The following is a 54,998-nucleotide window of genomic DNA, read 5'->3' as shown; positions in this document are numbered from 1 at the left end:
GTTGGCCTGGCCGCAACCGTTCGAGCAGGTGATTTTGTTGCCAGCGGCGGATCGGGTGATCGAGCGTCGGGTGGAAGGTTTGTTGCGCAGTGGTGCCGCGATGCAGGCAGATCGCGTGGCCAGTTTTGCCACGCCCATCAGCGATGCCCTCGCAGGCTCCGGCTATCTGCTAACGGGTGATGCCGGTGTCGTGCAACTCGATGTGCGGGTTTTCTACAAAGTCACCGAACCTTACGCCTTTGTGCTTCAAGGCGAACATGTGTTGCCCGCATTGGATCGCTTGGTCACCCGTAGCGCTGTGGCACTCAGCGCCGCACGGGATCTGGACACTATCCTGGTCGCTCGCCCGGAATTGATCGGCGCTGACAGTCAGGCGGCGGAGCGACGCGAGCGCTTACGAGGCGATCTGGTACAGGGCATCAATCAACGGCTGGCCGAACTCACCGCGACGGGGCAGGGACTGGGGATCGAAGTGGCGCGGGTCGATGTGCAATCGAGTCTGCCAAGCCCGGCGGTCAATGCCTTCAATGCGGTACTCACAGCGAGTCAGCAGGCCGACAAAGCCGTGGCCAATGCGCGTACCGAAGCCGAAAAGCTGACGCAAACCGCCAACGAGCAAGCCGACAGAACACTGCAAGTCGCCCATGCCCAGGCCAGTGAGCGATTGGCCAAAGCATCCACCGACACGGCCACGGTATTGAGCCTGGCCAAGGCGCAACAACAGGGCACTGACCCGCAAATGCTGCTGCGCATCTATCGCGAGCGGATGCCGAAAATTCTTGGTCAGGCCGGTTCGGTCACGACGGTCGATCCCAAAGACGATTCCCGCCTGATCATTCAGGGAGCTGCACAATGACTGCTCAAATCGCCGCTGCACCGAGCCTGTTGTCTTCGGCAGAACAGCGCCGCGCCGCGCGCCAGTTGACCCTGGCCATGCTTGCATTGGGCCTGCTCGCGCTGGGCTTGATCTGGCGCTGGCTGGCGCCGGAACAGACCGGCGTCAGTCAACTGCTGCTGGGGTTTGCCTCGTTGTTGGTCGCCGTGCCGGTCATGCGCTCGGCCTGGTACAGCCTGCGCTATCCAAGCTTGCATGGCATCACCGATCAATTGATCGCGCTGTCCATGCTGGGTGCCTGGGCCACCGGGGATCTGCTGACGGCGGCTCTGTTGCCGATCATTATGATCTTCGGTCACGTGCTGGAGGAGCGCAGCGTGATCGGTTCCCAGGAGGCGATTCACGCCCTCGGCAAACTGACCCGCAGTCACGCGCGCAAGGTTCAGGCGGACGGCTCCGTCATCGAAGTCGACAACGGCACGCTCAAGGCCGGCGACCTGATTGAAGTCCGCGCGGGGGACCGGGTGCCGGCGGATGGTCGGGTATTGTCCGGTCAGGCCAGTCTGGACACCGCATCCATTACTGGCGAATCGGTACCGATGGAGGCGGGCGTCGGCATGTCGGTGTTCGGTGGCGCGATCAACCTCGACGGTTTGCTGCGGATCGAGGTGACCCGCACCGGCCAGGAGTCGACCCTCGGCAAAGTCATCGCCCTGATGCAAAACGCCGAGCGCTCGAAACCGCCGATCACTCGTCTGCTGGAGCGTTACGCCGGCAGCTATATGGTGCTGGTGTTGCTGCTGGCGGCGGTGACCTGGTTTATCACCAACAACGCTCAAGCGATGCTCGCCGTGTTGGTGGCGGCCTGTCCTTGTGCGCTGGTGTTGTCGGCACCGGCGACGGCGATTGCCGGGGTGGCGGTAGCGGCACGCCACGGGATTCTGATCCGCAGTTCTGCGTTCCTCGAAGAGTTGGCGGACCTGACTTCGCTGGTGGTCGACAAGACCGGGACGCTGACCTTCGGCACCTTGCGCCTGCAATCCATCGACAGCCCGCTGGAGGATCGCAGCCATGTCCTCACGCTCGCTGCCAGCCTCGGTTCGGCCAGCAGTCACCCGGTCAGTCGTGCGCTCGCGGGGTTGGTGACCCAGGAGCATTTCCTGCTGCTTTCCAACATTCATGAGCGCCAGGGCCTGGGTGTGGTGGCGATGACCGGGCAGGGCAAAGCGGCGCTCGGTCGGCCGGAGTTGTTTGCGCAACTGGGCATCAGCACAACGGCGGTTCCCGATCATGACGGTCCGATTGCCGGGTTGGCGCTCAATGGTGAATTCCTCGCCTGGCTGTTGTTGGCCGACAGCGTCAAACCCGAGGCGCAGTTTGCCTTGGGTGAGTTGCGTGAATTGGGCTTGGGTCGCCAGTTGTTGCTCACCGGTGACCGCCACAGCGTCGCGCAAACGCTCGCTCGGGATGTCGGGATCAGTGACGTCGAAGCGCAAGCCCTGCCCGAAGACAAACTCAACCGCGTGCTGAAAGAAATCGACAGCGGTTTCCGGCCGATGGTGGTCGGAGATGGCATCAACGACTCCCTGGCCCTCAAGGCTGGCGTGGTGGGTGTGGCCATGGGCGCGGGCGGTGCGGACATCGCCCTGGCATCGGCGGACATCGTGCTGATCGGCAGTGACCTGCGCCGCCTCGGCACCTGCGTGCGCCTGAGTCGTCAGTGCCGCCAGACATTACAGGTGAATGTGGTCATCGGTCTGGGCTGGACCCTGGCTATCGTGGCCTTCGCCGCGTTTGGCTGGCTCGGCGCTGCCGGGGCGATGATTGCGGCGCTGCTGCATAACCTCAGCACCTTGCTGGTGTTGGGCAACGCCGGTCGTTTGCTGCGGTTTCAGGAGCCGTTGCTCAAGCTCAAGGACGAAGCCTGAATGCGAATGCTCTAAACCGGGTGATCACGGTGCTTAATCTTTTTTAGAACTGTGCGCCCGGTTCGTAGTCATTGGAAATGAGGGCACATCTTTTTGTGCGTTCGCGGCGGCAGGTGTGGGCTTCGCGAATCATTGAAAACGGCTGTTAATTCGATAGCCAGCTATTTTTCAAAGATGGTCTACCCTCTGATCAGACGTCTGAAACAAGGGGAATTTCCATGCTCGCGCAACTTCCACCGGCCTTACAGAATCTGCAATTACCGCTTCGCCTGAGACTCTGGGATGGTCATGAACTCAATCTGGGACCGGCGCCCAGCGTCACGATTGTGGTCAAGGATCCACAAATGGTCACCCAGTTTACCCATCCAAGCCTGGACGCCCTCGGTGCTGCGTTTGTCGAAGGCAAACTGGAACTCGAAGGCTCCATCAGCGAAGTGATCCGCGTCTGCGATGAATGGAGCCAGGCGTTGCTGGACGAAGACGACGACAACAAGCCTGTCCGTAGTGCACATGACAAAGAGACTGACGCCAAGGCGATTTCCTACCACTACGACCTTTCCAACGCGTTCTATCAACTGTGGCTCGACAGCGATATGGCGTATTCCTGCGCTTACTTCGAGACCGGCAGCGAAAGCCTCGAGCAGGCCCAGCAAGCCAAGTTCCGTCATTTGTGCCGCAAGCTGCGCCTGCAGCCCGGCGAATATCTGCTGGATGTGGGTTGCGGGTGGGGCGGATTGGCGCGTTATGCGGCGCGGGAGTTTGGCGCGAAAGTGTTCGGTATCACCCTCAGCAAGGAGCAGTTGGCCCTGGCCCGGGAACGCGTAAAAGCGGAGGGCCTGGAGGATCTGGTCGAACTGCAACTGCTCGACTATCGCGATCTGCCGCAGGATGGCCGTTTCGACAAGGTTGTCAGCGTCGGCATGTTCGAACACGTCGGCCACGCCAATCTGGCGGAGTACTGCAAGACCCTGTTCGGTGCGGTGAAAGAGGGCGGCCTGGTGATGAATCACGGGATCACCGCCAAATACACCGATGGCCGTCCGGTGGGACGCGGTGCCGGCGAATTCATCGAGAAATACGTATTCCCCAACGGCGAACTGCCGCACCTTTCAATGATCTCTGCCGAGATCAGTGAGGCCGGGCTGGAGATCGTCGACGTCGAAAGCTTGCGCCTGCACTACGCACGCACGCTCGATCACTGGAGCGAGCGCCTGGAGGACAACCTCGAAGCGGCGTCCAAACTCGTACCGGAACAAGCCCTGCGTATCTGGCGGCTGTACCTGGCCGGTTGCGCTTACGCGTTTGCCCGGGGCTGGATCAACCTGCACCAGATTCTCGCGGTGAAGGCCCACGCCGATGGCAGTCATGAACTGCCATGGACCCGTGACGATATCTACCTCTAGAGAACCGGCGAAATAAGCCGGGCGACCCGCATGCCGACCTGCTGCAGGCGGTGGGTCTCCCGGCCTTCTCCTTTGGCAATTTCGTGGGCGTTGGCGAAATCATCGTTGAGCATCTGTTCCACCTCGGCGGCAAAGGCGCGGTCGACGGTCAGCAGCATCACTTCAAAATTCAGCCGGAACGACCGGTTGTCCAGGTTGGCGCTGCCGATGGCGCTGATTTCGCTGTCGATCAACACCACTTTCTGGTGCAGGAATCCGGGCTCGTAACGGAACACCCGCACACCGGCGCGCACGGCTTCGAAGGCGTAGAGGCTGGAGGCGGCGTAGACGATTCGGTGGTCGGGTCGAGACGGCAACAGCAGCCGTACATCCACACCCCGCAGCACCGCCAGGCGCAACGCTGCGAACACGGCTTCATCGGGGATGAAGTACGGGCTGGTGATCCAGACCCGTTCCGTCGCCGCATGGATCGCTTCGACAAAGAACAGAGAGCAGGTTTCGTAGGCGTCTGCCGGGCCGCTGGCGAGCAACTGGCACAGCACGCCGTCTTCCGGGTAAACCTCGGGCAGGATCAGTGGCGGCAGGGCATGAGCCACCCAGAACCAGTCTTCAGCGAAAGACTCCTGCATGCACGCCACCACTGGCCCGCGCACTTGCACGTGGGTATCGCGCCAGGGGGCCAGGGGCGGTTTTTCGCCCATGTATTCATCACCGACGTTGTGCCCGCCGACGAAGCCGAGAATGCCGTCTACGACCACTATCTTGCGATGGTTGCGGAAGTTCACCTGAAAGCGATTGAACCAGCCACTACGGGGGCCAAAAGCCTTGACCTCGACTCCGCCATCACGCAAAGCCTGCACGTACCCGTTGGGCAGGGAGTGGCTGCCGATTCGGTCATACAACAGGTAGATCGCCACGCCTTCGGCGGCTTTCTTCAACAGCAAAGTCTGCAGGAGTTGGCCTAGGCGGTCGTCGTGGACGATGAAAAACTGGATCAGCACGGCTTCTTTGGCCTGGCTGATGGCATCAAAAATGGCGTCGAATGTCGCCTGGCCGTTGATCAACAGCCGCGTCTGGTTATTGGCCAGGCAGGGCATGTGTCCGAGCTTGGGCATCGCTCTGAGTGAGGCGTAGGCAGAAGAAGCACGGGCGGTGAGGGCTTCTTCTACCCAGGGTCGCCAGTTGAGTTCGGAAACGGCCTTGCGCATCTCCTCGTTGGCCTGCCGCCGCGCCTTGATATAGCCATCAAAGGTGCTGCGGCCGAACATCAGGTACGGGATCAGCGTGAGGTAAGGGATGAAAAACAGCGACAGGGCCCAGGCGATCGAGCCTTGGGCGGTACGGACGGTCAACACAGCATGTATGGCCGCGATCATGCCCAGCGAGTGCAACAGGGCGATGGTATAACCGAAAATATGCGGTCCGAAATAATCCATGGGGGCTGCCTTGCTCCTGAAGATTCAGTGCTTAACAGACCATGTTCCGTGCAGAATGTCGCTAATTAATTCGCCCATGAACCGAAGCTTGCGGCTGACGTCTAACGGCCACTACTGATCAGGAGTTACTCGATGAACGTTCGTCTGCTGGGTTTGGCCATGGCACTGGGTTTGGCACTTCCTGTGGCGGCTCACGCGCAAATGCTGCAACCAGGATTGTGGGAGATGACCACGAGCAACATGAAGGTCGACGAGCAGAATATGCCGGACCTGCAATTGATCCTCGGCCAGATCCAGAGCCAGATGACCCCTGAGCAGCGCGCCCAACTGGAAAAGCAGGGCATCACCATGGGCGGAAAAGGGATCCGGGCGTGCCTGACCCCTGAGCAGGTCAAGACCGACAACATCCCGCTGACCGATCCGCAGTCTGGCTGCAAACAGGAAATCACCGACCGCTCCGGCAATCAGTGGAAATTCCGTTTCAGTTGCCCGAGAGCCCAGGGTGCCGGCGTGGCGACGTTCCTCAGTGATCGCGAATTCACCACTAAGGTCAACGGGACGTTCAACGCCACCGGCATTCAGCAGAAGGGCAGCCTCGAATCCCGCGCCGTCTGGTTGGGGCAGGATTGTGGCACTGTGAAGCCGAGAGCTTAAAAGCTTCGTCGGATCGCCGCCCGGAGCAAGCCCGCTTGCTCCGGGCGTCGATCCGACGAAGGCGTCCACCCAGCCTCCCTAGATCCCCGGCCGACTCAACCACTCACACGCCGCCTCGACAGCCATCCGGCCAAAATCCTCCCCCGTGCGGCTGCGCACACTGACAAACCCCCCAGCCTGTTCCTTTTCACCAACCACGACCAGGTACGGCACGGTCTGGCTGTGCTGGCGAATCTTGTAGCGGACTTTTTCGTTTCGCAGATCGGCCTTGGCGCGCACGCCTTTTTGGCGCAAGGACTCGGTCACCGCTTGGGCATAAGTCGCCTGGCGGTCATCCATGCTCACGACGACCACATGGGGTGGAACGCGCCAGTGTTGCAGTTCCTGATGGCTGGACCAGCAGGTGCCGTAGATCCGTTGCTGTAACGTGCCGCTGATGTGATCGAGGGCAAAGGCCTGCAAGACTTTGGTGGTGGGGACGTGCGGTCCGTGACTTTGGTACTCGGTGTCCCCCAGACGGTACAGCGGCACTGCTTCGCGCGCCGGCCGTCGACGGATCGAGTGATTGGTCGCTGCCAGTGACTGCATGCGCGCTTCGATGAGGGGCAGGTCTGCCGGGGTCAGCGGTTGCTCGACTGTGAACTCGTAAAAGAAACCGTCACCCAATTCCTTTCCCGCACGCATTTGCGCATGAGGGTGCAGTTGCTTGACCGCCATGGCCAGCATCAACGCGCAGGAGCGGCGCAGGATCTCCAGGCCATCCGGCTCCCGGGGCGTGACAATGCTGACGCGGGCATCCGCCTCGATCAGGTATTCGCAGTCCACCAATACACCATTGACTCGACCCGCTACGGCTGCGCTGGCCAGTTCGGGACCGATGCTGGCGGCCATCTCGTGCACGGACAGTGGCTGGTCGTATTCACGCAATGAACCATCGGGCAGGGTGATCTGGATCATGGTCGGCGTACTCAGTGCTTCTAACGAGCGTTATCGCATAAACCGTTGGGGTAAACATTAAGACGTTTGTCGTGCCAGGCAATTTGTCCTGACACGATGACTGTTTTTGGCCACCCGCGTCAGAACTCGTTTTGCAGGGCTTTGTAGCCGCGCACCAGATCGACGTTGGTGCGCGCCACGTCTTCGGAAAACTCCGAGGCACTGACACTTACCGGCGGGTATTGCGAGAGGTCGGTGTTGGGGCCAATCCGCGTGGTGGAGGGCACGTAGAAGGCTTCAGGCAGGTCACGACCGTCCACCACCGAGTTGTGCCGCACCACGCAACCGTCACCGACCACACAGTTGAACAGTACGCTGTTGAAGCCGATGAACACTCGATTGCCCACGATGCAGGGACCATGCACGATCGAGCGGTGGGCGATGGAACTGAACTCGCCAATGGTCACCGCCGCACCGGATTTGGAATGGATCACCACGCCGTCCTGGATGTTCGAGTTGGCACCGATGGTGATCGGCTGCATGTCGCCTGAGTCATCGACTTCGTCTGCGCGGATCACCGCGTAGGGCCCGACGAACACGTTCTCGCCGATCACCACTTTGCCGCAGATGATCGCCGTCTTGTCGACGTAGGCCGACTCGGCAATCAGCGGTAAATCTCCGGAAGGGTTCTTGCGGATCATGGCTTGCTCAACGCGTTGTACAGGGTGTTGAGGTTGTACTCGAACAACCCGGTGAAGGTGCTGGCCGGACCGCTTGCCGCCAGAGCATCGGAGTACAGCGTGCCGCCGATCTGCGCGCCGCTTTCATCCGCGATCTGCTTGAGCAGGCGCGCGTCCTTGATGTTTTCCATGAACACCGCCTTGACCTTGGCCTGACGAATCTGGGTGATCAGTGCGGCCACTTCGGCGGCTGAAGGTTCGCGCTCGGTGGACAGGCCTTGAGGCGCCATGAACTCGATGCCGTAGGCTTGGCCGAGATAACCGAAGGCATCATGGGACGTGACGATCTTGCGGTTGCCCGGTGGCAGTGAACCGAGCTTGGCCTTGGCTTCGGCGAGCAGGGCATAGACCTGTTTCAGGTACACCTGGCTGTTGCGCTCATAATCGGCGGCGTTCGCCGGGTCGGCGGCAATCAGCGCCTTGGTAATGTTGGCGATGTACAGTTCGGTGTTCGCCAGGTTATGCCAGGCGTGCGGATCAGGAACGGTTGCGCCGTCTTCATCCAGGCTACGCGGGATGACGCCGTGGCTTGCGCTGATGACTGGCACCCGGGTCTCTGTGCTCGTTACCAGGCGATCCAGCCAGGGCTCGAAACCCAGGCCGTTCTTGATGATGAGCCTGGCCTTGAGCAGCGCTTTGGCGTCGTCCGGTGTCGGCTCGTAGGTATGGGCATCCGCGTCCGGGCCGACCATGTTGGTGATCTGGATATGCTCCTTGCCGACCTGGCGGGTCATGTCGGCAAGGATGCTGAAGCTGGTGACCACCTGGAGTTTTTCGGCGGCAGACAGCGACATCGACACCATCAAGCTGAGCAGCACGAGTAAAGCGCGCATCGGGTAACACCTCATTGGGATGTGAGCAAAGGCGGGCGGCGCAGCAAGCCGTGCACCGGCCCGAACACAACGGACAGCAGATACCCGCCGCCGGCCACCAGCACGATTGCCGGGCCACTGGGCAGCGAGTAATAGAACGAGATCAATAAACCGAGCCACACCGAGAGGCTGCCGAGCAAGGCGGCGACGACGATCAGCACCGGCAGACGACGACTCCAGAAGCGCGCCGCGGCGGCAGGCAGCATCATCAGGCCGACCACCATCAACGCGCCGATCGCCTGGAAACCGATGACCAGATTCAACACCACCAGCGTCAGGAATACGCCGTGGGCCAAGGGGCCGAGTCGGCTGACCGTTTGCAGAAAAAGCGGGTCGAGGGTGTCGAGCAGTAGTGGTTTGTAGATCAATGCCATGGCCATCAGGCTCAGGCCCGAGACCCAAAGCATGCCGGTCAAGGTCGGGCCGTCGACCGCCAGCGCCGAGCCAAATAACAGGTGCAACAGGTCCAGGCGTTTGCCGGCGATGCCGAGAATCAGTACGCCACCGGCCAGGGAAATCGGGTAGATCGCCGCGAGGCTGGCGTCCTCTCGCAGGCCGGTGCGCCGCGTAATCCAGGCTGCAAGGCCGGCCATGCTCAGGCCGGCGCCGAGACCGCCGATGGTCAACGCCGGGAGGCTCAAGCCGGCAAACCAGAAGCCCAGGGCCGCACCGGGAAGGATGCCGTGGGCGACCGCATCGCCGATCAGGCTCATGCGCCTGAGGATCAGAAACACTCCAAGAGGCGCCGTACTGCACGCCAGGAGCAAACCGCCCAGCAGCGCCCGACGCATGAACACGAACTCGTGGAACGGTTGCCAAAGATGCGCGGCAGCGATCATCAGGCCACCTGCGTTTGTGGTGGTTGGCTGATCAGTTCGGTGCTCGGACCGTATACGCAACCGCTGCCTTTGATCTGCAACGTGTGTGGGATGTGCTCGCGGACAGCGGCGAGGTCATGGCACACGACCACCTGTGTCCGGCCTTCAAGGTGCCATTGGTGTATGTGCTTCCAAAGCAATGCCTGGCCGATTTCATCGAGGGCCGCGTGGGGTTCATCCAGCAACAGCAAGGGTGCATCGGTCAGGCTCAATCGGGCGAGCAGGGCGCGTTGCAATTCGCCGCCGGAGAGGGCCATCAACGGTCGATCTTCCAGGCCGTTCAGGCACCAGTTTTCAAGGACGGTTTTCAGTCGTTGGCTACGGATCTCCGGTGACTGTTTGCTGCCCCAGAAACCGGCGGCAATCAATGCCTGAAGGCTGATCGGAAATTGCCTGTCCAGGTGTTGTTGCTGGGGCAGGAACGACACACTGCGCTTGAGTGGAACACTCAGTCGAACCTTTCCGGCCAACGGTTTTTGCAGGCCAGCGATGACCTTCAACAGGCTGCTTTTCCCGGAGCCGTTCGCACCGATGATGGCGGTCAGGCTGCCCTGCGACAGTTCGAGGTCCAGCGCTGGCGTGAGTGGCTGCCCCGGTGCGCCCCAACGTAAAGCGTGGCAAGCAATCATGCGAGCTCCCAGTTGAAACGGCTTTCGGCTACAGCGTCATGGGCGTGCAGGCTTTCGGCGTGGGTCACACGAATATGGAAGGCATTGATACCTGTGGAGCGCTTCAGGGCCTGATTCAAACGGCGTGCGGCGTCCTCGCAGAACATCAGGTTCTGACCGTTGGCGAGGGCGAAGGCCTGTTCGTCGGCGCGCTTTACCGCTGTTTGAACGGCGGTGCCGAGCGCGGCTTCGGCGTCGTTGATGATGGCGATCAGAGGCAACTCGTCCAAAAAATCGGCCAACCGTACGCGCAACTTTGCGCTGCTGCGTTGGCTGTGGGGGGTAGCGACGATGCCGTTCGGGGAGCCGAGCCAGGCTAAAACGTCGGCGTGTTGCGGTGGCTTGTTGGCGAAATCATCGATGAACTGCTGCTGAATCAACTGTCGAGAAAGGGCTGCGGAACACGGGCAGGTTGAGGAATAAGGCACGTCGATTTTTAGTTCCACGTGGAACATTGCGTTTTTCAAGCGCGCTTCGATGGTCACTGGATAGCTTTTCCAGCCGGCCAATGGACTGATCAGCGCCGGCCTTTTCAGCAACAAATCGGCGTGAATGCTTAGGTGTGCGCTACTCGACAGCCCTTCATGACTATCAAGAAAGCGCTGCAAAACCCGCCGCAATAAAACCGGTGAAAGGTTTTCCTGCTCCAGCAATTCAAGCGCCAGATAGAGCCGTGACATATGAATGCCGCGCGCGTTGCCATCGTCGAGGCTAACGCCGGCATCGGCTTTTACGTTCAATCGTTGGCCATCAAAAAAAACGGGAAGAGCAATGCCGCACATGCCCACCCACTCGAGTGGAAGGGCTTGGCGTGAGGCCTGCGCGGCGATATCCGGCAGAGTCAGCGCATTCATGAGCAGGTCCATCGTGGGAGTTGATTTGTCATGTTATAGTATAACAATAAAATCGGCGATGCCTTTTTCATGAACGGACTTTCATCACGCGCAACCACCACATGCTCAGCCTGATTTCACGCCATCAACAGAAAAACAAAGAGGCCTAACAGCCAGCGATCCGGCTGCAAGTGAATCTGGCGCTGCTGCCTCCGGAGCTGGAAAACCGGTTGATCGTGGTCCAGCCGACGCGCCGGTTGTAGCCGACCCAGGCCTCACCATCGGAAGCGATACCGGTAAAAAACGTCAGCTGGCCGTAGCGGCTGTTGGTCTGCGCCCAATAGCGTTTTCCGGCCGTTTCGAAGCCCCGCAGATAAAGGGTGTTGCCGACGGTGTTGACGCTGTAGGCGTTGCCCTGCGCATCCACGCAGGCCAGCAGATTGGCGCTGCGGGTGCATTTGGCCAGGGTCGGGACCTGTGCCATCGCGTCGGCAGCCACCAGCAGGGAAAGCATGATCAATGCAGATTTAAGGGCGTTGCGCATGGGCTTTCTCGCGAGGGGAGCGGCGTTCAGCATCCTGTCCTTTGCACTGCCGGGCAAGAGGGGATGGTTTATTTGCATTGTTACAGTATAACATTATGTAGGCCCGACACAGCGACCGGGCATCCCTGTGAGGAATATGCAGATGTCCAATCGACTTCCCGTGACCGTTCTCTCCGGCTTTTTAGGCGCCGGAAAAAGTACACTTCTTAATTACATACTACGTAATCGCGATGGGTTGCGAGTTGCAGTCATCGTCAACGATATGAGCGAAATCAACGTCGATGGCACCGAAGTCCAGCGCGATGTCAGCCTGAATCGCGCTGAAGAACGGTTGGTCGAGATGAGCAACGGGTGTATTTGCTGTACGTTACGTGAAGACTTGCTTGAGGAGGTGAGTCAACTCGCCAGGGAGGGTCGCTTCGACTATCTGCTGATCGAGTCCACCGGTATTTCCGAACCGCTGCCAGTAGCGGAAACCTTCACCTTTCGCGATGAAAGCGGCCAAAGCCTCAACGACATCGCCCGTCTCGACACTATGGTCACGGTTGTCGATGGCATGAACTTCCTGATCGATTACCAGGCTGCCGAAAGCCTGGCTTCCCGAGGAGAAACCCTTGGGGAAGAAGACGAACGTTCGATTACCGATCTGTTGATCGAGCAGGTCGAGTTCGCCGATGTGATTTTGCTCAGCAAGATCGACTTGATCAGTAGCCACCAACGCGAGGAGCTGATCGCGATACTTGAGCGGCTCAACGCCCGGGCGGAGATCATTCCGATGGCGATGGGTGAAATCCCCTTGAACAAGATTCTCAACACCGGTCGTTTTGACTTCGAAAAGGCTGCCCAGGCACCGGGATGGCTGCAGGAACTGCGCGGCGAACACGTGCCGGAAACCGAGGAATACGGTATTGCTTCCAGTGCTTACCGGGCGCGCCGGCCGTTCCATCCGCAGCGTTTCTTCAACTTCATCGACGGTCCTTGGGATAACGGCAAGCTGCTGCGCTCCAAGGGCTTTTTCTGGCTGGCGAGCAAGCACATGGACGCCGGCAGCTGGTCTCAGGCCGGTGGTTTGATGCGCTATGGTTTTGCCGGGCGCTGGTGGCGCTTTGTACCGAAAAACCAATGGCCGCAGGACGAAGAAAGTACCGCCGGGATCATGAAAAACTGGACCGCCGACAGCGGAGACTGCCGCCAGGAACTGGTGTTCATCGGCCAGGACATCGACTTCACGCAACTCACGGCTGAGCTGGACGCATGCCTGCTGACCGATGAGGAAATGGCGCTGGGCGTAGAGGGTTGGCGTTTGCTGCCTGATCCATTCGGCCCTTGGTACGAAGAAGCCGCCTGATCCACTACTGGCGCTTCAAGGCTTGAGCCAGGTGCCCTGGCTCCGGGCCTCGCAGTATGGCTGCAGATACGCCGCGTCGGTGGCAACGCCGTAATAGTGAATATCCTGTCGGTAGGGCATATTGGCGACTTGGGCGTTGCTGCAGATACCAAATGCGCCGCCGGGGCATTGATCGACGTACTGCACATCGACTTTCTGTCCCGCCAGGTTTGGTTGGCAGAAACCATCGGCGAAGAGCTTTGGCGGGATGTTGCGGTTCTGCTGGCAAACCTGGACATCAAGCCGCTCGCCCTGGCTGTGAACCACACAAGCCTGGGCCAGCGCCTCGCCTGAAACGAGTGCCAGGAGCAACGACAAGCCGATCAACCGCATCCACCACCTCCTCAGAAATCATCAACCATGCTGCAGAATATCCCCACTCATGTCATTGCCGGCCCGTTGGGCGCCGGCAAGACCAGCCTGATCAAGCACCTGCTGGCCCAGCGCCCGGCTGGCGAGCGGTGGGCAGTATTGATCAACGAGTTTGGCCAGATCGGTCTCGACGCTGCGCTACTGACCCAGGACGCCGATGGTATCGCACTGGGGGAAGTGGCCGGGGGCTGCTTGTGTTGCGTCAACGGTGCACCGTTTCAGATTGGTCTTGGGCGCTTGTTGCGCAAGGCACAACCGGATCGGCTGTTCATAGAGCCCTCGGGACTGGGGCATCCGGCGCAGTTGCTCAGGCAATTGAACGAAGCGCCGTGGCAAGGCGTGTTGGCCGTCCAGCCTTGTGTGCTGGTGGTGGATGCCCAGGCGCTCGCCGCAGGCAAACCGCTGCCGGATGTTCAGCAGCAAGCGCTGGGCCATGCGGGACTGCTGCTGTTGAACAAGTCTGAAGGTCTCGAAGAAGACATCCGCCAGCGAATCGCCGGGCAATTGCCGCCGCTCCCCCTGTGCTGGACGCAACAGGCGGCTTTACCCTTGAGCGAGTTGCCGGGGTTGAATGCCAAAGCGCGGGCAGGTGTGGATAACTTCGTCGTGCCCAAGGGATTGGCGCAGCTGCCGGCAGTCTGGAGCGATCCCGCGTTGCCCATTTGCCTGCGTCAGGAACAGGACGGAGGCTGGAGCATCGGATGGCGTTGGCACCCAAGCCAGGTGTTTGATGCCGCTCTGGTTGGCCGGTGGCTTGAAAGCCTTGGCTGGAGGCGGGCGAAGCTGGTTATCCACAGTGCCAGCGGCTGGATCTCGGCGAACGCGGTGGATAACTCGGCGCTGGACTGGCAACCCAGTGAATGGCGGCAGGATTCGCGTATCGAGCTGATTTTCAGTGAAGCGCAGAATGCAGAACAGTTGCAGCGTGAGCTGGCTGCGTGCCGATCCGGATCGGGTTAACGGCTCAAGGCCGCCACTTGGTATGGTCCTGACGCCACTGACTCAGCTCGATCACTTCCGCGCGAGGTTTCGCCACGTCGACCACTGGTTCGGTTTCGTCGAACGGGACCGGGTAGGGCGCCAGTTCAATCTGTGCGCTGTGAGCGCCGAACTGGGTGATGGTGCCGTTGTGGCGGCTTTCGCCGGTTACGGTGAATTCGAAGTTATACACACGGGCCAGGCGTCGCCGACCACTGGCATCCTTGATGAAGGCGATTCTTTTCAAGGCCACGTTGCCGTCTAGCAATTCAATCCCGAGCTTGCCGCAATGCTGCTTGACCCGTTCCAGCGCGCGCTCGCGCAAGCCGTGGTTGTGCCATAGCCATGCGCCGGCAGTGGCGAACAGCATCAGCACGAATATATTTCCAAGGGTCAGCATCAACAGGGTGCTCCAACAAGATAGTGTCAGCTTAACTGTGTCGCTGGTCTGTCGTACAGGCTGCGTTTAGTCGCATACTGCGCGGCTAGAATTTCAATCGTTTTACGGAAATCCACCGCATGAAACGTACACCGCATTTGCTCGCTATCCAGTCCCACGTGGTATTCGGTCACGCCGGCAACAGTGCCGCGGTTTTCCCGATGCAACGGGTCGGGGTGAATGTCTGGCCGCTCAACACCGTGCAGTTCTCCAATCACACCCAGTACGGTCAGTGGGCCGGTGAAGTGCTGGCGCCACACCAGATTCCTGACCTGGTCGAAGGCATCGCGGCGATTGGCGAGCTGGGCAACTGCGATGCGGTGCTCTCCGGTTACCTCGGCAGTGCGGCCCAGGGCCGGGCGATCCTGACGGGGGTGGAGCGGATCAAGACGATGAACCCCAAGGCGCTGTACCTGTGTGACCCGGTCATGGGGCATCCGGAGAAGGGCTGCAGTGTTCCGGCGGAAGTCAGTGATTTCCTGCTGGAAGAGGCTGCCGCCGTGGCGGACTTCATGTGCCCGAACCAATTGGAGCTAGACAGCTTCTCCGGGCGCAAGCCGCAATCGCTGTTCGATTGCCTGGCAATGGCGCGTGCATTGCTGGTGCGCGGTCCGAAAGCGGTGCTGGTCAAGCATCTGGACTACCCCGGTAAACCGGCGGAGGTCTTCGAGATGCTGCTGGTGACGGCCGAAGGCGGCTGGCATTTGCAGCGCCCGTTGCTGGCGTTCCCGCGTCAGCCGGTGGGCGTGGGCGATTTGACGTCCGGCCTGTTCCTGGCCCGTGTGCTGTTGGGCGACAGCCTGGTGGCCGCGTTCGAGTTCGCGGCGTCGGCGGTGCATGAAGTGCTGCTGGAAACCCAGGCCTGTGCCAGCTACGAGTTGGAACTGGTTCGGGCTCAGGATCGGATTGCGCATCCGCGGGTGCGGTTCGAGGCGACCTCGATCAGTTTTTAATCAGATTTGGGCAGAAAGATCGCAGCCTGCGGCAGCTCCTACAAGGGAATGTGACCTACTTGTAGGAGCTGCCGCCGGCTGCGATCTTTAGCTTTAAGCGTCGCCCTTGATCTCCTGATAACGCTTTTCCAGCTCTTGACGAATCTGGCGACGCTGCTGAGCCTGGATGAAGCGGCGCTTGCTCTCGCTGTTGTCCGGTTGCAGCGGCGGTACCGATGCAGGTTTACGCTGGTCATCCACCGCAACCATGGTGAAGAAGCAACTGTTGGTGTGACGTACCGAGCGCTCGCGGATGTTCTCGGTCACCACTTTGATGCCCACCTCCATGGAGGTGTTGCCGGTGTAGTTGACCGAGGCGAGAAAAGTCACCAGTTCGCCGACATGGATCGGCTCGCGGAAAATGACCTGGTCCACCGACAGGGTCACCACATAGCGGCCGGCATAACGGCTGGCGCAGGCGTAGGCCACTTCGTCGAGGTATTTGAGCAGGGTGCCGCCGTGGACATTGCCAGAGAAGTTGGCCATGTCGGGGGTCATCAATACCGTCATCGACAGCTGGGCGTTTCCGGGTTCCATAGCATTCTCACGGGTCAAGGCCAGGTTTGAGGGATGCACCTCTGCGGGTGCCTCAGTGGCTTTTTCAAACCAACAGTTATCGGGACGCCGGGTGCAGGGTCGCCGTCACGCCGGATCGATCTGTTTCCATATATTGCACCGCCTTTCTGCCAGAAGTCGCGGTGTTACCCTGCAAAAAGCCCTGTCTCAAGGGCATTTCCTACGTGCAATTCCGATTTTTGTTCTGCTCGATCAGATATTTCCTGCGTCCGGGGATCGAGCAATGCCAGCCAGGGAGTCTCACGCCATGCATGCCATCAGTTTCATTCAGGATCTGGCAGTGATCATGTTGATCGCAGGTGTGGTCACCGTGGTCTTCCATCGCCTGAAACAACCGGTGGTGCTGGGATACATCGTCGCCGGGTTCATCATTGGCCCGCATACCCCGCCGTTCGGCCTGATCCATGACGAAGAAACCATCAAGACCCTTGCCGAACTCGGGGTGATATTCCTGATGTTCTGTCTGGGCCTGGAGTTCAGCCTGCGCAAGTTGTTCAAGGTCGGTGCCACGGCATTCATCGCGGCATTCCTGGAAATCGTGCTGATGATCTGGATCGGCTACGAGATCGGTCGCTGGTTCGACTGGAACACCATGGATTCACTGTTCCTCGGCGCGATCCTGGCGATTTCCTCGACCACCATCATCGTCAAGGCGCTCAATGATCTGAAGCTGAAGAACGAGCGGTTTGCCCAGTTGATATTCGGAGTGCTGATCGTCGAAGACATCCTGGGCATCGGCATCATCGCGCTGCTGTCCAGCATCGCGGTCAGCGGCACGGTCAGCTCCGGTGAAGTGTTTTCCACGGTCGGCAAGCTGTCGCTGTTCATGATCGTCGCGTTGGTCATCGGCATCCTGATGGTGCCGCGGTTGCTGGCCTACGTCGCCAGATTCGACAGCAACGAAATGCTGCTGATCACGGTGCTGGGCCTGTGTTTTGGCTTCTGCCTGCTGGTAGTCAAGCTTGAATACAGCATGGTCCTCGGGGCATTCCTGATCGGCGCGATCATGGCGGAATCCCGGCAACTGCTGAAAATTGAACGACTGATTGAACCGGTCCGCGATCTTTTCAGTGCGATTTTCTTCGTGGCCATCGGGCTGATGCTCGATCCGGCGATCCTGCTTCAGTACGCCTGGCCAATCGCTGTAATCACCGTAGCCGTGGTGCTTGGAAAGATGCTGTCCTGCGGCCTCGGTGCATTTATCGCCGGCAATGACGGACGCACTTCGCTGCGGGTCGGGATGGGTCTTTCTCAGATTGGCGAATTCTCTTTCATCATCGCGGCACTGGGCATGACGTTGCAGGTCACCAGTAACTTTCTGTACCCCGTGGCTGTGGCAGTTTCGGTGATCACGACCCTGCTGACGCCCTATCTGATCCGCGCGGCGGATCCATTGTCGATCAAGCTTGCCAGCGCCATGCCAGAGCGCCTGGGACGGGTGTTGGGGATGTATGGCGAATGGCTGCGCAGCATCCAGCCTCAGGGTGAGGGCGCGTTACTGGCATCCATGATTCGCAGGATTTTGCTGCAGGTGGGAGTCAATCTGGCGCTCGTGATCGCAATCTTCTTTTCGGGCGCGTACTTCGCCGAACGCATGTCGGCTTACCTGCAAGGCTGGATCAGTGATCCGAGCTGGCAAAAGGCGTTGATCTGGGGTGGGGCGCTGCTGTTATCGCTGCCTTTTTTGATTGCGGCGTACCGCAAGCTAAAGGCACTGTCGATGTTGCTGGCGGAAATGGGCGTGAAGCCGGAGATGGCCGGGCGCCATACGCAGCGAGTGCGCCGGGTAATCGCCGAAGTGATCCCGATCCTGTCGCTGCTGGTGATCTTTTTGCTGTTGGCAGCCTTGTCGGCCAGTATTCTGCCGACCAACAAGTTGCTGGTACTGATCGCCGTAGTCGCGGCCGCCGTGGCGGCGCTACTGTGGCGCTGGTTCATTCGCGTGCATACGCGGATGCAGGTGGCGTTGCTGGAAACCCTCGATAATCACAAGGAGTCGTCCGGGCATTGACCACCCAGCGGCGTTGACTGGATCAGCTTTCCAGCCAGACGTCCCGCGCCCAGTGCCATACCGATTCCCAGGTTTCTTCGGCGAGCAGCTCTTCTTCGGCCAACCACAGCACCACGGTGCCGTCTTCTTCGACCAGGTAGTAATTGTCACCGTCCTGGCAGATCGGAATCATGCTGCGATCGACCCCGGCGTCCCAAGCGTTGGCGGCAACGTCGGGCAGGTAAGTGTGGGATTGCGGGTCAGTCACGGTGACCGGTTCCAGGCTGCCGTATACCACGTCGCTGACGGTCAGCAGAAACTCTCTGAAGACGAACGGAATGTCGATGAACAGTTGTTCTTCGATTTCGACCAGCAGGTCTTCGTCGGGCAATTCCAAGGGGACCGGTACCGGTTCGTTGGCTTCACGCAGTTGTTCGATGATTTCTTCCACGTCCGGGATCCTCTTGCTTGTATGGCGCGGTTTATATGGGGCGGTTTATACAGTAGCTTGCTATAGATGCAACCGCGAAATAGAAAACCCCGGCCGAGGCCGGGGTTTTGTTTACTGCAAGTGAAGCGCTGGAGGGAATCAGCCGTTCTGGCGGATACCAGCTACCAGCCAAGGCTGGTTTTCGCCTTGTGCACGTTCCATGTTCCAGCTTTCGCTGAAGACTTCGCCCTGGTCGAAACGCGAGGTTTTCGACACGCCAGTGAAAGTCAGGGTGGCAATGGTCTTGTCGGCGCGATCGTCCACGCCGTCCAGTTGTACATTGAGGTTATCAATGTAGGTGGACTGGAAACCGTCGCCCAGGTCAGCACGCTCACGCTTGAGGAACTCCAGCATTTGCGGGGTCACGAACTCGGCGATCTTGTCCATTTCGTTGGCGTCCCAGTGCTGTTGCAGGGACTGGAAGTGATTGCGCGCCGCTTCGACGAAGTTTGTTTCGTTGAACCAGGCTGGTGCGTTGATCACCGGGCGAGCGGCAACAGGTGCTGCCGAGCCACCGAAGATTGAACCACCGGCGGGCTTTTGTTCGAACGCCTCACGTTGCATCGGCGCGTGGCCGGCCGGGGCGTACTGCTCCTGCTGCTTGCGACGACGGGCGGCGATAAAGCGGAAGACCAGGAACGCAATGACGGCCATGATCAGGATGTCGAAGATCTGCATGCCCTGGAAGCCGTCACCCATGAACATGGATGCCAGCAGGCCACCGGCCGCGATACCGGCGAGCGGGCCGAGCCAGCGCGAAGCGCCACCAGCCTTGGCGGCAGCGCCAGCGGCACCGGCAGCACCAGCGGTCGCCGCAGCGCCGCCCATGCCTGGAGAAGAAGGAGCCATCTGGCTGGTCTGGTGAGTCGGCGCAGCGCCTGCGCTTTTGCCACCACCGAAGCGCTTGGCGGCATTGACGTCGAGACTCATCGTCAGGCCGATGCACAACGCCATGGCGATGCTAAGAAAACGTTTCATAAAGGGAATTCCCATTTGTGGAAGGCACGCGCGCCATGTTGCACAGGTGAAGTGTTACTGGCTAGCGGCAGAGTGTTTCGGGCTTTTGCCTGACAGGTCGTGTTCAGCTCCAGTCAGTGCAATAAGGCCTTTTGACTTTGATCTGTCAGATGAGTGGACAGGGCTTGTAGGACGCTTGCCTGGCGTCGCAGGGAAACCAATGACACCGATGCGGGGAAATAGCAGATCCACGATGCACCGGTGGCAAGGCCCGACAACAGCAGGAACAGATAGCTCTGCGTAGAGATCGATCCCAATGATTGATATTGGCCCGTGGCGTACAAAATCAAGGCCAGGCTCGCTTCCACAGATAAACTGTCAGTGTGACCTTAAATAGCTTCCAGCTTGGCGTAACCCAGCATCAGCCACTTGCTGCCTTCGCTGAAGTTCACCTGCACCCGGGCCTGGGCCCCGGCGCCTTCGAAGTTGAGGATCACGCCATCGCCAAACACCGAGTGGCGTACGGTCTGGCCCAAGCTGAAGCCGGTCTGCGGAATCTCGCTGCCGCTGAACAGGTTGCTGCCACTCATCGACTGGTTGCCACCGAACGGGCGGCTGACGCTGTTGGACAGCCGCACCTCCTGAATCAGGCCTTTCGGAACTTCGCGTACGAAACGCGACACCTTGTTGTAGGTCTCGCTGCCATAGAGGCGTCGGGTCTCGGCATAGGTCATCACCAGGTTCTGCATGGCCCGGGTGATGCCTACGTAGGCCAGACGACGTTCTTCCTCAAGGCGGCCGGGTTCTTCCAGGCTCATCTTGTGCGGGAACAGGCCTTCTTCCATGCCCACCAGGAACACGTAAGGGAATTCCAGGCCTTTGGCGCTGTGCAGGGTCATCAACTGGATGCTGTCTTCGTGCTCGTCGGCCTGGGTGTCGCCGGCCTCCAGCGATGCGTGACCGAGGAACGCTGCCAATGGCGTCAGCTCTTCGTCTTCTTCGCTGTTTTCGAAATTGCGTGCGGCGCTGACCAGTTCCTCAAGGTTTTCTACCCGGGCCTGGCCTTTCTCGCCTTTTTCCGCTTCGTGATAGGCGATCAGCCCCGACTGCTCGATGACGGTCTGGGTCATCAGGTGCAGTGGCATTTCCATGCACTTGGCGGCGAGGTTCTCGATCAGCTCGATAAACGCGCCAAGGGCGCCGGCCGCACGACCGGTCAGGCCTTTGTTGGCCACCAGTTGGCGCATCGCTTCCCACATCGACACATCGCTGTGGCGCGCATGGTCGCGGATCGCTTCGACGGTTTTTTCTCCGATGCCACGGGCCGGCACGTTGATCACCCGTTCCAGCGCGGCGTCGTTGCCACGACCTTCAAGCAAGCGCAGGTAGGCCATGGCGTTCTTGATTTCGGCGCGTTCGAAGAAGCGCTGGCCGCCATAGATACGGTAGGGAATGCGCTCGCGCAGCAAGGCTTCTTCCAGAACCCGCGATTGGGCGTTGGAGCGGTACAAAATCGCGATATCGCTACGAGACAAGCCGGTTTTCAGCGCGCTTTCTATAGTTTCGACAACGTAGCGTGCTTCGTCGTGTTCGTTGAAGGCTGCGTACAGGTTGATCGCTTCGCCTTCGCCGCCGTCTGTCCACAGCTCTTTGCCCAGGCGTCCGGTGTTATTGGCGATCAGGGCGTTGGCAGCTTTCAGGATGCCGGCGGTGGAGCGATAGTTTTGCTCCAGGCGAATGGTTTCGGCGTCCGGGAAGTCTTCGGAATACTGGTAGATGTTCTCGATTTTCGCGCCGCGCCAGCCGTAGATCGACTGGTCATCGTCGCCTACGACCATCAGGCTGTCGCCACCCTTGGCCAGTAGGCGCAACCAGGCGTATTGCACGGCGTTGGTGTCCTGGAACTCGTCCACCAGGATGTGCCGGAAGCGCTTTTGATAGTGAGCGAGCAGGCCTGGGTGATCACGCCACAGATCGAGGGCGCGCAGCAGCAATTCGGAGAAGTCGATGACGCCGGCACGCAGGCAGGCGGCCTCGTAGGCTTCATAGATGCCGCGCATGGTCGCCAGGAACAGGTCGCCGCTGGCCTGGATGTGTTGCGGGCGCAGGCCTTCGTCTTTCTGGCCGTTGATGAACCATTGGGCCTGACGGGCCGGCCAGCGCTGTTCGTCCAGGCCGAGCTCGCGGATCACCCGCTTGACCAGCCGCTGCTGGTCATCGCTGTCGAGAATCTGGAAGGTCTGGCTTAGGCCCGCTTCCTGCCAGTGTGCCCGCAACAAGCGGTGCGCCAGGCCGTGGAAGGTGCCGACCCACATGCCGGCCGGGTTGATACCCATAAGCTGCTCGATGCGCTGGCGCATCTCGGCAGCGGCCTTGTTGGTGAAGGTCACCGACAGGATGGAGTGGGGCGAGGCGTTTTCGACCTGGATCAACCAGGCGATACGGTGCACCAGCACTCGGGTTTTACCGGAACCAGCACCGGCCAGGACCAACTGACGACCCACGGGGGCCGCTACGGCCTGACGTTGGGCATCGTTGAGGGAGTTCAGCAGAAGGGAGAGATCATCGCGCATCGGGGCATTCTAGGGGGCCGCGACACACCGGGCAAACCCCGCTTTGCTTTAACCGATGAAAGTTACGCGAAGGACGACTGGTCAGTCATCGGCTGCAGGCGTTGGCGGGGCGTGCCGTGAGCATTTTCAGCGGCATCGGCAGCCGAAAAATTTGGCGATTTATTGATCAGCAGCAGTTTGGTCCGGGCAATTGCTTGTGTATGCTCCGAGCAGTTTCGGGCACATGCTCATCATTATAAGAACAAGAACATCGCCTATGACCCTCAGCTTCGACCTGTCGGGCCCCACTGTGGAGCCTCGGGTGATCCGTAAACAGTACGCCATGGAAATGGCGGTCGAACGCACGCGCCTGTTGTATCAAGGCTCGCTGCTGCCCACGTTGTTCATGCTGATCAATGGCCTGGTCTGCGCCGGTTTGCTCTGGAGCCCGCAGCGCTATTTTCTGGTCAGTGTCTGGCTGGTGTGGTTGTTGTCGTTGGTGGCATTGCGGGTGATTCAGGTCGCAGCCTTCGACTCGGCCATTCCCAACCGTCAGGCCCATCCCATTTGGCGACGGATGTTTTTGCTGGGCTCCGGTCTCACCGGTCTGACGCTGGCAGGTGCCGGCATTGCCCTGGTTCCTGCCGATAACTTCATTCAGCAAGCCTGGGTCTTCGGCCTCATCGGTGCCGCGGCGCTCTCGGCCAGCGTGGCTTATGCGGTCAGCTTGCCGGCCTTTCTGTCATTCACCTTGCCCTGCCTGTTGCCAGCCATCGCCTATATGTTTTGGGGCGCTGACGAACAGCAGCAAGGTTGGGGCTGGTTCGGGCTGATCCTGCTCGGTGCGTTGAGCGTGGTTGCCTGGCAGGTGAATCGATTGATCGATCGGGGCTTGATGCGACGCTTTCAGAATCAGGCACTGATCGAGCATCTGCAGCAGGCGCAAAGCTGCAGTGATCAGCTCAATCAGAAGCTGGCCACTCAGATAGAGCAGCGCCGACGTGCCGAGGACGAGTTGCGAGAGATCCAGGTCGACCTGGAAAACCGAGTCGCTCAACGCAGCCTGGAACTGGACGCCGCCAACCAGGCGCTGAGCAAGAGTGAGGCGCGTCTGGCGCTGGCGTTGAAAGCCAGCGAATTGGGGTTGTGGGACTGGAATCTGCAAACCGACGAAGTCCATCACACACAGATTCAGGAATTGTTCGGCCTGGAGCCGGAACAGGTCACGGCGATACTGCGTCACCTCAAGCCGCGCCTTCACCCTGAGGATCTTCCTGGGCTGAAAAGGGCGCTGGTCGAGCATTTGAAGGGCCGCACCGAGGACTATCAAATCGAGTATCGCGTGCGGCATGGCGATGGCCACTGGGTCTGGATCGAGGACCGCGGGCGGGCAGTCGAGCGTGCCGACAACGGCCGGGTGATTCGCATGGTCGGCACTCGTCGCGATATCAGCGCCAGCAAAGGCCTGGAAGAGCAGCGGCAACTGGCGGCAACCGTATTCGAGGCGGCCAGCGAAGGGATCGTGATTTTCGATCCGAACTACGTCCTGATCGCGATCAATCAAGCCTTCAGTCAGGTGACCGGCTATGACATCGACGACATGATTGGACGCAATGTCGTTGAGTTGCCATGCAGTCGCGATGCACGTCGGCATTACGCCGCAATACATCAGGCGCTGGAGCAGCAAGGGAGTTGGCAGGGCGAACTGGTGGAGACCCGCAAGAACGGCGAGATGTATCCGCAATGGCTGCAACTGAATGCTGTGCGCGATACCCGGGGAAATGTAAGCCATATTGTGGGCTTCTTCGCCGATCTCTCGGCTCGCCGAGAATCCGAAGAGCGCATGCGCTATCTGACCCATTACGACGAACTTACCGGTCTGGCCAACCGCGCGATGTTTCGCGAGCGACTCAGCGAGGCTCATCAACGAGTGCGACAGGGCGGTTACCGCAGCCTGGCGTTGCTGCACATCAATCTCGACCGGTTCAAGCAACTCAATGACAGCCTGGGGCATGAAGTCGCCGACCAGTTGTTGCAGAAAATGGCCCGGCGACTGGTGAATGCATTGCCTGAAGCAGACACCATCGCACGCCTTTCCGGTGATGAGTTTGCCGTGCTGTTCAATTCCTACGGTAACCTTTCGAGCCTGGCCCGGGTGGCGACTCGTCTGGCGAACAAATTGCGTTTGCCGGTGACCATTGACGGGCATGAGCTGGTGGTCAGCGCGTCGATGGGCATCAGCCTGCTGCCGGACAGCGCGCGGGAAATATCGGCATTGGTCAGTCAGTCGAACATGGCGATGCAGCACGCCAAACATCTGGGTGGCGATAATTTTCAGTTTTACACCGACAGCTTGCAAGCCAGCACGCTGGAGCGTTTACAGTTGGAAAACCATCTGCGCAAAGCCATCGAAGACAAACAACTGAAGGTGTTTTACCAGCCGAAACTGTGCCTGGCCACTGGCCGATTGAATGCCGCCGAAGCCTTGGTACGTTGGGATCATCCGACCATGGGGCGCGTGCCGCCGGGGGATTTCATCGGCCTGGCTGAAGAAACCGGATTGATCGGCCCGATCGGTGAGTTCGTGCTGCGTCAGGCCTGCTGGCAAGCCTGTGAGTGGCAACGGCAGGGGCTGGAAGCGATACGGGTGTCGGTCAATCTGTCGGTGCATCAATTGCGCCAGGGCAAGCTGGTCAGCCTGGTGCGGCAGGTGCTGGAAGAGACCGGGCTGGCGCCGCAACTCCTGGAACTGGAACTCACCGAAAGCCAGTTGCTGGACAGCGTCGAGCACATCATCGCAACCTTCCAGCAATTGCGTGATCTCGGAGTGAAGCTGGCCATTGACGATTTTGGCACCGGTTACTCCTCCCTGAGCTATCTCAAGCGCATCCCGGTGGACTACGTGAAGATTGATCAGGCGTTTATCCGCGGGTTGGGAGAGGGTACCGGGGATGCGGCGATTACCCGGGCAATCATTGCCATGGCTCACGGCCTGAAGCTGAAGGTCGTGGCGGAAGGGGTGGAGCGGGAAGAACAGCTTGAGTTCCTGAAAGCCGAGCGCTGCGATGAAGTACAGGGCTATTTGATCAGCCGTCCAGTTGAGGCTGAGACGTTGGCGGGTTTACTGCGCACGCAAGCCGCAAGCTGAGACGGTGGCGTCCCGTCTATCAGGCAGACGAGGCTGCGGGACGCCTGAATTGCTGGAAGCAGTTTATGCTCTTACCAAGTAAACGTTATTTTATCAATATGGTGCAGCAACTTGCCTTCGTAGTAGATACTGACGCTGGTGAAATTGAAGTCGGAATTGGATTTCCCCCATACGTTATATCTAACACGTTTATCGGTTTCAACCTGCAGTGAAATTTCATTGGAACTTTCCAATTTAAGCTCCAGGCGCGGTTCACAGGGATTGTCCTGCAGTGCGGCCATTTCCAGCTTCGGTGTAATGCCAGTGTGGGCAACGGTTACGGTGCCATTGACGTTGAACGAAGCAGGGCCGGGAGGAAAACGGTCAATATGTGCGAACCAGTCTTTGGTTTTAATAGTCATGATAGGTAGCTCCTTTAAGTGATCTTTTTTGCTTCCTGCGGAATTAATATATCCAACCATGGTTTGTCACGCTTGAGTTAAGTTGGTTGGATTTGTAAGGCGGTGTGTGCAGCTATTGAATTGGTTCGGCAGCAGTGATCCGCCGACGAAACCACGATCTTCAACTTCCGTCGCCTGCTGGAAAAGCACTAGTTGGTGGCTTATGCCGGAGTGGAGAAACGCCCCGAGCATGAAGGTCGCCAGGTCATCTGGAAAATTGCCGCCCGGCGTAGCACCTACCAAAAACTGCGCAAGCGCAGCGTCCTGTACAAAGCCAGGCGCAAGATCGAAAAAGCCGAGGCGCAGGTAAGGGTGAAGGTCGAGCACCCGTTCCGGGTGATCAAGCGCCAGTTCGGTTATGTGAAGACAGGCTTTCGTGGCTGGCCAAGAACACCGCACAGCGGGTGACGCTGTTTGCACTGTCGAATCTTTGGATGGCCCGCCGACATTTACTGAGCCATGCAGTAGAGGTGCGCCTTTAGTGTGGGGAATAGCCGCCGCGAGGTGCTCGCGGCGGCTAAAAAACAGGGATGCGTGAGTGATCTCAGCGTTTTTTGGATCGATGCGTCACTTTCAAAATCGGCGGTGACCGAAGTCAGCCAGAAACACATCGCTACGTCAGACCATTCCCAAGAGAGTAGCGCGCCGAATGAATTATTATCGCAATCCCCACTCCCGTTATTCGTTGCTAGGCGGGAGGCCCGGTATTGCGTAAGAATGACAAGTTATTAGTCAGTTATTATTACTTTGTCAATGTGGTGCAATAATTCTCCGTTATAAAAAATTCCAACGCTGGTTACGGCGTGGATTCCGGGTACTTTGTATTCTACAACTCTGTCTGTTAAGACTGGCAAAATGCCTTTTTGATCCTCAAGGATCAGTTCCAGAGGCAGGAAGGGAGTGTCTTGTACCTGGCTTGGCACAAGCTTTGGCATAATGCCTGAGTCAGTAACGGTTACGGTACCAGACACTCGAAAATAAGTGGCGCCAGGCATACGGTTAATTTGTGCTGTCCAGTTTTTTGTTTGAATGCTCATTGTATTCAGTTCCTTTTGATTAGGTTGTTTTGCTCCTGCGAAATTAATGTAGCAAGGTTGAATGTTTTAATGGTGGTGTTTGTTGCTGGGCTATGTAAAGTTGTATGTTTGATTTTATTTGTTATTTTATTGTTATATGAACTTCCAGTGGCTGGAGCAGAAGCTGTCTTTTTCTCGTGGGCCTGATCGATCACTGGCTTGCATCTGTCGACGGGGGCTACATGAGGTGCCCGCGCGTGAAATCGAGGGATTCGGTAACGCATTGAGCAGGCAAAAAGCCGATTCATGTAGTATAACTACAAGCGTGCTACATCCCCGGCACCTGCCAATAACAAAGAGTCCAGCCCTTTGAATCTGCTGCAACACATCGCCCAGTCTCGCCACCTGTTACGCAAGTCGGAGCTCAAGGTCGCCGACCACGTGCTGCTCGATCCTGCGGCCGTGATGCACAGCTCCATGGCCGACCTGGCCCACAGCGTGGGCATCAGCGAACCGACCATCGTGCGTTTTTGCCGTGCCATCGGTTGTTCCGGCTTTCAGGACCTGAAGCTGAAGCTGGCCCAGAGTCTGGCGGCAGGTGCGAGTTTCGGCCAGTTTGCGATCCATGAGGATGACTCGGTCGCCGACTACAGCCTGAAAATCTTCGACACCACCCTGCATACGCTGATGGAGGTTCGCGAGAAGCTCGATCCGCTGGAGTTGCAGCGGGCGGTGACGCTGATGTCCCAGGCCCAGCGTGTGGAGTTCTACGGCTTTGGCGCCTCGGGTGCGGTCGCCGCGGACGCCCAGCACAAGTTCTTCCGCCTGCTGCTCACCGCTGCGGCGTATTCCGACCCGCACATGCAGGCGATGTCGGCCGTGACGCTCAAGCCAACCGACGTGGCGATCTGCATTTCCCAGTCCGGGCGCTCCAAGGACCTGCTGATCACCGCCAACCTGGTGCGCGAAAGCGGTGCCTCGTTAATCACCTTGTGCCCGAGCCAGACGCCGTTGGCTGAACTGTCTACGGTCAATCTGGCGATCGATGTGCATGAAGACACTGAAATCTATACGCCGCTGACTTCGCGTATCGCCCACCTGGTGGTGATCGACGTGCTGGCGATGGGCGTGGCCATGGCGCGTGGCCCGAGCCTGGTCAACCACCTCAAGAGCGTCAAGCGCAGCCTGCGCAGCTTGCGGCTGTCGCCCAAGTCGGTGAAAGCGCTTGACGACTAAGATCAAGGGATCGCAGCCTTCGGCAGCTCCTACAGGTATTCGCGTTCCTGCATAGGAGCTGCCGAAGGCTGCGATCTTTGCTTCTGAATGTTCATCTCCCTGTAACGCCCAAGCCGCCAAACCGTCATCCCCCGCGCCTATCTTGAAACTCCCGTACTCGCCTTGGGAGACTCGAAATGGCCATGCCCTACGAAGAACGCAACAGCGCTGTCAAAACCCGTCGTCAGCAAGAAGATCAGCGCCGCATGGAATTCCGTCGCGCCATCGAAGATCGCTGCGAACGCCGTCAGCTTCTGGCCGAAATTGGCGACTTTCCGGAGTTGGAACTCAACTTCTGGCAGGCATCTCCCTCGGTGTCCCGTCGAAACGCTCAACCAGCGCGCTGATCTGAATCCGTTCGCTACGGATAAACGCCAGGAAGGCGTGAGCCACCGGTGACAGGCGTTTCGCCTTGGCCTGCACCAGGCACCAACTGCGAAACAGTGGCAGCTCTTCGACCGGTAGCTCGATCAGCCCACCGGTTGCCAGTTCAAGGCTCAGGGCGTGGCGCGTCAACAGCGCAACGCCCAGGCCTGCCAGAACACATTCACGCTGCGCTTCGGCAGACGAGACCTCTTGGGTCTGGTTGAAATGCACGCGCTTCTCTTTGAAGTATTCTTCGCACGCCAGCCGCGTCCCGGAGCCTGGCTCTCGCAGCAGCAGTGTGTAGGGCTCGAGATCCTGCAGGCGCAGCGGCCCTATATGACACAGCGGATGATCCGGTGGCGCCACGGCGACGATCGGGTTGTTCAGGAACGGCAGGAATTCCAGGCCCATGTCCTGGGGCACCATGGACATGATCACCAGGTCGTCGCGGTTGTCCGACAGGCGCCGAATGACCTGACCACGGTTGACCACCGTCAGTTGCAGGTTCACTTCCGGGTGCTGGCGTTTGAACGCGGCAAACAGATGCGGCACGAAGTATTTGGCGCTGGATTCGATCGCCAGTTTCAGCTGCCCCTGCAACGAGCCCTGCATGTCCGACAGCTGCATGTCGAGGTTTTCCAGGCGCCCGAAAATATCCCGGCTGGCCCGCTGTAACGCTTCAGCCGCTTCGGTCATGTAGAGTTTTTTGCCGACGTAATCGAACAAAGGCTGACCAATCAGCTCTTCAAGTTGACGAATCTGCAGGCTGACGGCAGGTTGTGTGAGCGACATTTCCTCGGCCGCGCGGCTGTAGGAGCGCAAATCACAGACCTCGTTGAAGATCTGTAATTGCCGCAAAGTCATACGCATCAATGACTTACGCATTATCTGGTCGCTCTCGTCGCTGGCTGGTGAATCAACTATAAGTCTTTACTTATGCACGACCCAATTTTTATTCATTTTTGTTAATCCCTTGTGGGCGCTAGTGTGGACCTGCGACCAAATTGAAACATTTGGTCACGCGTCGACCTGGGTCTAGCAGGTCGTGGGTACCACCGGCTCAAGGGAACCTCCAAGTGATAACAAAGATCCTGATCGCCAACCGTGGTGAGATTGCCGTACGAATCGTACGTGCCTGCGCCGAAATGGGCATTCGCTCGGTCGCGATCTACTCCGATGCCGACCGTCATGCTCTGCACGTCAAGCGTGCGGACGAGGCCCATAGCATTGGTGCCGAGCCGCTGGCCGGTTACCTGAACCCGCGCAAGCTGGTGAACCTGGCGGTGGAAACCGGTTGCGATGCACTGCACCCAGGCTATGGCTTCCTTTCGGAAAACGCCGAGCTGGCGGAGATCTGCGCCGAACGCGGGATCAAATTCATTGGCCCGTCGGCTGAAGTGATTCGCCGTATGGGCGACAAGACCGAAGCTCGCCGCAGTATGATCAAGGCCGGCGTACCGGTGACCCCGGGCACCGAAGGCAACGTGTCGGGAATTGAAGAAGCCCTGACCGAAGGCGATCGCATCGGTTACCCGGTGATGCTCAAGGCCACTTCCGGTGGTGGCGGCCGCGGCATTCGTCGCTGCAACAGTCGCGAAGAACTCGAACAGGCTTTCCCGCGCGTCATTTCCGAAGCCACCAAGGCGTTCGGTTCGGCGGAAGTGTTCCTGGAAAAGTGCATCGTCAATCCGAAACACATCGAGGCGCAGATCCTCGGCGACAGCTTCGGCAATGTGGTGCACCTGTTCGAGCGTGACTGCTCGATCCAGCGCCGCAACCAGAAGCTGATCGAAATCGCCCCGAGCCCGCAACTGACCCCGGAACAGCGCGCCTACATCGGTGACCTGTCGGTGCGCGCAGCCAAGGCCGTGGGTTACGAGAACGCCGGCACCGTGGAGTTCCTGCTCGCCGAGGGCGAGGTGTACTTCATGGAGATGAACACCCGGGTGCAGGTGGAACACACCATCACCGAAGAAATCACCGGCATCGACATTGTCCGTGAGCAGATTCGCATTGCCTCCGGCCTGCCGCTTTCGGTGAAACAGGAAGACATCCACCACCGTGGTTTCGCCCTGCAGTTCCGGATCAACGCCGAAGACCCGAAGAACAACTTCCTGCCGAGCTTCGGCAAGATCACTCGTTACTACGCGCCCGGCGGTCCTGGCGTGCGTACCGACACGGCGATCTACACCGGCTACACCATCCCGCCGTACTACGACTCCATGTGCCTGAAGCTGGTGGTGTGGGCGTTGACCTGGGAAGAGGCGATGGACCGTGGCTTGCGCGCCCTGGACGACATGCGTCTGCAAGGGGTCAAGACCACCGCCGCGTACTACCAGGAAATCCTGCGTAACCCGGAATTCCGTAGCGGCCAGTTCAACACCAGCTTCGTTGAAAGCCACCCTGAACTGACCAACTACTCGATCAAGCGCAAACCCGAAGAGCTGGCCCTGGCCATCGCCGCCGCCATCGCCGCCCACGCAGGCCTGTGAGGAATAGAACAATGAGCAAACAAATCCACGTTACCGACACAATCCTGCGCGACGCCCACCAATCGCTGCTCGCCACTCGCATGCGCACCGAAGACATGCTGCCGATCTGCGACAAGCTCGACAAAGTCGGCTATTGGTCACTGGAATGCTGGGGCGGCGCGACCTTCGACGCCTGCGTTCGCTTCCTGAAAGAAGACCCGTGGGAGCGTCTGCGCCAACTGCGCGCGGCGCTGCCTAACACCCGTCTGCAAATGCTGCTGCGTGGCCAGAACCTGCTGGGCTACCGCCACTACAGCGACGACGTGGTCAAGGCCTTCGTCGCCAAGGCGGCGGTCAACGGTATCGACGTGTTCCGCATCTTCGACGCCATGAACGACGTGCGTAACCTGCGCGTGGCCATCGAAGCGGTGAAAGCCGCCGGCAAACACGCCCAGGGCACCATCGCCTACACCACCAGCCCGGTGCACACCATCGAGGCCTTCGTGAACCAGGCCAAGCAAATGGAAGCCATGGGTTGCGACTCGGTGGCGATCAAGGACATGGCCGGCCTGCTGACTCCGTACGCCACCGGCGAACTGGTCAAGGCGCTGAAAGCCGAGCAATCGCTGCCAGTGTTCATTCACTCCCACGACACCGCTGGTCTGGCCGCGATGTGCCAAATGAAGGCCATCGAAAACGGCGCCGATCACATCGATACCGCGATCTCCAGCTTCGCCTGGGGCACCAGCCACCCGGGCACCGAGTCGATGGTCGCCGCCCTTAAAGGCAGCGAGTTCGACACCGGCCTGAACCTGGAACTGCTGCAAGAGATCGGGCTGTACTTCTACGCCGTGCGCAAGAAGTACCACCAGTTCGAAAGCGAATTCACCGCCGTCGACACCCGTGTTCAAGTCAACCAGGTACCGGGCGGGATGATTTCCAACCTGGCCAACCAGTTGAAAGAGCAGGGCGCACTCAATCGCATGAGCGAAGTGCTGGCCGAAATCCCGCGTGTTCGTGAAGACCTCGGCTTCCCGCCGCTGGTGACCCCGACTTCGCAGATCGTCGGCACCCAGGCGTTCTTCAACGTGCTGGCCGGCGAGCGCTACAAGACCATCACCAACGAAGTGAAGCTGTACCTGCAAGGCGGTTACGGCAAGGCGCCGGGCACCGTGAACGAACAACTGCGTCGCCAGGCCATCGGCAGCGAAGAAGTGATCGACGTTCGTCCGGCCGATCTGCTCAAGCCGGAAATGGCCAAGCTGCGTGCCGACATCGGTGCACTGGCCAAGTCTGAAGAAGACGTACTGACCTTCGCCATGTTCCCGGACATCGGTCGCAAGTTCCTCGAAGAGCGTGCTGCGGGCACCCTGACGCCAGAAGTGCTGTTGCCGATTCCTGAAGCCGGCGGCGTCGCCTCTGTCGGTGGGGAAGGCGTGCCAACCGAGTTCGTCATTGACGTTCACGGCGAAACCTACCGCGTCGACATCACCGGTGTTGGCGTCAAGGCCGAAGGCAAGCGTCACTTCTACCTGTCCATCGACGGCATGCCGGAAGAAGTAGTGTTCGAGCCGCTCAACGAATTCGTCGGCGGCGGCAGCAGCAAGCGCAAGCAAGCCACTGCACCGGGTCACGTCAGCACCACCATGCCGGGCAACATCGTCGACGTGCTGGTCAAGGAAGGCGACACCGTCAAGGCAGGCCAGGCCGTGCTGATCACCGAAGCGATGAAGATGGAAACCGAAGTCCAGGCAGCCATCGCCGGTAAAGTCACCGCCATTCACGTGGCCAAGGGCGACCGGGTGAACCCGGGCGAGATCCTGATCGAGATCGAAGGCTGAGTTAACAGCCGCGATACAACGCTTTATACCTCGGGGGAGCATGTGCTCCCCTTTTTTTCGCCCGAAATTCAACCCGCGGCCTTCGCCGAAGAATGCGGTTTTATGGATTCAGGACTGTTGCGTTCTGCACTCCACCAACCCTTTAACCTGACCCGAGGCGGTTTGGTTCTCATCGCTCAGCCACTTCTCGAACCCGGCGCCAATCGCCGGCCATTCCGAATCCAGAATCGAGTACCACGCGGTGTCCCGATTTTGTCCTTTGACCACCATGTGCTGACGGAACACTCCCTCAAAACTGAAGCCCAGGCGCTCGGCCGCGTATTTGGAGCGGGCGTTGGCGTTGTTGCATTTCCATTCCAGGCGACGGTAACCCAGGGCAAAGGATTCCTTGGCCAACAGGTAAACCGCCTCGGTGCTTTTCGGCGAGCGCTGCATCGGGGCGCCGAAGGTAACGTGGCCGATTTCGATGCGGCCCTGGGCCGGGACGATGGACATCAGGCTGAGTATGCCCTGGACCTCGCCGCTGGCGCGGTCGATTACGCTGAAGAAATACGGGTCGCTACTGGCCGCGTGGTTGTTCAGCCAGTCGTTGAAGACGCTGCGCTCAGGGAAGGGGCCGTAAGGCAGGTAGTCCCACAGCTTCGGGTCGGCGCCGGGGCCTTGCAGGGCGTTGAACAGGTCGTCGCCGTGGCGCGCCGGGTCGAGTTTTTCCAGGCGGATGTAACGCCCTTCGATCAGTTGAGTCGTGGGGGCCGGGACGCCTTTCCAGTCGGCGAGTGAAATCGACATGCTGTTCTCCTTGAACTTAGATGGCTTTGCGAAACTGGATGAAACCCGGGCGTTCGGCGATGCGCTCGTAGAGCTGGATCGCGGTGGCGTTGGTTTCGTGGGTCAGCCAGTGGACCTTGTTGCAACCGTCGGCCTTGGCCGTGGTGTAGACGAATTCGATCAACTGGCGGCCGACACCGGTGCCACGGGTTTCCGGGACCACCAGCAAGTCCTGCAGGTAGCAGGAGTTCTCGATGGCCCAGTTCGAGCGATGGTAGATGAAATGCACCATGCCCACCGCTTTACCGTCGACCCAGGCGAGGGCGGCGTGGGTTGGCTCGTTCGGATCGAGCATGCGCTGCCAGGTGCTTTGGGTAACGGCCTCCGGCAGTTCGGTTTTATAGAAGCGCAGGTAGGCTTGCCACAGCGGCAACCAGGCCGCGTGATCACCGGCGGTGACTTGGCGAATGTCGATTTGACTCATGGTGACTTCCTTAGCGCATTAATTGGGCGAGGCTTTGGTCGTTGACGTCGGGGCTGGCGGCCAGGCCTTCGCGCACACCGGCGATGTCGGCGGGGCTGCGGTTCTGGCTGAGCTTGCGCTTGCCTTCCAGACGGTCGATGGGGATGGCGAAACCGACAATGGCCTTGAGCATGCCGTCGATGTAATCGGCGGGGGCATCGGCCACTGACCACGGTTGGGCGCGGCCAGCTTCATGACGATCGGTGAGGGTGCTGACGATGTCGAGCAGCCGTCCGCCATCGCTGAAGGTTTCGGCTCGGCCATAGGCGTGTACGGCGACGTAGTTCCAGGTAGGCACGACTTTGCCGTGTTCGGCCTTGCTTGGGTAGAAGCCAGGGCTGACGTAGGCGTCGGCACCGGCAAATATCAGCAGGGCTTCGGCGCCGTCGCGCAGGTCTTTCCATTGTGGATTGGCTTTGGCCAGATGCCCGTACAACGTGCCGTTCGAGCCTTGTTCGCAGTGCAGCAGCACCGGTACATGGCTGGCTTGCAGGCCGCTTTCACCATGGGTCACCAATATGGCGAGACGGGTGGCGAGGATCAGTTCATGCAGTTGGGACAACTCGTCGATGGCAAAAGCACGTGGCGTATACATGGAGATATTTTCCTTGGCGAATGCCTGCATCCTAGGCAGGCTATTGGTCTGTTGTAAGAGCCATTAACGACCAATTTCATAGGTCCATTGCGATGACCAGCGAACCACTGTCCCTGACCTTCAACCCGGCGGGTATCGAACTTGATCGTCGCCAGGGGCTGAGTCGTCAGCTCTATCAGGCATTGCGCACGCGTGTGCTCGACGGACGACTGGCCAGCGGTACGCGTCTGCCGGCCAGTCGTGATCTGGCTGCCGCGCTGGCGATTTCCCGTAACAGCGTGGTGCGCGCCTACGATCAGTTGTACGCCGAAGGGTTTATCGAAGGGCGGGTAGGCGACGGGACTTATGTCGCGCAATTGCCCCAGGCAACCGTGCCGGCAAAAAAACTATCCACAAAAGTATCCACAGGGTTTTCAACAGGGTTACCCACAGCCTTATCCACAAATTGGCTCGATTTACCTGTGGATTCATCCAGCAAAGTTATCCACAACGACCCGTTGACCCGGGTCAAAAACAACCATTTAGCCAATCCTCCGAGCGGTCCGCCCCGGGCATTTCGGGTGGGTGTCCCGGCGTTCGATCTGTTTCCATTCGAGGTCTGGGCCAAGCTGAATGCGGCTTTCTGGCGCAAGCCGGATTTTCAACAGCTGTGCTACGGCGACCCGGCAGGCGATGCACGCCTGCGCGGGATGATCGCCGCGTATTTGCGCAGTTCGCGGGGCATGCAATGCACAGCTGAGCAAATTTTGATCACCAGTGGCGCGCAGCAGGGAATCAGCCTTTGTGCACAGTTGCTGGTGGAGCCCGGCGACGGGGTGGCGATTGAAAATCCGGGGTATCGGGCGGCCGGTCATGCCTTTGCCGTGGCGGGGGCGCGGTTACACGGGGTGGCGGTGGACAGCGAGGGTATCAATTGCAGCGAACTGTCAGCACTCGATGATTGTCGGCTGACCTACGTCACGCCGTCCCACCAGTATCCCACCGGCGTGGTCATGAGCCTGGCGCGACGTCTGGAGCTGCTGGCCTGGGCCGAGCGCACCCAAGGCTGGATCGTCGAGGACGATTACGATGGCGAGTACCGCTACAGCGGCGCGCCACTGGCGCCTTTGGCGGCACTCGATCGTAACGGGCGGGTGTTGTATGTCGGCACGTTCGGCAAGGTCGCGTTTCCGGCATTGCGTCTCGGTTATCTGGTGCTGCCGCCGGGGCTGGTGCAGGCGTTTGCGCAACGACGTGCAGTGGACGTACGGCATTCCGAAGTCAGCACCCAGGCGGTGATGGCCGAGTTCATGGCGGCCGGGCATTTCCAGCGGCACATAAGGCGCATGCGGCGTGCGGCGCTGAGTCGGCGCAATACCTTGCTCAGCGGTTGGCCGCTGGATATTCCAGGCATTGGCAAGCTACCCACCGTCGCCGCAGGGCTGCACATGACGGTGCCGGTCGACAGCGTGGCCCGTGAACGCGAGCTGATCGAGTTGGCGAGCAGTGTCGATGTCGAGGTCAACGGCTTGAGCAGTTATTGGCTGCCGGATTGCGCAACCCCGATGGATCAACGCGCCGGTCTGGTACTGGGATTTGCCGCGGTGCCCGAAAAGGCCATCGAGGCGGCGCTGCAACGGTTGCGGACGGTGTGGCGTGCTGGCTGAAACGTGCGAGGTCTTGATAACGACGGGGGCTGCGGATCGCCGGGTCGACACAGTTCTGTGGTGTCCTTTTTCTGGTCAGGTAACCCACCACGTCGTAGCCAGGCTACATGGTTAAATGTCGAAGTTGTAGTTGTAACAAAGTTATATGAAACACTTTCAGGATTGACCGAGCACATCAATGCGCATAAATAATTTGTGCGTAACGGAGGAAGTGTGCACGCAAGCGAAATCGATAATTTCTGTTGTGTATTCTTATTGCCGTTTTATAAGTTTATTTATCATTCGATTCTATGAAGTCATGACCTGAATTCGGGTGTTTTTTTGCTTGGACTCATCAAGGAATATTACTATGAAACATTTACACGCAAAGTGCCTGAAAGCAGCGCTGGAAGCAACGAGGTGCCAGGGCCTGCGGCAGGTAACGGGCGACCACTTTACTGCAACGATTGATGGTGCGGCCTTTAACGCCGATGACGTTCAAGGATTTATCAGTTTTGGTGTAAAGATTGTGGTGGGAGTCATTAATGAGGGAAATAATCGGCGATATATATCGGTGGCGGCGGATGAAGATCTTGGTGACGGAGAGCATGATGTCAGTCTCGATGGAAAAGTCACCATCGGCTATATGATAGAAAATGCAGGGGAGCCGAATCTGGAATATCCTGCGGAGTCTGGTCGAGCTCATATTTGTGGTGAAGGTAATCAACAGGAGTTCTCTGGCTCATTCAATGTCAAGTTGATTGAAGAGTCGCCTTACAAAGAAATTGAAGCAACTTTCAAGGTGGCCAATTTGCATCGCCTGGCCTGAGTTCTAACAATAAAACCTCCTGCCAGCAACGGCAGGAGGTTTTTCTTATCTCAAGTCCCGGACTTGATCTTGGTCCAGGCCCGGGTGCGCGCACGTTCGGCATCGCGCGGCAGCGGTTGCAGGGTGTAGAGCGTGCCCATCGCCGCGTCGGTCGGATACAGGTTGGGGTTGTTGCGAATCGCCGGATCGACCAGTTCCGTGGCGTCCTTGTTCGGGTTCGGATACCCCACGAAGTCACTGACCGGTGCAATCACTTGCGGCTGCAGCAGGTAGTTGATGAAGGTGTAGGCGTCTTCGGGGTTTTTCGCCCCTTTCGGAATCGCCAGCATGTCGAACCAGATCGGCGCGCCTTCTTTCGGCAGGCGCATGTCGACAACAACACCGTTCTTGGCTTCCTTGGCGCGGTTGGCGGCTTGCGAGAAGCTGCCGGAATAACCGACTGCGACACAGATGTCACCGTTGGCAATGTCGGCCATGTACTTGGACGAGTGGAAGTAAGTGATGTACGGACGGATCTTCATCAGCAGTGCTTCAGCCTTGGCGTAGTCCGCGGGCTTCTTGCTGTTGGGGTCCAGGCCGAGGTGTTGCAGGGCCAGCGGCAAAATCTCGGAAGGCGAGTCGAGCAGGGCGACGCCGCACTGCTTGAGCTTGCTGATGTTCTCTTCCTTGAAGATCAGGTCCCAGCTGTCTACCGGCGCGTCGGCGCCCAGGGCTGCCCTGACCTTGTCCGGGTTGAATCCGATCAGGATGGTCCCGTACATGTACGGCACGGCGAACTTGTTGCCTGGGTCGTTGGCTTCGATCAGCTTCATCAGCTTGGGATCGAGGTGGTTCCAGTTCGGCAGCTTGCTGCGGTCCAGGGGCTGGAATACCCCGGCTTCAATTTGCTTGGCGAGGAACACATTGGACGGCACCACCACGTCGTATCCGGAGTTGCCGGTCAGCAGCTTGGCTTCCAGTGCTTCATTGGTGTCGAAGATGTCGTAGACCAGTTTGGTCTGGGCGTTCTGGGTCTTGAAGTCTTCCAGGGCCTTGGGGGTGATGTAGTCGAACCAGTTGTAGACGCGCAACGTCCGCTCTTCCGCGTGTGCGGTGCCGCTGAGCAGCGTGGCGCACAGGGCTGGAAAAATAAAACGCTTAAGACTTTTCATTCTTCTACTTCCTCATTAAGCGCTTTCAAAACCTTCGAGAACGTTTACGGCATTGATGCCGATTTCTTCCACGGCATAGCCGCCTTCCATGACGAACAGCGTGGGTTTGCCGAGCGCTGCGATGCGCTTGCCCATGGCCAGGTAATCCGGGCTGTCGAGTTTGAATTGCGAGATCGGATCGTCCTTGAAGGTATCGACACCCAGGGACACGACGATGATGTCGGCACCGTAGCTTTCGATCTCTTTGCAGGCTTGTTCCAGCGCTGCGCTCCAAGTATCCCAGCCTGAACCGGCGGCCAACGGATAGTTGAAGTTGAACCCTTCGCCAGCACCTTCGCCGCGTTCATCTTCATAGCCGAGGAAGAACGGGAACTCGGCTTCCGGGTGGCCGTGAATCGAGGTGAACAGCACGTCGCTGCGCTCGTAGAAAATCGATTGGGTGCCGTTGCCGTGGTGGTAATCGACGTCGAGGATCGCAACTTTTTTGTGGCCCTGATCGAGGAACGCCTGGGCGGCGATGGCGGCGTTGTTGAGGTAGCAATAACCACCCATCAAATCGCTGGCGGCGTGGTGTCCCGGTGGGCGGCACAGGGCGAAAGCAGATCGGGCGCCGCGCTGGATTTCCGCTTGGGCGGTGAGGGCGACCTGTGCTGCGCTGTACGCCGCTTGCCAGGTGCCGGCGGTAATCGGGGCGCCGCCGTCGAAGCTGTAATAGCCGAGTTGGCCGTGCAGGCTGGTGGGTTTGATCGGGCGCAAGGTGCGTGCAGGCCAGGTGTAGGGCAGCAGGTCACCGTCGGTGTTGAATTCGGTCCAGCGTGTCCAGGCACCCTTGAAGAAGTCGAGGTAGTCGCGACTGTGGATGCGCGCGATGGGCTCAAGGCCGAAGTCCTTTGGCGCTTCGACTGGGCCAAGGTTCTGGTTCTGCACGCGTTGCAGCACGTGGTCGGCGCGCGAAGGCATCTCGAAGCACGGCTTGAGCTGGCCGTCGATGAGTTCACAGCGGCCATGGTGCAGGTGGTGATCGTCAGAGTAGATCGTCAGCATTTGTTGTTCTCCGCAGGGCTGATTCGGTTGCCCCCAGTGTTGCGGCGCACGACGAATCGGAGAACGGCAGGAAAGGCCAAAAGGGGATCGATACGGCCAAAACATTTGACCGAAATTCGCCCCTTGCTCCCACAGGTTTATCCGTGTGGCCGGAACTGGCTGGGCGCCACACCACTCCAGCGCACAAACGCATGGCGAAAGCTCGCGGTCTCGCTGAAGCCCAGCGCCTCGGCAATTTGATAGATCGGCAACTGATCCTCGCACAGCATTTGCTTGGCCTGCTCGAAGCGCAGTTCGTCGAGCAGTTCCTGATAGCTGCAACCCATGTCCTTGAGATGCCGGCGCAAGGTACGCGCCGAACAGTTCATTTGCTCGGCCAGCCCTTCCAGCCCGGGCGCGGCATTCAGTTGCGCGCTGAGCAATTGGCGGATCCGTCCCAGCCAGGCCTGACGCCCGGTGAACTCGATGTTCTGTTTGCGGCAGCGTTCGGCCATGGCTTGATGGGTGATGACATCGGCCAGCGGCAGTGGCTGGTCGAGCCAGCGCTTGTCGAAGGCGAAGGCATTGTTCCGCGCGTCGAAGTGCACCGGGCAGTTGAAGTGTTCGGCGTAGGTCGCTTCGTAGTCGGGCGCGGCATGTTCGAAGCGTGCGCCGAGCAAGGGCAGGGAATGGCCGAGGAGGTCGTCACAGGTGACTTTCAGCGATACCAGGCAGAACTCGGCGTTGAACACCGCCATGGCCGGGCTCTCGCGGTAATCGGCGGCGGCGAACCAAATGCGCTCGCCATCGTCCTCCAGGCTCAGTTCGAAAAGTGTTCCCAGCAGCGCCGGGTAGCGCATCGCCAGACGCAAAGCGTCACCGAAGGTGGCACTGGTGAGCAGGGCGTAACCGAGCATGCCGTAGCAGGAAACGTGCATCCGCCGGCCCAGTTCCAGGCCGATGTCGCGCTTGAGAGCGACGGCGTTGGCACAGACCTGCATTTCCTGATTGGTGGTGATGCGCGTGTCGGCACGGTTCAGATCCGCCGCACTGATGCCGCTTCCGGCCAGCAGCGCTTCGCTGGACAAGCCTTGTGCCTTGAAGGCATCGAGTACCAGGGAGACGGCGTTGAGCGTGGTGAGGTGGGAGTGGAGCATGAGGACTTCCAGCCTTGGGGTGGCTGGAGCGCAGCAAGTTGTATGCCGGGTGAGAGTCCCACAGGGTTATGTGTTGATTCAGCTCAGTTCGCCGCACAGGTCGAGTTCGACAAGCCGACGGACTTCCTCCGTTTCAAGCCCCGCACCCAACAACCCATGCAACTTGCCGAACGCCGCCTCACGGGTCATGCCGCCACCGGACAACACGCCCACACCGCGCAAGCGACTGCCGGCTTCATAAACATCCAGTTCAACCCCGCCTTCGTGGCATTGCGTGACGGCTACCACGACCACGCCGTTGTCCCGCGCACGCGCGAGACTGGCGAGAAACCCGGGGTTGTCGCTCGGGCCGGTGCCGCTGCCGTAGCACTCCAGCACCAGGCCCTGAATGCCGCTGTCGAGCAAGCCATCCAGCACTTTGGCGCCGATGCCGGGAAACAGCGGCAGCACCGCGACGCTCGCCAATTGTTTGGGCTGGTTGTAATTCAGTTGCGACGGAACCGAAGTCGCCTTCACGCCACCGCCCTGACGCTCCAGTCGCTTGAACGGATGACGGCCAAAACTGCGTACCTTGGCGCAACGGGTCGGTCCCAGCAGTTCGCCATGGAAGTACAGATGCACGCCCGGCGCCAGGCCCTGGCCCAGCGCAACCAGCGCGCCGCCGAGGTTTTCCCAGGCGTCGCTGTCAGTCACGCCAGCTGGCAGCATCGAGCCGGTGAAGCACACGCGGGCATGCAGGCCGAGCAACTGGAAACTCATCGCGGCTGCGCTGTAGGCCAGGGTGTCGGTGCCATGCAGGATAAGCACGCTGTCGCAACCCTGAACATCCACCGCATCGACCACGGCTTCACGCAGCTGCTGCCAATACGTCGGGGTCATGTTGGCGCTGTCGATCAGCGGCGACATTTCACGAAAGCGCCATTGCGGCACCACCAGCTCGGGCTGGCTGTGCAGGTAGTCGCGCATCCGCGCTTCGAAGCCGGATGCCGGGGCCAGGCCGTTGGCGCTGGCCTGCATGCCGATGGTGCCGCCGGTGTAGAGCACCATGACGTGCTGAGCGGCGGGATAGATCGGGGCATTCATGGGAGGTTCTCCAAAAATGATGACAGCTTGTTTCCGAGCATGACGCCGGTTGCAAGCTGTGTCACGTCGGGCGCAGGGGATGCGCCCGGTTTTCTACCGATCAGCGTTGCGCTGCGGTCACGCCTGTCGGAGCAGCTTCAGCTTTGGCGGTGGGTGCTGGCGGGTTCGCCGGCCAGGCTTTCAGGTCCAGATCCAGATCCGGGAATTTGCTCGAATCGAATACCGGCGTGGTGATGCCAGCGGCGCGCTGGTCATCGTAGTCACGCAGGATGCGCATGCCGACCTTGAACAGCAGGAACAGCGCGATCAGGTTGACGAACGCGAGCATGGTCATGGTGATGTCGGCGAAGGCAAATACGGTGCCGAGGTTTTCGATGGCGCCCCAGAAAATCAGCACCAGTACCAGCGCGCGATAGCCCATCAGCGCCTTGCGGTTTTCACCGATCAAAAAGCGCAGGTTGTTCTCGCCCAGGTAGTAGTTGTAGAGGATCGAGGTGAACACGAACAAAGCCAGGGCCACGGAGATGAACATCCGGCCCCAGTCACCGACCACGGCGGCCAGAGAGTTCTGGGTCAGGGCAATGCCGTCGCCTTCGAAGCCCGGGGTGTAGAAGCCGGAGAGCAGGATTAGCAGCGCGGTGCAGGTGCAGATCACGAAGGTATCGAGGAACACGCTGAACGCCTGGACCACACCTTGTGCCACCGGGTGCTCGACCGCCGCGACAGCCGCTACGTTCGGCGCACTGCCCAGGCCGGCTTCGTTGGCGAACACGCCCCGCTTCACGCCCATGACGATGGCGCTGCCGATCAGGCCGCCGAAGGCCTGGTCCAGACCAAAGGCGCTCTTGACGATAGTCATCAGCATGCCCGGCACATGGTCGAACTGCAGCACGATCACGTAGAGGGTCACGCCGATGTACACGAGGGTTTTCACCGGCACCAACAGGTCGGCGACCTTGGCGATGCGCTTGATCCCCCCGATGAACACCAGGCCCAACAGCACGGCCAGGCCGATGCCGGTGTAAGTGGTGTCGAGGCCGAAGGCGTTGTTCAGCGAGTGCGTCACGGCGTGGGCTTGCAGGCCGTTGAAGGCGAAGCCGAACGTTACCAGCAGCAGGAACGCCATCAGCATGCCCAGCCAGCGTTTTTGCAGGCCGTGCTGTATGTAATAGGACGGGCCACCACGGAACTGGCCTTCGGAATCGCAGCGCTTGTAGAGCTGGCCGAGTGAGCATTCGAAGAAGCTGCTGGACATGCCGACCAGCGCGGTCACCCACATCCAGAACACGGCACCGGGGCCGCCGAGGGTCACGGCAATGCCGACACCGGCGATGTTGCCCGCACCGACGCGGCCGGCGAGGCTGAGCATCAGGGCCTGGAACGAACTGAGTTGCCCGGCGCTGCTTTTGAGGCTGTCGCGGAACACCGCGAACATGTGGAAGAAGTGACGCAGTTGAACGAAACGCGAGCGGATCGTGAAGTAGCTACCGAGCCCGACAATGAGCACGATCAGTACTTTCCCTGAGAGGAAGTCGTTAATGACTTCGAGCATGGATTATTCCTCGCTGTTTTTTGTGTAGGCAACAATGCTGGCCGGACAGACACATCGAGTTACACCCCTTGGCGCACGGCACAATGGGCGGTTCGACGTTCGTCCCGGTTTCATATCGCGGGTTTGTTATTAGTTCGGGTTTCGCATGGGTTGTGGCCTCGCTACCGACGACCGCTCATGCGAAGAGGGGCGGCACTATACCGATCAGTGGCGCGCCCGTCTGCACAGTAGTGGTGCAAGCGACGAAACGAGGTGCTGCAGAATCAAAAGATCGCAGCCTTCGGCAGCTCCTACAGGTGTACGTCAAACATGTAGGAGCTGCCGAAGGCTGCGATCTTGGCGGTATCAAATACACAAAACATTTAACGTCCTGCCCGCGAAGAAGTTAAAAAAAAGGGCCTGGGGACTAAATCCCCAAGCCCTCAAAAGGTGAGAGGTGTCTAGTCCCTCGACCTGGTGAGCGGTGCTACAAGTAACGCGTCGGGTTATGCCTTCAGAGGCACCAGGCGCGGAGCAATCATGTTTTCCGGGCGCAGGATGTCGGCGAGCATGGCTTCGTCGAGCAGACCTTCTTCGCGCACCAGTTCCAGCACGCCGCGGCCGCTTTCAAGGGCGAGGCCGGCGATGCGGGTGGCATTCTTGTAGCCGATGTACGGGTTCAGCGCGGTGACCAGGCCGATCGAGTGCTCGACCAGTTCACGGCAGCGTGCTTCGTTGGCGGTGATGCCGACGATGCAGTGTTCGCGCAGCATGTCCATGGCGCGTTGCAGCAGGCGGATCGAGTCGAAGATCTTGAAGGCGATCAGCGGCTCCATCACGTTCAGTTGCAGCTGGCCGCCTTCGGCCGCGATGGTCAGGGCCAGGTCGTTACCGATGATCTGGAACGCCACCTGGTTGACCGCTTCCGGAATAACCGGGTTGACCTTGCCTGGCATGATCGAACTGCCTGGTTGACGCGCCGGCAGGTTGATCTCGTTGATGCCGGTGCGTGGACCGCTGGACAGCAGGCGCAGGTCGTTGCAGATCTTCGACAGCTTGACCGCGGTACGCTTGAGCATGCCGGAGAACAGCACGAAGGCGCCCATGTCGGAGGTGGCTTCGATCAGGTCGGCGGCCGGTACCAGCGGTTGACCGCTGATCACTGCCAGACGCTGAACGGCCAGGTGCTGGTAACGCGGGTCGGCGTTGATGCCGGTGCCGATCGCGGTGCCACCCAGGTTCACTTCGGTCAGCACTTCCGGAGCCAGGGTCTTCAGGCGTGCCAGGTCTTCACCCAGGGTGGTGGCAAACGCACGGAATTCCTGACCCAGGGTCATCGGAACGGCGTCTTGCAGCTGGGTACGACCCATCTTCAGGACGTGGTTGAATTCTTCACCCTTGGCCGCGAACGCTTGAATCAGGCTGTCGAGGCTGGCGAGCAGGGCGTCGTGACCGAGCAACAGGCCCAGACGGATCGCCGTCGGGTACGCGTCGTTGGTCGACTGCGCCATGTTCACGTCATCGTTCGGGTGCAGGTACTGGTACTCGCCTTTCTGGTGACCCATGGCCTCCAGCGCGATGTTGGCGATGACTTCGTTGGCATTCATGTTGGTCGAAGTGCCAGCGCCGCCTTGGATCATGTCCACCACGAATTCTTCGTGGAAGTCGCCGCGGATCAAACGTGCACAGGCTTCGCTGATGGCAGCGTGCTTGGCTTCGCTCAGGTGACCCAATTCACGGTTGGCGTCAGCGGCGGCCTGTTTAACCATCGCCAGGCCGACAACCAGTTTCGGGTAGTGCGAAATCGGAACGCCCGAAAGGCGGAAATTATTCACCGCTCGCAGGGTCTGGATACCGTAATACGCTTGAGCCGGTACTTCGAGGGCGCCAAGCAGGTCATTTTCTGTGCGGAATGATGCAGCGGAGGACATGATAGAAATCATCTCAATATGGACCCGGTCTGTGCCGGAACGTTGTGAATGCTAGGCCTGTGGAGAGTTTTGGGCCAATGCTGTTAAACACTAGGCTATGCATATTCGGCATAATACCCGTGTGACGCCGTCCTGACGGCGAGCGTGTGACCTAAATTGGTGCATGTCCGGGAGGGCGTGATGAATCTGGAAAGCAAATGGCTGGAGGACTTCAGTGCCCTGGCCGCCACCCGCAGTTTCTCCCAGGCCGCCGAGCGGCGTTTTGTGACGCAGCCGGCGTTCAGTCGGCGAATCCGCAGCCTTGAAGCCGCGTTGGGGCTGACCCTGGTCAACCGTTCGCGCACGCCGGTGGAGCTGACGGCGGCAGGGCAATTGTTTCTGGTCACCGCGCGCACCGTAGTCGAACAGCTGGGCGAAGTGCTGCGCCATCTGCATCACCTGGAAGGCGGACAGGGCGAAGTGATGCAGGTCGCTGCCGCGCACTCCCTGGCGCTCGGTTTCTTTCCGCGCTGGATCGCGCAGTTGCGCAACGAAGGCCTGAATATCGCCACGCGGCTGGTGGCGACCAACGTCGGTGACGCGGTGCATGCATTGCGTGAAGGCGGCTGCGACCTGATGCTGGCGTTCTACGACCCGGACGCCGCCATGCAGATGGACCCGGAAATCTTCCCCTCGCTGCACCTTGGGCACACCGAGATGCTGCCGGTCTGCGCCGCCGACGCCGACGGTAAGCCACTGTTCGACCTGGAAGGCGAAGGCAGTGTGCCGTTGCTGGCGTACAGCGCCGGTGCGTTTCTCGGCCGTTCGGTGAACATGCTGTTGCGTCAACGGGCGCTGCGCTTCACCACCATCTACGAAACCGCCATGGCCGACAGCCTGAAAAGCATGGCCCTGGAGGGACTGGGCATCGCCTGGGTTCCGCAGTTGAGCGTGCGTGCCGAGCTGACGCGTGGCGAACTGGTAGTGTGTGGCGGTCCGCAATGGCATGTGCCGCTGGAGATCCGTTTGTACCGCTGTGCGCTGGTGCGCAAAGCGAATGTCCGGTTGTTGTGGCGCAAGCTCGAGAGCGGCGTAGCGGGTGCTACTGTTTGAGAGCCAGGAACTCATGGCCAGTTCTGTGGCCATGAGTTGCAGCAACTGTTCATTCAGCGTAAGCGTGTTAATGGCACAAACACGCCATGCGCGGATTTCAGGTCGCGCGATACCGAAACGAACTTACGCAAAAGTGCTAAGGTGTTTGCGAATGTTTTCCCTGTTTTTTTCACTGTATCGATAAGCGTTTCCACGTACGCCTGAGAATTCGTCCGAGAGCATGATCGTGTCGTGCCACCAGCCGTCATAGATGACTTCACTGTCTTCATGTGTCGCGCCCAACATGTGGCCTATTTCATGTGCTGGGACTTGTTTGGAGGTGATCGCCGCAATTGCGCAATGACCTTTGACTTGGCCGTACCCGCGTATCGATTCGAGGAGACCCCCTGCCTTTGTGTTGATATTGTTTCGGGTCAACAAGAGGACTTTCGTCAGGCCCGGTTCATTTTCTTCATATTTTAATATCTTTGTATACCAGTCCCGTATCAGGTTGCACCACCCTCGCAGCGCAGCTGAACCATCTTCGTTTCTGTAGTTGTATCCTGACAACTCCGGAACTTCATGATGAGCGTGCATCAAAAATCTGACCTTGCGTTCCGAGATGGATTCAAGCTCTGTTTTCAGCCAGGAAAAGTAATCGGTGTATAAATCATTTTTTTGATATTCCTGAAGATCCTTGTGAAGGACAACTATTATGGTAATAGGCTTTTTCATATTTGTACTCCCTGTTCAATTATGATTTTTTGCCGTTTTATATTTGCGTTGTCTGGCGATGTTCGCAATTTTTAAGTGGGTTGAATTGTTTCTGTTGAGAGCTTCAATGAACTTATGATCACCAGATCCGCACATTGAATTGCGAATTGTATTGAGCTACTAAGTTAAGAAATTCACGACATTCAGGCAGTCAAATGACTGACTTGATAGTCAAGAAATACCTATTTTTCGAGCGCGTGACAGATGGTCGCCACAGGGGCTGTTTATCCGCTTCTTTGAGGTATACTGCGCGGCCTTCGGCCGGTTACGACCGGCCATAATTCGTACAATCAAGCCACGCATCCTGCGTGGCTTGTTGTTTTTTGACGCGCCTGCGGGCGCCCAGAGAGAAGAGGCACGACGATGAGTGCACTGGTTGGCGTGATCATGGGCTCCAAGTCCGATTGGTCCACCCTTAGCCACACCGCCGATATGCTGGAAAAGCTCGGCATCCCCTACGAGGTGAAAGTGGTTTCTGCCCACCGCACCCCGGACCTGCTGTTCCAGTACGCTGAAGAAGCCGAGGCGCGTGGCATCGAGGTGATCATCGCCGGTGCCGGTGGCGCGGCCCACTTGCCTGGCATGTGTGCAGCCAAGACTCACCTGCCGGTGCTTGGCGTACCGGTTCAGTCCGCTATGCTGTCGGGCGTTGATTCGCTGCTCTCTATTGTGCAGATGCCAGCGGGCATTCCGGTCGCCACCCTGGCCATCGGCAAGGCGGGCGCGATCAACGCAGCACTGCTGTCGGCGAGTATCCTTGGCGCCAAGCACCCGCAGTTCCACGCGGTGCTGAAAACCTTCCGTGCTGAGCAGACAGACAGCGTCCTGGAAAATCCAGACCCACGCATCGCCTGAGGTTGTTGACGATGAAGATCGGTGTAATCGGTGGCGGCCAGTTGGGCCGCATGTTGGCGCTGGCGGGCACTCCGCTGGGCATGAACTTCGCTTTCCTGGACCCGGCGCCGGATGCTTGCGCAGCAGCGTTGGGCGAACACCTGCGAGCCGATTACGGCGATCAGGATCACCTGCGTCAGCTGGCCGATGAAGTCGATCTGGTGACCTTCGAGTTCGAAAGTGTTCCGGCCGAGACCGTGGCGTTCCTGTCACAATTCGTCCCGGTCTACCCGAGTGCCGAAGCACTGCGTATCGCCCGCGATCGCTGGTTCGAGAAGAGCATGTTCAAGGACCTGGGGATTCCTACCCCGGCGTTCGCCGACATTCAGTCCCAGGCTGATCTGGACGCCGCCGTGGCTTCCATCGGTCTGCCAGCGGTGCTGAAGACCCGTACCCTGGGTTACGACGGCAAGGGTCAGAAAGTCCTGCGCACGCCAGAAGATGTGGTTGGCACCTTTGCCGAACTGGGCAGCGTGGCCTGCCTGCTGGAAGGCTTCGTGCCGTTCACCGGTGAAGTCTCGCTGATCGCCGTGCGTGCCCGCGACGGTGAAACCCGCTTCTATCCGCTGGTACACAACACCCACGAAAGCGGCATTCTCAAGTTGTCCGTGGCCAGCACCGATCACCCGCTGCAAGCCCTGGCCGAAGACTACTCCAGCCGTGTGCTCAAGCAACTGGATTACGTCGGTGTGATGGCGTTCGAGTTCTTTGAAGTCGACGGTGGCCTCAAGGCCAACGAAATCGCCCCGCGGGTACACAACTCAGGGCACTGGACTACCGAAGGCGCCGAGTGCAGCCAGTTCGAAAACCACCTGCGGGCCGTTGCCGGCCTGCCGTTGGGTTCGACTGCCAAGGTTGGCGAGAGCGCGATGCTCAACTTCATCGGCAAAGTGCCAGAGTCCGAGAAGGTCCTGACCATCGCCGATTGCCATCTGCATCACTATGGCAAGGCGTTCAAGGTCGGCCGCAAGGTCGGTCATGCCAACCTTCGTTGTGCAGACCGCGAGACGCTGGCGGCCCAGATTCTCAAGGTGCAAGCACTGATCGCCGAATAGTTTTTTATGTGCAACGGTGGAACCTTCGGGGTGCGCCGTTCTCTCATGGCAGGTTGCGAAAGTCTGACTAGGCTTTCCAATAGCTACTTCATTGAGAGGAGAATGCCATGGGAATTATCGGAACCATCTTTATCGGCTTGATTGTCGGCCTGCTGGCTCGGTTCCTGAAACCTGGCGATGACAGCATGGGCTGGATCATGACGATCCTGCTCGGTATCGGCGGTTCGCTGGCGGCCACTTACGGCGGCCAAGCCCTGGGCATCTATCAGGCTGGTCAAGGTGCAGGTTTCATCGGTGCGCTGGTGGGCGCCGTTGTGTTGCTGGTGATCTACGGGTTGATCAAAAAGAACTGATCCAGGCGACAAAGCCCTCTCCGCCAAGCCGGCCGGGAGGGCTAGAATGCTCGGCGTTTCCTGTTCTTCCCTTTGCCGAGCACCTTCATGCGCCGTCTTTTGTTGACTCTTGTTTTACTGGGTTCGGGCCTTGCCCATGCCGGCGAACTGCCGGAAACCGACTGGCTCGAATTGATGCCCAAGTCGGACCAGAAGGCCCTCGAGGCCATGCCTGAAATCGACCACAACTCCCCTGAAGCCAATGGCACTTTCACCGACAAGGGTGGAATGAAGCAGGCCAAAGGCTTGCCTGCGGTGATGTACTCGACCAAGACCGTTGCGTCGATGAACGACAAGAACATCCGCATTGGCGGTTACCCCGTGCCGCTTGAGTCCGACGCCAAGGGGAACAGCACGTTGTTTTTCCTCGTGCCATACCCGGGCGCCTGCATCCACGTACCGCCTCCGCCTCCCAATCAATTGGTGCTGGTGCGCTATCCAAAGGGCCTGAAGCTGAATGATATCTACACGCCGCTGTGGGTCACCGGCACGCTGAAAGTCGAGAAGGTCAGCAATGACCTGGCCGATGCGGCATATGCGCTGGATGCGCAGAAGGTACGGGTGGTGAAAGAGTCGGATTTGTAACGCCCCGCCAGATGGCTTGGCACAAAAAACTGTGGGAGCGAACTTGCTCGCGATGGCGGTGTAACAGGCAACTTAAATGTTGAATGTTATGGCCTTATCGCGAGCAAGCTCGCTCCCACATTGGTTTTGTGGTGTTGCTTAGAGAGAGTTGCTGCCGATACTCACGCCCAGCGTATGGCTAGCACCTGGTTTCAGGTTCACCACATCACCCATCACATTCGCCGTCTCGATGCACAGCATGCGCTGCCAGCCATCGTCGGCCATGTCGCTGAACGCGGCGGCGCGGTCGATCCACGGGTTCCAGATCACCGCGGTGCGCGAGCCCATGCTGGTCAGTTCGATGCGTCGCTCCCAGGCCGGGTCGACGATGCTCAGCAGTGGCGGGACATTAAGATAGATGCGGTCAGTTTCGCCGCTAAATCGCAGATCGCCGGACTGTTGCTTGGTTTTCCAGTCTTCCAGGGTTTCGATGTAGCTCAAGCCATCCACGCCTTCGACATGCACTTCACGCACATCGCTGACGGCAAAGTAACTGTGCAGCGCCTGGCTGATGCTGACGGTTTCAGCGCCCCGGTTGTGGCTGGTCAGGTGGATGTGCAATTGCTCGTCGAGGCGAATGCTCAGCGTCAAATCCACCTGGTGCGGCCAGCCGGGAAAGCCGCCTTCAGGGTAGGGCAGGAGGAATTCGACCTTCAGGCTTTCGCCCTCGGCTTCGATGCCGCCCAGTTCCCAATCCATCGCTCGCACGAAGCCGTGAGCCGACGGCGCTTCATTGCTGGTGCGCATCGCCTGAACGCTTTGCGGGTTGCGCGCAAAGTTGCCGAACCATGGCCAGCACACCGGCACGCCGGCGCGGATGCTCTTGCCGGTCTTGAACACGGCCTCGTCGTTGAGCCAGATCAGCGGCGGCTGGCCGGCCAATTGATAGCTGAGGATGTGCGCGCCTTGCTGGGCCACCAGTAATTCGGCCTGACCGTGGCGGATGCGCCAGCAGTTCAGTTCATCCAGTTTTACGGCTTCAACATTGGGCGTGCTCATGGGACAGCTCTCGATCAGTAACGTGGACGACTATCGACCGCAAAACGGCTACCAGGTTTAAAAGCTCTTTCAGCGAGCCCGGGGTGGAACCGAACGGGTGCGACCGCTGCCATCGATGGCCACGAACACAAACACCGCTTCGGTTACTTTACGCCACTCGCTGGACAGTGGATCGTCGCTCCAGACCTCGACCATCATCTTGATCGAGCTGCGGCCGATTTCCAGGGCCTGGGTATAAAAGGAGAGCTGAGCGCCCACCGCCACCGGTACCAGAAACGCCATGCGGTCGATTGCAACGGTGGCAACGCGCCCGCCAGCGACCTTGCTGGCCATCGCGGTGCCTGCCAAATCCATCTGCGCCACCAGCCAGCCGCCGAAAATATCGCCAAAGCCGTTGGTTTCGCGAGGAAGCGCGGTGATTTGCAGGGCCAGGTCGCCTTGCGGGATCGGATCTTCTTGTTCGAGTTCTATCATGCCGGGGGGCCTCTGACCCGTGACTCTTCGTTGGTATTGCTGGTGGTAGCCGTCTTCGGGAAAAACGATTCAGCACCGAACATACTACGTTCGTCACGTTTTCCATCAGGCGCCTAAAGGGAAACTCTGCGAAATCGCCTATGAACCTGACAGGCGCTTTCGCACAGCAACCCCTCAAAAACCGGAGCAGGCTTTGAGTATATCGGTCGGTAGACTCCGCGACGACCGTCCGGTTCTCATTTTGACTGTCAAAAACGCACCTCTATGTGCTTTTTCGAACAATTTGCTATCGTGCCGGACCTGCCCAAACCTCAGCCAGCGTTGTTGAGGTTGCAGATCCGACTATAAGAGAAGCCCTTGCCATGACCACAGCGCCCTCGAGCATCGCGCAGCCAGACCAACCCGCACGTCCGCTGACCCGCAACGACTACAAGACTCTATCGCTGTCGGCCCTGGGCGGCGCGCTGGAGTTCTACGATTTCATCATCTTCGTGTTCTTCGCCACGGTGGTGGGCAAGCTGTTCTTCCCGGCGGACATGCCTGAATGGCTACGCCTGATGCAGACCTTCGGCATCTTCGCCGCCGGCTATCTGGCGCGGCCGCTGGGCGGCATCGTGATGGCGCACTTCGGCGACCTGCTGGGCCGCAAGAAAATGTTCACTCTGAGCATTTTCATGATGGCGGTGCCCACCTTGATCATGGGTTTGCTGCCGACTTATGCGCAGATCGGCATGTGGGCGCCGATCCTGTTGCTGTTGATGCGGGTGATCCAGGGCGCGGCCATTGGCGGTGAAGTGCCGGGGGCGTGGGTCTTCGTTTCCGAGCACGTTCCGCAGCGGCATGTCGGCTACGCCTGCGGCACCCTGACCAGCGGCCTGACGGCGGGCATCCTGCTCGGCTCGCTGGTCGCCACGGCGATCAACAGCCTCTACACCCCGGTGGAAGTAGCGGATTACGCCTGGCGGATTCCGTTCCTGCTGGGTGGCGTGTTCGGCCTGTTCTCGGTGTACCTGCGTCGCTGGTTGCACGAAACCCCGGTGTTCGCCGAGTTGCAACAGCGCAAGGCCCTGGCCGAAGAAGTGCCGCTGCGGGCGGTGCTGCGTGACCATCGAGGCGCCATTGCCATTTCGATGTTGCTGACCTGGCTGCTGTCGGCCGCCATCGTGGTGTTGATCCTGATGACCCCGACTGTGTTGCAGACGGTCTATCACTTCTCGCCAACCACGTCCCTGCAGGCGAACAGCGTGGCGATCGTGTTCCTGAGCTTTGGTTGCATCATTGCCGGCGCACTGGCCGATCGCTTCGGTGCGGGACGAGTCTTCGTGATCGGCTGTACCGCGCTGCTGGCCAGTTCCTGGACCTTCTACCACAGCCTGGCCGATCATCCCGACTGGCTGTTCCCGATGTATGCCCTGACCGGTCTGCTGGTCGGCACCATCGGCGCGGTGCCCTATGTGATGGTCAAGGCGTTCCCGCCGGTGGTGCGTTTCAGCGGCCTGTCGTTCTCGTACAACGTCGCCTACGCGATTTTCGGTGGTCTGACACCGATGATCGTCAGCCTGTTGCTCAAGGAGAGTGCGATGGGGCCTGCCTATTATGTGGCGGTGCTATGCGGGGTGGGGATTCTGGTAGGTGCATATCTCTGGAAGAAGGGCCGCTGATAGCGAACGATCACAGCACTCCTCACATCTACAGTTACAACTGAAAGGCCAGCCTTCCAAGCGGAGTGCTGGCCTTTCATCCAATTGTCATATTTCAGCCATAGAGTGTTCACACGGCCTGCTGATACTTGGCCCCGAATAACACACCCTATCTGCTAGGAGTAAGGCATGAAACTGAAGCGTTTGATGGCGGCAATGACTTTTGTCGCTGCTGGCGTTGCGACTGCCAACGCGGTTGCCGCTGTTGACCCTGCTATCCCGAGCTACACCAAGACCACTGGTGTGTCGGGCAACCTGTCCAGCGTTGGTTCCGATACCCTGGCCAACCTCATGACCCTCTGGGCTGAGAACTACAAGAAAGAATACCCGAACGTAAACATCCAGATTCAGGCCGCTGGCTCCGCCACTGCGCCACCTGCGCTGACTGAAGGCACCTCCAACCTGGGCCCGATGAGCCGCAGGATGAAGGACACCGAACTGGCTGCCTTCGAGCAGAAGTACGGCTACAAGCCAACCGCTATCCCGGTTGCCGTGGACGCCCTGGCTGTATTCGTACACAAGGACAACCCGATCCAGCACCTGACCATGGAACAGGTCGATGCGATCTTCTCGTCCACTCGTCTGTGCGGCGCTAAAGCCGACGTGAAAACCTGGGGCGACCTGGGCGTGACCGGCGACCTGGCCAACAAGCCGGTTCAACTGTTCGGTCGTAACTCGGTATCCGGCACCTACGGCTACTTCAAGGAAGAAGCCCTGTGCAAAGGCGACTACAAGCCTAACGTGAACGAGCAGCCAGGTTCGGCTTCGGTCGTGCAGTCGATCAGCTCCTCGCTGAACGGCATCGGTTACTCGGGCATCGGCTACAAGACCGCTAGCGTGAAGACTGTGGCCCTGGCCAAGAAAGGCAGCCAGGACTTCATCGAAGACACTGAAGAAAACGCCCTGAACGGCAAGTACCCGCTGTCCCGCTTCTTGTACGTGTACGTCAACAAAGCCCCGAACAAGCCACTGGCCCCGCTGGAAGCCGAGTTCGTGAAACTGGTTCTGTCTAAACAGGGTCAGGAAGTCGTAGTGAAAGACGGTTACATCCCACTGCCGGCCAAAGTAGCTGCCAAAGCTCTGGCTGACCTGGGTCTGGCGGAAGGCGGCGCTGAAGTCGCAAAAAAGTAACAAATTGAGTCCAGGGTGAACCCCTCGGACTCACATGGGGGCGGCAGGAGCCGCCCCCATGCACCTCTAATTCTCTATTCGCTGCTGGTTACCGCTAGCGGCGGATTTGTTGCGTCACTGCACTGTCATCTTTCTGTCATACAGGATCGCTAGGGTGTGCGAATGAATGATCTGGCCAATTCCAACATGACTACTAATCCCCCCAAGCGAATTGATTTCAATACGCCTGAGTTGCAACGCAAGCGCCGCATTCGCGCGCTCAAAGATCGCCTGACCCGCTGGTACGTCCTCGTTGGCGGCCTCGCTGTACTGGGCGCGATCACCTTGATCTTCTTCTTCCTTGCCTACGTCGTCGCGCCCCTGTTCCAGGGTGCCAGCCTGACCGCCAAGGACGCCATCACACCCGCCTGGATGCAAGACGCCGGCAAGCCGCTGATGATCTCCCTGGAAGAGCAGAACCAGGTTGCGATGCGGGTTTCCGACAAGGGCCAGGCATTGTTCTTCGACATCGACAGCGGCGCTGAATTGAAGCGCGTCGATCTGTCGATCCCGGCCGGCACCACCGTGACTTCCATCGCAGAAGACCAGCCAGGTCACCCGCTGGTGGCGGTGGGTCTGTCCAACGGTCAGGCCCTGGTGTTCCGTCACACC

General features: G+C 59.4%; 52 protein-coding genes and 2 pseudogenes (2 of these 54 only partly in view). 24 read left to right on the top strand and 30 right to left on the bottom strand.

The annotated features are described in order from the left end of the window. The 3 genes from hflK to cfaB all read left to right on the top strand — a co-directional run. Positions 1-856, top strand: the 3' portion of a protein-coding gene (hflK, locus tag ACM6G4_RS09875; protein ID WP_056726792.1) for a protease modulator HflK. 203 nt of this gene lie to the left of the window's left edge; only the last 856 of its 1,059 coding nucleotides appear in the window; the start codon falls outside the window, past its left edge; it ends in the stop codon at positions 854-856. Continuing rightward, positions 853-2,763: a heavy metal translocating P-type ATPase gene (locus tag ACM6G4_RS09870; RefSeq protein WP_414913577.1), complete on the top strand. Its 1,911-nt coding sequence runs from the start codon at positions 853-855 to the stop codon at positions 2,761-2,763. Before hflK ends, ACM6G4_RS09870 begins: the two co-directional genes overlap by 4 nt. A gap of 218 nt (positions 2,764-2,981) precedes the next feature. Beyond that, positions 2,982-4,166 carry a C17 cyclopropane fatty acid synthase CfaB gene (cfaB, locus tag ACM6G4_RS09865; RefSeq protein ID WP_414913576.1) on the top strand — a complete coding sequence of 395 codons (1,185 nt, stop codon included), beginning with the start codon at positions 2,982-2,984 and terminating at the stop codon, positions 4,164-4,166. Here cfaB and cls read toward each other — a convergent pair. Next, positions 4,163-5,602, bottom strand: a complete 1,440-nt coding sequence (gene cls / locus ACM6G4_RS09860) for a cardiolipin synthase (RefSeq protein ID WP_056726795.1) — start codon at positions 5,600-5,602, stop codon at positions 4,163-4,165. The two genes, cfaB and cls, sit on opposite strands and share 4 nt — an antisense overlap. Positions 5,603-5,734: 132 nt before the next feature. Between cls and ACM6G4_RS09855 the strand changes: the two genes are divergently transcribed. Then, entirely contained in the window at positions 5,735-6,256 is a 522-nt protein-coding gene (locus tag ACM6G4_RS09855) for a DUF3617 domain-containing protein (protein ID WP_056726796.1), read from the top strand. 78 nt (positions 6,257-6,334) lie between these two features. Here the strand turns inward: ACM6G4_RS09855 and ACM6G4_RS09850 are convergent, their stop codons facing one another. The 7 genes from ACM6G4_RS09850 to ACM6G4_RS09820 form a co-directional block, all read right to left on the bottom strand. Beyond that, the gene (locus ACM6G4_RS09850) at positions 6,335-7,213 is read right to left on the bottom strand and encodes a His/Gly/Thr/Pro-type tRNA ligase C-terminal domain-containing protein (RefSeq protein ID WP_414913575.1); all 879 of its coding nucleotides are present in this window, start codon (positions 7,211-7,213) and stop codon (positions 6,335-6,337) included. A 119-nt stretch (positions 7,214-7,332) separates the two neighbouring features. Further along, positions 7,333-7,893, bottom strand: coding sequence for a carbonate dehydratase (locus ACM6G4_RS09845; RefSeq protein ID WP_056726798.1), 561 nt, complete (start codon positions 7,891-7,893; stop codon positions 7,333-7,335). Then, on the bottom strand, positions 7,890-8,765 hold the full coding sequence (locus ACM6G4_RS09840) for a metal ABC transporter substrate-binding protein (protein WP_414913574.1): 876 nt from the start codon (positions 8,763-8,765) through the stop codon (positions 7,890-7,892). The genes ACM6G4_RS09845 and ACM6G4_RS09840 overlap by 4 nt, the downstream gene beginning before the upstream one ends. A gap of 11 nt (positions 8,766-8,776) precedes the next feature. Beyond that, positions 8,777-9,643 carry a metal ABC transporter permease gene (locus ACM6G4_RS09835; protein ID WP_223443685.1) on the bottom strand — a complete coding sequence of 289 codons (867 nt, stop codon included), beginning with the start codon at positions 9,641-9,643 and terminating at the stop codon, positions 8,777-8,779. Beyond that, complete coding sequence (locus ACM6G4_RS09830) at positions 9,643-10,311, bottom strand: metal ABC transporter ATP-binding protein (RefSeq protein WP_414913573.1); 669 nt, start codon at positions 10,309-10,311, stop codon at positions 9,643-9,645. The genes ACM6G4_RS09835 and ACM6G4_RS09830 overlap by 1 nt, the downstream gene beginning before the upstream one ends. Continuing rightward, complete coding sequence (folE2, locus tag ACM6G4_RS09825) at positions 10,308-11,204, bottom strand: GTP cyclohydrolase FolE2 (protein WP_414913572.1); 897 nt, start codon at positions 11,202-11,204, stop codon at positions 10,308-10,310. Before folE2 ends, ACM6G4_RS09830 begins: the two co-directional genes overlap by 4 nt. 145 nt (positions 11,205-11,349) lie before the next feature. After that, a complete protein-coding gene (locus ACM6G4_RS09820) occupies positions 11,350-11,727 on the bottom strand; it encodes a glutamine synthetase (RefSeq protein ID WP_414913571.1) in 378 nt (125 codons plus the stop codon). A gap of 142 nt (positions 11,728-11,869) precedes the next feature. Here ACM6G4_RS09820 and zigA point away from each other — a divergent pair, with 142 nt between their 5' ends. Beyond that, the gene (gene zigA, locus ACM6G4_RS09815; RefSeq protein WP_414913570.1) at positions 11,870-13,075 is read left to right on the top strand and encodes a zinc metallochaperone GTPase ZigA; all 1,206 of its coding nucleotides are present in this window, start codon (positions 11,870-11,872) and stop codon (positions 13,073-13,075) included. A gap of 15 nt (positions 13,076-13,090) precedes the next feature. Here zigA and ACM6G4_RS09810 read toward each other — a convergent pair whose 3' ends face one another. Then, positions 13,091-13,447, bottom strand: coding sequence for an NADH:ubiquinone oxidoreductase (locus ACM6G4_RS09810; protein WP_414913569.1), 357 nt, complete (start codon positions 13,445-13,447; stop codon positions 13,091-13,093). A gap of 27 nt (positions 13,448-13,474) precedes the next feature. On the opposite strand from ACM6G4_RS09810, the gene ACM6G4_RS09805 reads away from it, so the two are divergent. Then, the gene (locus tag ACM6G4_RS09805; RefSeq protein ID WP_056726804.1) at positions 13,475-14,446 is read left to right on the top strand and encodes a CobW family GTP-binding protein; all 972 of its coding nucleotides are present in this window, start codon (positions 13,475-13,477) and stop codon (positions 14,444-14,446) included. A gap of 4 nt (positions 14,447-14,450) precedes the next feature. On the opposite strand, the gene ACM6G4_RS09800 is transcribed toward ACM6G4_RS09805, so the two are convergent. Then, positions 14,451-14,864 carry a DUF3301 domain-containing protein gene (locus ACM6G4_RS09800; RefSeq protein WP_056726805.1) on the bottom strand — a complete coding sequence of 138 codons (414 nt, stop codon included), beginning with the start codon at positions 14,862-14,864 and terminating at the stop codon, positions 14,451-14,453. A gap of 119 nt (positions 14,865-14,983) precedes the next feature. Between ACM6G4_RS09800 and pdxY the strand changes: the two genes are divergently transcribed. After that, complete coding sequence (gene pdxY, locus ACM6G4_RS09795) at positions 14,984-15,856, top strand: pyridoxal kinase PdxY (protein ID WP_414913568.1); 873 nt, start codon at positions 14,984-14,986, stop codon at positions 15,854-15,856. 93 nt (positions 15,857-15,949) lie between these two features. On the opposite strand, the gene ACM6G4_RS09790 is transcribed toward pdxY, so the two are convergent. Continuing rightward, positions 15,950-16,432, bottom strand: a complete 483-nt coding sequence (locus tag ACM6G4_RS09790; protein ID WP_056726807.1) for an acyl-CoA thioesterase — start codon at positions 16,430-16,432, stop codon at positions 15,950-15,952. Between the two features lie 286 nt (positions 16,433-16,718). Between ACM6G4_RS09790 and ACM6G4_RS09785 the strand changes: the two genes are divergently transcribed. Beyond that, on the top strand, positions 16,719-18,482 hold the full coding sequence (locus ACM6G4_RS09785; RefSeq protein ID WP_414913567.1) for a cation:proton antiporter: 1,764 nt from the start codon (positions 16,719-16,721) through the stop codon (positions 18,480-18,482). Positions 18,483-18,504: 22 nt separating this feature from the next. Here ACM6G4_RS09785 and ACM6G4_RS09780 read toward each other — a convergent pair whose 3' ends face one another. The 4 genes and pseudogenes from ACM6G4_RS09780 to uvrD all read right to left on the bottom strand — a co-directional run bounded on the left by ACM6G4_RS09780 (position 18,505) and on the right by uvrD (position 22,481). After that, a complete protein-coding gene (locus ACM6G4_RS09780; protein WP_019694340.1) occupies positions 18,505-18,912 on the bottom strand; it encodes an SMI1/KNR4 family protein in 408 nt (135 codons plus the stop codon). Positions 18,913-19,050: 138 nt separating this feature from the next. Continuing rightward, complete coding sequence (locus ACM6G4_RS09775; RefSeq protein WP_056726809.1) at positions 19,051-19,929, bottom strand: Tim44 domain-containing protein; 879 nt, start codon at positions 19,927-19,929, stop codon at positions 19,051-19,053. A 209-nt stretch (positions 19,930-20,138) separates the two neighbouring features. Further along, positions 20,139-20,276 (bottom strand): annotated as a pseudogene (locus tag ACM6G4_RS09770) (EamA family transporter); the annotation flags it as partial. A gap of 21 nt (positions 20,277-20,297) precedes the next feature. Then, complete coding sequence (uvrD, locus tag ACM6G4_RS09765; RefSeq protein ID WP_056726810.1) at positions 20,298-22,481, bottom strand: DNA helicase II; 2,184 nt, start codon at positions 22,479-22,481, stop codon at positions 20,298-20,300. Positions 22,482-22,737: 256 nt separating this feature from the next. On the opposite strand from uvrD, the gene ACM6G4_RS09760 reads away from it, so the two are divergent. Continuing rightward, complete coding sequence (locus ACM6G4_RS09760; protein ID WP_414913566.1) at positions 22,738-25,608, top strand: EAL domain-containing protein; 2,871 nt, start codon at positions 22,738-22,740, stop codon at positions 25,606-25,608. A gap of 71 nt (positions 25,609-25,679) precedes the next feature. On the opposite strand, the gene ACM6G4_RS09755 is transcribed toward ACM6G4_RS09760, so the two are convergent. Next, on the bottom strand, positions 25,680-26,009 hold the full coding sequence (locus tag ACM6G4_RS09755) for a hypothetical protein (protein ID WP_414913565.1): 330 nt from the start codon (positions 26,007-26,009) through the stop codon (positions 25,680-25,682). Between the two features lie 201 nt (positions 26,010-26,210). Between ACM6G4_RS09755 and ACM6G4_RS09750 the strand changes: the two are divergent. Beyond that, positions 26,211-26,530: pseudogene (locus ACM6G4_RS09750) on the top strand (transposase); the annotation flags it as partial. 246 nt (positions 26,531-26,776) lie between these two features. On the opposite strand, the gene ACM6G4_RS09745 reads toward ACM6G4_RS09750, so the two are convergent. Continuing rightward, complete coding sequence (locus ACM6G4_RS09745) at positions 26,777-27,085, bottom strand: hypothetical protein (protein WP_414913564.1); 309 nt, start codon at positions 27,083-27,085, stop codon at positions 26,777-26,779. Between the two features lie 348 nt (positions 27,086-27,433). On the opposite strand from ACM6G4_RS09745, the gene hexR reads away from it, so the two are divergent. Together hexR and ACM6G4_RS09735 are read left to right on the top strand one after the other, a co-directional pair. Continuing rightward, the gene (gene hexR, locus ACM6G4_RS09740) at positions 27,434-28,300 is read left to right on the top strand and encodes a transcriptional regulator HexR (protein ID WP_007954250.1); all 867 of its coding nucleotides are present in this window, start codon (positions 27,434-27,436) and stop codon (positions 28,298-28,300) included. 176 nt (positions 28,301-28,476) lie between these two features. Then, on the top strand, positions 28,477-28,686 hold the full coding sequence (locus tag ACM6G4_RS09735; RefSeq protein WP_349735843.1) for a PA3496 family putative envelope integrity protein: 210 nt from the start codon (positions 28,477-28,479) through the stop codon (positions 28,684-28,686). On the opposite strand, the gene ACM6G4_RS09730 is transcribed toward ACM6G4_RS09735, so the two are convergent. Beyond that, a complete protein-coding gene (locus ACM6G4_RS09730; protein ID WP_414913563.1) occupies positions 28,628-29,590 on the bottom strand; it encodes a LysR family transcriptional regulator in 963 nt (320 codons plus the stop codon). The genes ACM6G4_RS09735 and ACM6G4_RS09730 overlap by 59 nt on opposite strands. A 191-nt stretch (positions 29,591-29,781) precedes the next feature. Between ACM6G4_RS09730 and ACM6G4_RS09725 the strand changes: the two genes are divergently transcribed. Together ACM6G4_RS09725 and oadA are read left to right on the top strand one after the other, a co-directional pair. Continuing rightward, positions 29,782-31,197, top strand: coding sequence for an acetyl-CoA carboxylase biotin carboxylase subunit (locus ACM6G4_RS09725; RefSeq protein ID WP_008045577.1), 1,416 nt, complete (start codon positions 29,782-29,784; stop codon positions 31,195-31,197). 11 nt (positions 31,198-31,208) lie between these two features. Next, positions 31,209-33,017, top strand: a complete 1,809-nt coding sequence (oadA, locus tag ACM6G4_RS09720; RefSeq protein WP_414913562.1) for a sodium-extruding oxaloacetate decarboxylase subunit alpha — start codon at positions 31,209-31,211, stop codon at positions 33,015-33,017. Positions 33,018-33,125: 108 nt separating this feature from the next. Here the strand turns inward: oadA and ACM6G4_RS09715 are convergent, their stop codons facing one another. The 3 genes from ACM6G4_RS09715 to ACM6G4_RS09705 are packed head-to-tail and all read right to left on the bottom strand — an operon-like array spanning position 33,126 to position 34,903. After that, positions 33,126-33,806 (bottom strand): GNAT family N-acetyltransferase, encoded by a 681-nt coding sequence (locus tag ACM6G4_RS09715; protein ID WP_056726817.1) that lies wholly within the window; start codon positions 33,804-33,806, stop codon positions 33,126-33,128. A gap of 16 nt (positions 33,807-33,822) precedes the next feature. Beyond that, positions 33,823-34,269, bottom strand: coding sequence for a GNAT family N-acetyltransferase (locus ACM6G4_RS09710; protein ID WP_414913561.1), 447 nt, complete (start codon positions 34,267-34,269; stop codon positions 33,823-33,825). A 10-nt stretch (positions 34,270-34,279) separates the two neighbouring features. After that, the gene (locus ACM6G4_RS09705) at positions 34,280-34,903 is read right to left on the bottom strand and encodes an FMN-binding negative transcriptional regulator (protein ID WP_056726819.1); all 624 of its coding nucleotides are present in this window, start codon (positions 34,901-34,903) and stop codon (positions 34,280-34,282) included. A 92-nt stretch (positions 34,904-34,995) separates the two neighbouring features. Here ACM6G4_RS09705 and ACM6G4_RS09700 point away from each other — a divergent pair, with 92 nt between their 5' ends. Both ACM6G4_RS09700 and ACM6G4_RS09695 read left to right on the top strand, forming a co-directional pair. After that, on the top strand, positions 34,996-36,549 hold the full coding sequence (locus tag ACM6G4_RS09700; protein WP_414913560.1) for a PLP-dependent aminotransferase family protein: 1,554 nt from the start codon (positions 34,996-34,998) through the stop codon (positions 36,547-36,549). Positions 36,550-36,898: 349 nt separating this feature from the next. Beyond that, on the top strand, positions 36,899-37,357 hold the full coding sequence (locus tag ACM6G4_RS09695; RefSeq protein WP_056726821.1) for a hypothetical protein: 459 nt from the start codon (positions 36,899-36,901) through the stop codon (positions 37,355-37,357). A 50-nt stretch (positions 37,358-37,407) separates the two neighbouring features. On the opposite strand, the gene ACM6G4_RS09690 is transcribed toward ACM6G4_RS09695, so the two are convergent. From ACM6G4_RS09690 to ACM6G4_RS09665, 6 genes are all read right to left on the bottom strand, one after another. Further along, positions 37,408-38,508 (bottom strand): polyamine ABC transporter substrate-binding protein, encoded by a 1,101-nt coding sequence (locus tag ACM6G4_RS09690; protein WP_056726822.1) that lies wholly within the window; start codon positions 38,506-38,508, stop codon positions 37,408-37,410. A gap of 15 nt (positions 38,509-38,523) precedes the next feature. After that, a complete protein-coding gene (locus ACM6G4_RS09685) occupies positions 38,524-39,552 on the bottom strand; it encodes a histone deacetylase family protein (protein ID WP_223542663.1) in 1,029 nt (342 codons plus the stop codon). A 137-nt stretch (positions 39,553-39,689) separates the two neighbouring features. Beyond that, on the bottom strand, positions 39,690-40,688 hold the full coding sequence (locus tag ACM6G4_RS09680; protein ID WP_223542662.1) for an AraC family transcriptional regulator: 999 nt from the start codon (positions 40,686-40,688) through the stop codon (positions 39,690-39,692). A gap of 78 nt (positions 40,689-40,766) precedes the next feature. Then, positions 40,767-41,771, bottom strand: a complete 1,005-nt coding sequence (locus ACM6G4_RS09675) for an asparaginase (RefSeq protein WP_414913559.1) — start codon at positions 41,769-41,771, stop codon at positions 40,767-40,769. Positions 41,772-41,871: 100 nt separating this feature from the next. After that, positions 41,872-43,323: an alanine/glycine:cation symporter family protein gene (locus tag ACM6G4_RS09670; RefSeq protein ID WP_414913558.1), complete on the bottom strand. Its 1,452-nt coding sequence runs from the start codon at positions 43,321-43,323 to the stop codon at positions 41,872-41,874. Between the two features lie 485 nt (positions 43,324-43,808). Next, positions 43,809-45,233 (bottom strand): aspartate ammonia-lyase, encoded by a 1,425-nt coding sequence (locus ACM6G4_RS09665; protein WP_046038891.1) that lies wholly within the window; start codon positions 45,231-45,233, stop codon positions 43,809-43,811. A gap of 180 nt (positions 45,234-45,413) precedes the next feature. On the opposite strand from ACM6G4_RS09665, the gene ACM6G4_RS09660 reads away from it, so the two are divergent. After that, positions 45,414-46,325: a LysR substrate-binding domain-containing protein gene (locus ACM6G4_RS09660; protein ID WP_056726827.1), complete on the top strand. Its 912-nt coding sequence runs from the start codon at positions 45,414-45,416 to the stop codon at positions 46,323-46,325. A gap of 123 nt (positions 46,326-46,448) precedes the next feature. Here ACM6G4_RS09660 and ACM6G4_RS09655 read toward each other — a convergent pair whose 3' ends face one another. Beyond that, a complete protein-coding gene (locus tag ACM6G4_RS09655; protein WP_414913557.1) occupies positions 46,449-47,039 on the bottom strand; it encodes a reprolysin-like metallopeptidase in 591 nt (196 codons plus the stop codon). A gap of 402 nt (positions 47,040-47,441) precedes the next feature. Here ACM6G4_RS09655 and purE point away from each other — a divergent pair, with 402 nt between their 5' ends. From purE to ACM6G4_RS09635, 4 genes are all read left to right on the top strand, one after another. Continuing rightward, positions 47,442-47,933: a 5-(carboxyamino)imidazole ribonucleotide mutase gene (gene purE / locus ACM6G4_RS09650; protein ID WP_007971731.1), complete on the top strand. Its 492-nt coding sequence runs from the start codon at positions 47,442-47,444 to the stop codon at positions 47,931-47,933. A gap of 11 nt (positions 47,934-47,944) precedes the next feature. Beyond that, a complete protein-coding gene (locus tag ACM6G4_RS09645; RefSeq protein ID WP_046038894.1) occupies positions 47,945-49,027 on the top strand; it encodes a 5-(carboxyamino)imidazole ribonucleotide synthase in 1,083 nt (360 codons plus the stop codon). Positions 49,028-49,134: 107 nt separating this feature from the next. Beyond that, positions 49,135-49,380, top strand: a complete 246-nt coding sequence (locus ACM6G4_RS09640) for a GlsB/YeaQ/YmgE family stress response membrane protein (RefSeq protein ID WP_008030708.1) — start codon at positions 49,135-49,137, stop codon at positions 49,378-49,380. Between the two features lie 87 nt (positions 49,381-49,467). Next, entirely contained in the window at positions 49,468-50,004 is a 537-nt protein-coding gene (locus ACM6G4_RS09635; protein WP_056727029.1) for a DUF3299 domain-containing protein, read from the top strand. Positions 50,005-50,142: 138 nt separating this feature from the next. On the opposite strand, the gene ACM6G4_RS09630 is transcribed toward ACM6G4_RS09635, so the two are convergent. Further along, complete coding sequence (locus ACM6G4_RS09630) at positions 50,143-51,042, bottom strand: D-hexose-6-phosphate mutarotase (RefSeq protein ID WP_409078194.1); 900 nt, start codon at positions 51,040-51,042, stop codon at positions 50,143-50,145. A gap of 69 nt (positions 51,043-51,111) precedes the next feature. Beyond that, on the bottom strand, positions 51,112-51,516 hold the full coding sequence (locus ACM6G4_RS09625) for an acyl-CoA thioesterase (protein ID WP_007942704.1): 405 nt from the start codon (positions 51,514-51,516) through the stop codon (positions 51,112-51,114). A gap of 362 nt (positions 51,517-51,878) precedes the next feature. Between ACM6G4_RS09625 and ACM6G4_RS09620 the strand changes: the two genes are divergently transcribed. The 3 genes from ACM6G4_RS09620 to ACM6G4_RS09610 form a co-directional block, all read left to right on the top strand. Further along, positions 51,879-53,177: an MFS transporter gene (locus ACM6G4_RS09620; RefSeq protein WP_056726831.1), complete on the top strand. Its 1,299-nt coding sequence runs from the start codon at positions 51,879-51,881 to the stop codon at positions 53,175-53,177. A 168-nt stretch (positions 53,178-53,345) separates the two neighbouring features. After that, positions 53,346-54,347, top strand: a complete 1,002-nt coding sequence (locus ACM6G4_RS09615) for a phosphate ABC transporter substrate-binding protein PstS (protein ID WP_414913556.1) — start codon at positions 53,346-53,348, stop codon at positions 54,345-54,347. 411 nt (positions 54,348-54,758) lie between these two features. Beyond that, on the top strand, positions 54,759-54,998 hold the beginning of the coding sequence (locus ACM6G4_RS09610) for an ABC transporter permease subunit (protein ID WP_414913632.1). Its footprint extends 1,794 nt past the window's final position; 240 of the gene's 2,034 nt are visible here — the first part of the coding sequence; the start codon lies at positions 54,759-54,761; the stop codon falls past the right edge of the window.

The organism is Pseudomonas sp. IT-P258, from assembly GCF_949767825.1.
Lineage (GTDB): Bacteria > Pseudomonadota > Gammaproteobacteria > Pseudomonadales > Pseudomonadaceae > Aquipseudomonas > Aquipseudomonas monachiensis.
This window is presented reverse-complemented; position numbering and strand designations above follow the sequence as displayed.

What these genes read in the sequence shown, in the direction of transcription:
- ACM6G4_RS09870 (WP_414913577.1), top strand. Translation starts at nt 853, where the DNA reads ATGACTGCTCAAATCGCCGCTGCACCGAGCCTGTTGTCTTCGGCAGAA.
- cfaB (WP_414913576.1), top strand. Translation starts at nt 2,982, where the DNA reads ATGCTCGCGCAACTTCCACCGGCCTTACAGAATCTGCAATTACCGCTT.
- cls (WP_056726795.1), bottom strand. Translation starts at nt 5,602, where the DNA reads ATGGATTATTTCGGACCGCATATTTTCGGTTATACCATCGCCCTGTTG.
- ACM6G4_RS09855 (WP_056726796.1), top strand. Translation starts at nt 5,735, where the DNA reads ATGAACGTTCGTCTGCTGGGTTTGGCCATGGCACTGGGTTTGGCACTT.
- ACM6G4_RS09850 (WP_414913575.1), bottom strand. Translation starts at nt 7,213, where the DNA reads ATGATCCAGATCACCCTGCCCGATGGTTCATTGCGTGAATACGACCAG.
- ACM6G4_RS09845 (WP_056726798.1), bottom strand. Translation starts at nt 7,893, where the DNA reads ATGATCCGCAAGAACCCTTCCGGAGATTTACCGCTGATTGCCGAGTCG.
- ACM6G4_RS09840 (WP_414913574.1), bottom strand. Translation starts at nt 8,765, where the DNA reads ATGCGCGCTTTACTCGTGCTGCTCAGCTTGATGGTGTCGATGTCGCTG.
- ACM6G4_RS09835 (WP_223443685.1), bottom strand. Translation starts at nt 9,643, where the DNA reads ATGATCGCTGCCGCGCATCTTTGGCAACCGTTCCACGAGTTCGTGTTC.
- ACM6G4_RS09830 (WP_414913573.1), bottom strand. Translation starts at nt 10,311, where the DNA reads ATGATTGCTTGCCACGCTTTACGTTGGGGCGCACCGGGGCAGCCACTC.
- folE2 (WP_414913572.1), bottom strand. Translation starts at nt 11,204, where the DNA reads ATGAATGCGCTGACTCTGCCGGATATCGCCGCGCAGGCCTCACGCCAA.
- ACM6G4_RS09820 (WP_414913571.1), bottom strand. Translation starts at nt 11,727, where the DNA reads ATGCGCAACGCCCTTAAATCTGCATTGATCATGCTTTCCCTGCTGGTG.
- zigA (WP_414913570.1), top strand. Translation starts at nt 11,870, where the DNA reads ATGTCCAATCGACTTCCCGTGACCGTTCTCTCCGGCTTTTTAGGCGCC.
- ACM6G4_RS09810 (WP_414913569.1), bottom strand. Translation starts at nt 13,447, where the DNA reads ATGCGGTTGATCGGCTTGTCGTTGCTCCTGGCACTCGTTTCAGGCGAG.
- ACM6G4_RS09805 (WP_056726804.1), top strand. Translation starts at nt 13,475, where the DNA reads ATGCTGCAGAATATCCCCACTCATGTCATTGCCGGCCCGTTGGGCGCC.
- ACM6G4_RS09800 (WP_056726805.1), bottom strand. Translation starts at nt 14,864, where the DNA reads ATGCTGACCCTTGGAAATATATTCGTGCTGATGCTGTTCGCCACTGCC.
- pdxY (WP_414913568.1), top strand. Translation starts at nt 14,984, where the DNA reads ATGAAACGTACACCGCATTTGCTCGCTATCCAGTCCCACGTGGTATTC.
- ACM6G4_RS09790 (WP_056726807.1), bottom strand. Translation starts at nt 16,432, where the DNA reads ATGGAACCCGGAAACGCCCAGCTGTCGATGACGGTATTGATGACCCCC.
- ACM6G4_RS09785 (WP_414913567.1), top strand. Translation starts at nt 16,719, where the DNA reads ATGCATGCCATCAGTTTCATTCAGGATCTGGCAGTGATCATGTTGATC.
- ACM6G4_RS09775 (WP_056726809.1), bottom strand. Translation starts at nt 19,929, where the DNA reads ATGAAACGTTTTCTTAGCATCGCCATGGCGTTGTGCATCGGCCTGACG.
- uvrD (WP_056726810.1), bottom strand. Translation starts at nt 22,481, where the DNA reads ATGCGCGATGATCTCTCCCTTCTGCTGAACTCCCTCAACGATGCCCAA.
- ACM6G4_RS09760 (WP_414913566.1), top strand. Translation starts at nt 22,738, where the DNA reads ATGACCCTCAGCTTCGACCTGTCGGGCCCCACTGTGGAGCCTCGGGTG.
- ACM6G4_RS09755 (WP_414913565.1), bottom strand. Translation starts at nt 26,009, where the DNA reads ATGACTATTAAAACCAAAGACTGGTTCGCACATATTGACCGTTTTCCT.
- ACM6G4_RS09745 (WP_414913564.1), bottom strand. Translation starts at nt 27,085, where the DNA reads ATGAGCATTCAAACAAAAAACTGGACAGCACAAATTAACCGTATGCCT.
- ACM6G4_RS09735 (WP_349735843.1), top strand. Translation starts at nt 28,477, where the DNA reads ATGGCCATGCCCTACGAAGAACGCAACAGCGCTGTCAAAACCCGTCGT.
- ACM6G4_RS09730 (WP_414913563.1), bottom strand. Translation starts at nt 29,590, where the DNA reads ATGCGTAAGTCATTGATGCGTATGACTTTGCGGCAATTACAGATCTTC.
- oadA (WP_414913562.1), top strand. Translation starts at nt 31,209, where the DNA reads ATGAGCAAACAAATCCACGTTACCGACACAATCCTGCGCGACGCCCAC.
- ACM6G4_RS09715 (WP_056726817.1), bottom strand. Translation starts at nt 33,806, where the DNA reads ATGTCGATTTCACTCGCCGACTGGAAAGGCGTCCCGGCCCCCACGACT.
- ACM6G4_RS09710 (WP_414913561.1), bottom strand. Translation starts at nt 34,269, where the DNA reads ATGAGTCAAATCGACATTCGCCAAGTCACCGCCGGTGATCACGCGGCC.
- ACM6G4_RS09705 (WP_056726819.1), bottom strand. Translation starts at nt 34,903, where the DNA reads ATGTATACGCCACGTGCTTTTGCCATCGACGAGTTGTCCCAACTGCAT.
- ACM6G4_RS09700 (WP_414913560.1), top strand. Translation starts at nt 34,996, where the DNA reads ATGACCAGCGAACCACTGTCCCTGACCTTCAACCCGGCGGGTATCGAA.
- ACM6G4_RS09695 (WP_056726821.1), top strand. Translation starts at nt 36,899, where the DNA reads ATGAAACATTTACACGCAAAGTGCCTGAAAGCAGCGCTGGAAGCAACG.
- ACM6G4_RS09690 (WP_056726822.1), bottom strand. Translation starts at nt 38,508, where the DNA reads ATGAAAAGTCTTAAGCGTTTTATTTTTCCAGCCCTGTGCGCCACGCTG.
- ACM6G4_RS09685 (WP_223542663.1), bottom strand. Translation starts at nt 39,552, where the DNA reads ATGCTGACGATCTACTCTGACGATCACCACCTGCACCATGGCCGCTGT.
- ACM6G4_RS09680 (WP_223542662.1), bottom strand. Translation starts at nt 40,688, where the DNA reads ATGCTCCACTCCCACCTCACCACGCTCAACGCCGTCTCCCTGGTACTC.
- ACM6G4_RS09675 (WP_414913559.1), bottom strand. Translation starts at nt 41,771, where the DNA reads ATGAATGCCCCGATCTATCCCGCCGCTCAGCACGTCATGGTGCTCTAC.
- ACM6G4_RS09670 (WP_414913558.1), bottom strand. Translation starts at nt 43,323, where the DNA reads ATGCTCGAAGTCATTAACGACTTCCTCTCAGGGAAAGTACTGATCGTG.
- ACM6G4_RS09665 (WP_046038891.1), bottom strand. Translation starts at nt 45,233, where the DNA reads ATGTCCTCCGCTGCATCATTCCGCACAGAAAATGACCTGCTTGGCGCC.
- ACM6G4_RS09660 (WP_056726827.1), top strand. Translation starts at nt 45,414, where the DNA reads ATGAATCTGGAAAGCAAATGGCTGGAGGACTTCAGTGCCCTGGCCGCC.
- ACM6G4_RS09655 (WP_414913557.1), bottom strand. Translation starts at nt 47,039, where the DNA reads ATGAAAAAGCCTATTACCATAATAGTTGTCCTTCACAAGGATCTTCAG.
- purE (WP_007971731.1), top strand. Translation starts at nt 47,442, where the DNA reads ATGAGTGCACTGGTTGGCGTGATCATGGGCTCCAAGTCCGATTGGTCC.
- ACM6G4_RS09645 (WP_046038894.1), top strand. Translation starts at nt 47,945, where the DNA reads ATGAAGATCGGTGTAATCGGTGGCGGCCAGTTGGGCCGCATGTTGGCG.
- ACM6G4_RS09640 (WP_008030708.1), top strand. Translation starts at nt 49,135, where the DNA reads ATGGGAATTATCGGAACCATCTTTATCGGCTTGATTGTCGGCCTGCTG.
- ACM6G4_RS09635 (WP_056727029.1), top strand. Translation starts at nt 49,468, where the DNA reads ATGCGCCGTCTTTTGTTGACTCTTGTTTTACTGGGTTCGGGCCTTGCC.
- ACM6G4_RS09630 (WP_409078194.1), bottom strand. Translation starts at nt 51,042, where the DNA reads ATGAGCACGCCCAATGTTGAAGCCGTAAAACTGGATGAACTGAACTGC.
- ACM6G4_RS09625 (WP_007942704.1), bottom strand. Translation starts at nt 51,516, where the DNA reads ATGATAGAACTCGAACAAGAAGATCCGATCCCGCAAGGCGACCTGGCC.
- ACM6G4_RS09620 (WP_056726831.1), top strand. Translation starts at nt 51,879, where the DNA reads ATGACCACAGCGCCCTCGAGCATCGCGCAGCCAGACCAACCCGCACGT.
- ACM6G4_RS09615 (WP_414913556.1), top strand. Translation starts at nt 53,346, where the DNA reads ATGAAACTGAAGCGTTTGATGGCGGCAATGACTTTTGTCGCTGCTGGC.